51 protein-coding genes and 1 tRNA gene (1 of these 52 cut by a window edge) are annotated in these 56,566 nt (G+C 61.7%); 29 read left to right on the top strand and 23 right to left on the bottom strand.

The features are described 5' to 3' along the window. Together ruvX and ccmI are read right to left on the bottom strand one after the other, a co-directional pair. On the bottom strand, positions 1 to 116 hold the beginning of the coding sequence (gene ruvX, locus SM764_RS13700; RefSeq protein WP_274829099.1) for a Holliday junction resolvase RuvX. It extends 358 nt beyond the left edge of the window; 116 of the gene's 474 nt are visible here — the first part of the coding sequence; the start codon lies at positions 114 to 116; its stop codon lies off the left edge, out of view. Further along, positions 113 to 1,363 carry a c-type cytochrome biogenesis protein CcmI gene (ccmI, locus tag SM764_RS13695; RefSeq protein WP_369002038.1) on the bottom strand — a complete coding sequence of 417 codons (1,251 nt, stop codon included), beginning with the start codon at positions 1,361 to 1,363 and terminating at the stop codon, positions 113 to 115. Before ccmI ends, ruvX begins: the two co-directional genes overlap by 4 nt. Positions 1,364 to 1,609: 246 nt before the next feature. Here ccmI and SM764_RS13690 point away from each other — a divergent pair, with 246 nt between their 5' ends. From SM764_RS13690 to SM764_RS13670, 5 genes are all read left to right on the top strand, one after another. Beyond that, positions 1,610 to 2,854 carry a sarcosine oxidase subunit beta family protein gene (locus tag SM764_RS13690; RefSeq protein ID WP_065270487.1) on the top strand — a complete coding sequence of 415 codons (1,245 nt, stop codon included), beginning with the start codon at positions 1,610 to 1,612 and terminating at the stop codon, positions 2,852 to 2,854. A gap of 106 nt (positions 2,855 to 2,960) precedes the next feature. Continuing rightward, a complete protein-coding gene (locus SM764_RS13685; RefSeq protein WP_274829103.1) occupies positions 2,961 to 3,302 on the top strand; it encodes a sarcosine oxidase subunit delta in 342 nt (113 codons plus the stop codon). Between the two features lie 100 nt (positions 3,303 to 3,402). Further along, the gene (locus SM764_RS13680; RefSeq protein ID WP_368948096.1) at positions 3,403 to 6,432 is read left to right on the top strand and encodes a sarcosine oxidase subunit alpha family protein; all 3,030 of its coding nucleotides are present in this window, start codon (positions 3,403 to 3,405) and stop codon (positions 6,430 to 6,432) included. Continuing rightward, positions 6,425 to 6,991, top strand: coding sequence for a sarcosine oxidase subunit gamma (locus SM764_RS13675; RefSeq protein WP_369002037.1), 567 nt, complete (start codon positions 6,425 to 6,427; stop codon positions 6,989 to 6,991). The genes SM764_RS13680 and SM764_RS13675 overlap by 8 nt, the downstream gene beginning before the upstream one ends. A 131-nt stretch (positions 6,992 to 7,122) precedes the next feature. Next, positions 7,123 to 7,533 (top strand): hypothetical protein, encoded by a 411-nt coding sequence (locus tag SM764_RS13670; protein WP_369002036.1) that lies wholly within the window; start codon positions 7,123 to 7,125, stop codon positions 7,531 to 7,533. Between the two features lie 21 nt (positions 7,534 to 7,554). Here SM764_RS13670 and SM764_RS13665 read toward each other — a convergent pair whose 3' ends face one another. Further along, complete coding sequence (locus SM764_RS13665) at positions 7,555 to 8,325, bottom strand: FkbM family methyltransferase (RefSeq protein WP_369002035.1); 771 nt, start codon at positions 8,323 to 8,325, stop codon at positions 7,555 to 7,557. Between the two features lie 133 nt (positions 8,326 to 8,458). Between SM764_RS13665 and SM764_RS13660 the strand changes: the two genes are divergently transcribed. Next, complete coding sequence (locus tag SM764_RS13660) at positions 8,459 to 9,058, top strand: superoxide dismutase (RefSeq protein WP_065270482.1); 600 nt, start codon at positions 8,459 to 8,461, stop codon at positions 9,056 to 9,058. 144 nt (positions 9,059 to 9,202) lie between these two features. Continuing rightward, positions 9,203 to 9,658, top strand: a complete 456-nt coding sequence (locus SM764_RS13655; protein ID WP_368998849.1) for a host attachment family protein — start codon at positions 9,203 to 9,205, stop codon at positions 9,656 to 9,658. Between the two features lie 77 nt (positions 9,659 to 9,735). On the opposite strand, the gene SM764_RS13650 is transcribed toward SM764_RS13655, so the two are convergent. Further along, positions 9,736 to 10,278 carry an LOG family protein gene (locus SM764_RS13650; RefSeq protein ID WP_369002034.1) on the bottom strand — a complete coding sequence of 181 codons (543 nt, stop codon included), beginning with the start codon at positions 10,276 to 10,278 and terminating at the stop codon, positions 9,736 to 9,738. A gap of 121 nt (positions 10,279 to 10,399) precedes the next feature. On the opposite strand from SM764_RS13650, the gene SM764_RS13645 reads away from it, so the two are divergent. The 3 genes from SM764_RS13645 (at position 10,400) to SM764_RS13635 (ending at position 15,361) form a co-directional block, all read left to right on the top strand. After that, positions 10,400 to 12,253 (top strand): LysM peptidoglycan-binding domain-containing protein, encoded by a 1,854-nt coding sequence (locus SM764_RS13645; RefSeq protein WP_369002033.1) that lies wholly within the window; start codon positions 10,400 to 10,402, stop codon positions 12,251 to 12,253. 144 nt (positions 12,254 to 12,397) lie between these two features. Further along, positions 12,398 to 14,215, top strand: a complete 1,818-nt coding sequence (locus SM764_RS13640; RefSeq protein ID WP_369002032.1) for an ABCB family ABC transporter ATP-binding protein/permease — start codon at positions 12,398 to 12,400, stop codon at positions 14,213 to 14,215. Positions 14,216 to 14,278: 63 nt separating this feature from the next. Next, a complete protein-coding gene (locus tag SM764_RS13635; protein ID WP_369002031.1) occupies positions 14,279 to 15,361 on the top strand; it encodes an endonuclease/exonuclease/phosphatase family protein in 1,083 nt (360 codons plus the stop codon). A 98-nt stretch (positions 15,362 to 15,459) separates the two neighbouring features. Here the strand turns inward: SM764_RS13635 and SM764_RS13630 are convergent, their stop codons facing one another. Further along, positions 15,460 to 19,266, bottom strand: coding sequence for an efflux RND transporter permease subunit (locus SM764_RS13630; RefSeq protein WP_369002030.1), 3,807 nt, complete (start codon positions 19,264 to 19,266; stop codon positions 15,460 to 15,462). Next, on the bottom strand, positions 19,263 to 20,513 hold the full coding sequence (locus tag SM764_RS13625) for an efflux RND transporter periplasmic adaptor subunit (RefSeq protein ID WP_369002029.1): 1,251 nt from the start codon (positions 20,511 to 20,513) through the stop codon (positions 19,263 to 19,265). The genes SM764_RS13630 and SM764_RS13625 overlap by 4 nt, the downstream gene beginning before the upstream one ends. Before the next feature lie 274 nt (positions 20,514 to 20,787). Here SM764_RS13625 and SM764_RS13620 point away from each other — a divergent pair, with 274 nt between their 5' ends. The 5 genes from SM764_RS13620 (at position 20,788) to SM764_RS13600 (ending at position 26,326) form a co-directional block, all read left to right on the top strand. Then, positions 20,788 to 21,459: a hypothetical protein gene (locus SM764_RS13620; protein WP_369002028.1), complete on the top strand. Its 672-nt coding sequence runs from the start codon at positions 20,788 to 20,790 to the stop codon at positions 21,457 to 21,459. 107 nt (positions 21,460 to 21,566) lie between these two features. Continuing rightward, the gene (locus SM764_RS13615) at positions 21,567 to 22,835 is read left to right on the top strand and encodes a PQQ-like beta-propeller repeat protein (RefSeq protein ID WP_369002027.1); all 1,269 of its coding nucleotides are present in this window, start codon (positions 21,567 to 21,569) and stop codon (positions 22,833 to 22,835) included. Positions 22,836 to 22,909: 74 nt separating this feature from the next. After that, positions 22,910 to 24,376: a ribosome biogenesis GTPase Der gene (der, locus tag SM764_RS13610; RefSeq protein WP_347510077.1), complete on the top strand. Its 1,467-nt coding sequence runs from the start codon at positions 22,910 to 22,912 to the stop codon at positions 24,374 to 24,376. Between the two features lie 244 nt (positions 24,377 to 24,620). Next, positions 24,621 to 25,604 (top strand): fatty acid desaturase, encoded by a 984-nt coding sequence (locus tag SM764_RS13605; RefSeq protein WP_369002026.1) that lies wholly within the window; start codon positions 24,621 to 24,623, stop codon positions 25,602 to 25,604. Between the two features lie 59 nt (positions 25,605 to 25,663). Next, positions 25,664 to 26,326, top strand: a complete 663-nt coding sequence (locus SM764_RS13600; protein WP_368948110.1) for a helix-hairpin-helix domain-containing protein — start codon at positions 25,664 to 25,666, stop codon at positions 26,324 to 26,326. A 95-nt stretch (positions 26,327 to 26,421) separates the two neighbouring features. On the opposite strand, the gene serS is transcribed toward SM764_RS13600, so the two are convergent. Next, positions 26,422 to 27,714: a serine--tRNA ligase gene (gene serS, locus SM764_RS13595; protein ID WP_065270473.1), complete on the bottom strand. Its 1,293-nt coding sequence runs from the start codon at positions 27,712 to 27,714 to the stop codon at positions 26,422 to 26,424. 195 nt (positions 27,715 to 27,909) lie between these two features. On the opposite strand from serS, the gene yajC reads away from it, so the two are divergent. From yajC to SM764_RS13550, 9 genes are all read left to right on the top strand, one after another. Beyond that, positions 27,910 to 28,224 carry a preprotein translocase subunit YajC gene (gene yajC / locus SM764_RS13590; protein ID WP_116560284.1) on the top strand — a complete coding sequence of 105 codons (315 nt, stop codon included), beginning with the start codon at positions 27,910 to 27,912 and terminating at the stop codon, positions 28,222 to 28,224. A 34-nt stretch (positions 28,225 to 28,258) separates the two neighbouring features. Further along, entirely contained in the window at positions 28,259 to 29,920 is a 1,662-nt protein-coding gene (secD, locus tag SM764_RS13585; protein ID WP_274829125.1) for a protein translocase subunit SecD, read from the top strand. A gap of 1 nt (position 29,921) precedes the next feature. Then, positions 29,922 to 30,890: a protein translocase subunit SecF gene (gene secF, locus SM764_RS13580; RefSeq protein WP_065270470.1), complete on the top strand. Its 969-nt coding sequence runs from the start codon at positions 29,922 to 29,924 to the stop codon at positions 30,888 to 30,890. Between the two features lie 115 nt (positions 30,891 to 31,005). Beyond that, on the top strand, positions 31,006 to 31,359 hold the full coding sequence (locus SM764_RS13575; RefSeq protein WP_369002025.1) for an Mth938-like domain-containing protein: 354 nt from the start codon (positions 31,006 to 31,008) through the stop codon (positions 31,357 to 31,359). Between the two features lie 58 nt (positions 31,360 to 31,417). Continuing rightward, positions 31,418 to 32,035, top strand: coding sequence for a heme ABC exporter ATP-binding protein CcmA (ccmA, locus tag SM764_RS13570; RefSeq protein ID WP_369002024.1), 618 nt, complete (start codon positions 31,418 to 31,420; stop codon positions 32,033 to 32,035). Further along, complete coding sequence (gene ccmB, locus SM764_RS13565; protein WP_065270467.1) at positions 32,032 to 32,688, top strand: heme exporter protein CcmB; 657 nt, start codon at positions 32,032 to 32,034, stop codon at positions 32,686 to 32,688. The genes ccmA and ccmB overlap by 4 nt, the downstream gene beginning before the upstream one ends. An 82-nt stretch (positions 32,689 to 32,770) precedes the next feature. Continuing rightward, on the top strand, positions 32,771 to 33,502 hold the full coding sequence (locus tag SM764_RS13560; RefSeq protein ID WP_065270466.1) for a heme ABC transporter permease: 732 nt from the start codon (positions 32,771 to 32,773) through the stop codon (positions 33,500 to 33,502). After that, entirely contained in the window at positions 33,499 to 33,660 is a 162-nt protein-coding gene (gene ccmD, locus SM764_RS13555) for a heme exporter protein CcmD (protein WP_065270465.1), read from the top strand. Before SM764_RS13560 ends, ccmD begins: the two co-directional genes overlap by 4 nt. Next, complete coding sequence (locus SM764_RS13550) at positions 33,653 to 34,192, top strand: DsbE family thiol:disulfide interchange protein (protein WP_065270464.1); 540 nt, start codon at positions 33,653 to 33,655, stop codon at positions 34,190 to 34,192. The genes ccmD and SM764_RS13550 overlap by 8 nt, the downstream gene beginning before the upstream one ends. Before the next feature lie 105 nt (positions 34,193 to 34,297). Here SM764_RS13550 and SM764_RS13545 read toward each other — a convergent pair whose 3' ends face one another. Together SM764_RS13545 and acnA are read right to left on the bottom strand one after the other, a co-directional pair. Beyond that, the gene (locus tag SM764_RS13545) at positions 34,298 to 34,660 is read right to left on the bottom strand and encodes a DOPA 4,5-dioxygenase family protein (RefSeq protein ID WP_369002023.1); all 363 of its coding nucleotides are present in this window, start codon (positions 34,658 to 34,660) and stop codon (positions 34,298 to 34,300) included. Between the two features lie 103 nt (positions 34,661 to 34,763). Continuing rightward, positions 34,764 to 37,451 carry an aconitate hydratase AcnA gene (gene acnA, locus SM764_RS13540; RefSeq protein ID WP_274833489.1) on the bottom strand — a complete coding sequence of 896 codons (2,688 nt, stop codon included), beginning with the start codon at positions 37,449 to 37,451 and terminating at the stop codon, positions 34,764 to 34,766. Between the two features lie 245 nt (positions 37,452 to 37,696). Between acnA and SM764_RS13535 the strand changes: the two genes are divergently transcribed. Then, the gene (locus tag SM764_RS13535) at positions 37,697 to 38,404 is read left to right on the top strand and encodes a DUF1223 domain-containing protein (protein ID WP_369002022.1); all 708 of its coding nucleotides are present in this window, start codon (positions 37,697 to 37,699) and stop codon (positions 38,402 to 38,404) included. A gap of 44 nt (positions 38,405 to 38,448) precedes the next feature. Here the strand turns inward: SM764_RS13535 and SM764_RS13530 are convergent, their stop codons facing one another. The 6 genes from SM764_RS13530 to SM764_RS13505 form a co-directional block, all read right to left on the bottom strand. Further along, positions 38,449 to 39,372, bottom strand: a complete 924-nt coding sequence (locus SM764_RS13530; protein WP_369002021.1) for a lysophospholipid acyltransferase family protein — start codon at positions 39,370 to 39,372, stop codon at positions 38,449 to 38,451. 126 nt (positions 39,373 to 39,498) lie between these two features. Beyond that, a complete protein-coding gene (locus tag SM764_RS13525; RefSeq protein WP_274833494.1) occupies positions 39,499 to 40,644 on the bottom strand; it encodes a flagellar motor switch protein FliG in 1,146 nt (381 codons plus the stop codon). Between the two features lie 77 nt (positions 40,645 to 40,721). Next, complete coding sequence (locus tag SM764_RS13520) at positions 40,722 to 41,270, bottom strand: tetratricopeptide repeat protein (protein WP_065270459.1); 549 nt, start codon at positions 41,268 to 41,270, stop codon at positions 40,722 to 40,724. Between the two features lie 185 nt (positions 41,271 to 41,455). Continuing rightward, positions 41,456 to 42,760 carry an adenylosuccinate lyase gene (gene purB, locus SM764_RS13515; RefSeq protein WP_369002020.1) on the bottom strand — a complete coding sequence of 435 codons (1,305 nt, stop codon included), beginning with the start codon at positions 42,758 to 42,760 and terminating at the stop codon, positions 41,456 to 41,458. Between the two features lie 129 nt (positions 42,761 to 42,889). After that, a complete protein-coding gene (locus SM764_RS13510) occupies positions 42,890 to 43,147 on the bottom strand; it encodes a DUF6455 family protein (RefSeq protein ID WP_369002019.1) in 258 nt (85 codons plus the stop codon). 169 nt (positions 43,148 to 43,316) lie between these two features. Then, on the bottom strand, positions 43,317 to 44,537 hold the full coding sequence (locus SM764_RS13505; RefSeq protein ID WP_369002018.1) for a bifunctional alpha/beta hydrolase/OsmC family protein: 1,221 nt from the start codon (positions 44,535 to 44,537) through the stop codon (positions 43,317 to 43,319). Between the two features lie 102 nt (positions 44,538 to 44,639). Between SM764_RS13505 and SM764_RS13500 the strand changes: the two genes are divergently transcribed. Both SM764_RS13500 and SM764_RS13495 read left to right on the top strand, forming a co-directional pair. Next, positions 44,640 to 45,188 (top strand): NUDIX hydrolase, encoded by a 549-nt coding sequence (locus SM764_RS13500; protein ID WP_369002017.1) that lies wholly within the window; start codon positions 44,640 to 44,642, stop codon positions 45,186 to 45,188. Between the two features lie 117 nt (positions 45,189 to 45,305). Beyond that, positions 45,306 to 46,076, top strand: coding sequence for a heme-dependent oxidative N-demethylase family protein (locus SM764_RS13495; protein WP_369002016.1), 771 nt, complete (start codon positions 45,306 to 45,308; stop codon positions 46,074 to 46,076). 42 nt (positions 46,077 to 46,118) lie between these two features. On the opposite strand, the gene SM764_RS13490 is transcribed toward SM764_RS13495, so the two are convergent. The 6 genes from SM764_RS13490 to SM764_RS13465 form a co-directional block, all read right to left on the bottom strand. Further along, positions 46,119 to 47,144: a hypothetical protein gene (locus SM764_RS13490; protein WP_369002015.1), complete on the bottom strand. Its 1,026-nt coding sequence runs from the start codon at positions 47,142 to 47,144 to the stop codon at positions 46,119 to 46,121. A gap of 329 nt (positions 47,145 to 47,473) precedes the next feature. Next, complete coding sequence (locus SM764_RS13485) at positions 47,474 to 48,271, bottom strand: lytic murein transglycosylase (protein WP_369002014.1); 798 nt, start codon at positions 48,269 to 48,271, stop codon at positions 47,474 to 47,476. A gap of 99 nt (positions 48,272 to 48,370) precedes the next feature. Continuing rightward, a complete protein-coding gene (locus SM764_RS13480) occupies positions 48,371 to 49,621 on the bottom strand; it encodes an Hsp70 family protein (RefSeq protein ID WP_369002013.1) in 1,251 nt (416 codons plus the stop codon). 124 nt (positions 49,622 to 49,745) lie between these two features. Then, the gene (locus SM764_RS13475; protein ID WP_369002012.1) at positions 49,746 to 50,927 is read right to left on the bottom strand and encodes an ATP-binding protein; all 1,182 of its coding nucleotides are present in this window, start codon (positions 50,925 to 50,927) and stop codon (positions 49,746 to 49,748) included. A gap of 193 nt (positions 50,928 to 51,120) precedes the next feature. After that, entirely contained in the window at positions 51,121 to 52,527 is a 1,407-nt protein-coding gene (gene glnA, locus SM764_RS13470; RefSeq protein ID WP_065270449.1) for a type I glutamate--ammonia ligase, read from the bottom strand. 93 nt (positions 52,528 to 52,620) lie between these two features. Next, the gene (locus SM764_RS13465; protein WP_369002011.1) at positions 52,621 to 52,959 is read right to left on the bottom strand and encodes a P-II family nitrogen regulator; all 339 of its coding nucleotides are present in this window, start codon (positions 52,957 to 52,959) and stop codon (positions 52,621 to 52,623) included. Positions 52,960 to 53,131: 172 nt separating this feature from the next. Between SM764_RS13465 and SM764_RS13460 the strand changes: the two genes are divergently transcribed. Continuing rightward, on the top strand, positions 53,132 to 54,859 hold the full coding sequence (locus SM764_RS13460) for an NAD(P)H-hydrate dehydratase (protein WP_369002010.1): 1,728 nt from the start codon (positions 53,132 to 53,134) through the stop codon (positions 54,857 to 54,859). Here the strand turns inward: SM764_RS13460 and SM764_RS13455 are convergent. Continuing rightward, entirely contained in the window at positions 54,856 to 55,389 is a 534-nt protein-coding gene (locus SM764_RS13455; RefSeq protein ID WP_369002009.1) for a Hint domain-containing protein, read from the bottom strand. The two genes, SM764_RS13460 and SM764_RS13455, sit on opposite strands and share 4 nt — an antisense overlap. A 225-nt stretch (positions 55,390 to 55,614) precedes the next feature. Here SM764_RS13455 and SM764_RS13450 point away from each other — a divergent pair. Further along, positions 55,615 to 55,699: transfer RNA gene (locus SM764_RS13450), tRNA-Leu, on the top strand. Between the two features lie 94 nt (positions 55,700 to 55,793). On the opposite strand, the gene SM764_RS13445 is transcribed toward SM764_RS13450, so the two are convergent. After that, entirely contained in the window at positions 55,794 to 56,420 is a 627-nt protein-coding gene (locus tag SM764_RS13445) for a tyrosine-type recombinase/integrase (protein WP_369002008.1), read from the bottom strand. Between the last annotated feature and the right edge of the window lie 146 nt (positions 56,421 to 56,566).

The raw sequence follows: 56,566 nt of genomic DNA, 5'->3' as shown, positions 1-56,566 counted from the left end.
GCGCCGATCCGGTCCGAGACGGCAACCCCGATGGTTTTCTCGCCCAGGTCCAGCCCGACCAGCGCAGAGTAAGAGGGCAGGGCGGCGGCGAATTCTTCAAAGGTATCAAGGATCATTCGGCCACCCCTGCCTGACGGGCGGCCTGGGTGATCATGTCAAGCGCGGCGGCGTCCCCGGCAAAGGTCTGGCGAGCTTCGTCATAGATGACGCGGGCCTGATCCAGATCGCCAAGCACTCCCAGCGCCCCGATCAGACGGGACCATTCCTGGACCGTGCCACCTTCGGTCGCGAGCCTGTCCGACAGGCGAGCCACCATGCCGCGGATCATCTCGGCCCGGTCGGCTTCGCTCATCTCGGCGGCGTTTTCCACGTCCGCCGCATCGGGGCCGGGCATGGCGCCAGCAAAGGGCGGGGTCGGCGCGCCTTTGGGCTGGATCGGCTGATAATCGACCCCGGCGCGCACGGCCATCTCTTCGATCTGGCTTTGAATGCCGCGGACCCAGGGATCATCGGCATTGCCCTTGCGCAGGGTTTCCGCCCAGATCTGGTAGGAGAGGTCAGGCCGTCCCACCTGTCCCAGCATCAACCCGTAGTAATAGCGTGCCGGTCCGTTTTCCGGGTCCAGTCGCAGCGTCTGGCTTAGCGCCTTTTCCGCTTCGGGAGAGACATAACCACCGGCTGCCATGATCATCAGCTCGGCCAGCTCGCCGAAATCGGCGGCTTCCACATCGCCGGACATGATGTCGATATACTTTTCCTTGGCCTGATAGGCCGCGATGAAATTCCCGAGGTTCGCCTCGTGCTGTACCAGCAGGGCCTGACCCTGGGCATCGTCTTCACGCTTGGCCACGGTCTGGCGCAGTTGATCGACGAGCTGGCGGTAGCTGTCTTCGACATCGGGCGCCGGAAAAGGCGGCACTTGGGCTTCAGCTTCGGCCTGGCTGGGGCGGCTGTCGGCGCGCTCCTGCGCCATGGCGATGCGGCTCTTGAGGCTGAGGTCACCATAGCCTGGTGCGCCCAGGGTCGCGTATATCCCCAGTGTTCCGCCACAGATCCCCAGAACGATGATCACCGCCACCGCGCGGGTCGCCATCCGGGGTTGCCGCGCGCCTTCGGTCTGTTCCTGCAGTTGCGCATCGGCGGCCAGAATGCGGCGGGAGACCTCGGTGCGGATACGGCCGGCGTCGGCTTCGTTGATCACGCCACGCGCCAGATCCTTGTCCACGTCGCGCAATTGCTGGCGATAGACGCGCAGGTCATAGGCGGCTGGCGGCTCTCCCGTTGCGCGGCTGCGCAGCAGAACCAATGCCATCAATCCGGCGATGGCCAGGGCCATGAATGCGATGAGGATCCAGAAAACCATGCTTACTCCGATGTTTGATCTCCATCTATATCTCCGCAGGCGCGGAAAAAAGGCCTAACTGCTGCGTCACCCTGTCGTGCCCGGTATGTCAGTCGGCTCGCGGGCGAGGCAGACCGCGTGCGACACGGTCGCAGACGTGGTAGAAAGGTGATGTCGCAACTATGCACAAATGCGACGATAAACGGCACGGCCCGGAGCCGCCCCTCGGGCATACCCAAGACCAGACACGCATCATCGGATTCGCTCATGAAACGCTATTCAGCCTTTGCAGTCGCGCGGGAGGCCCTGCGCTACCACACCGGATGGGAACGCGCCTGGCGCGCTCCCGAGCCCAAACGCCACTATGATGTGATCATCGTCGGCGCGGGCGGGCACGGCCTTGCCACGGCCTATTACCTTGGCAAGAATTTCGGCATCACCAATGTGGCGGTGCTGGAAAAGGGCTGGCTGGGCGGCGGCAACACCGGGCGCAATACCACCATCATCCGCTCGAACTACCTGCAAGATCCGTCGGCGGCGATCTATGAAAAGGCGCGTTCCCTATACGAGGATATGAGCCAGGATCTGAACTACAACGTGATGTTCTCCCCGCGCGGCGTCATCATGCTGGCCCAGACCGAGCATGAGGTGCGCGGCTACAAGCGCACGGCCCATGCCAACGCGCTGCAGGGCGTGTCGACCGAGTGGATCGAACCCGCGCGGGTCAAGGAACTGGTGCCGATCATCAACCTTGAAGGGCCGCGTTACCCCGTGCTGGGTGGCCTGTGGCAGGAGCGCGGCGGCACCGCGCGCCACGACGCGGTGGCCTGGGGCTATGCCCGGGCATGTTCAGCCATGGGCATGGACATCATCCAGCAATGCGAAGTCACCGGCGTGCGCACCGAAGGTGGCCGGGTGATCGGCGTCGACACCAGCAAGGGCGCGATTGATTGTGACAAGCTGGGCATGGTGGTTGCAGGCAACTGTTCGCACCTGTCCCAGATGGCGGGCTTCCGCCTGCCGGTCGAAAGCGTGGCGCTGCAGGCGCTGGTGTCCGAGCCGATCAAGCCCTGCATGGATGTGGTCGTCATGGCCAACACCGTGCACGGCTACATGAGCCAGTCCGACAAGGGCGAGATGGTGATTGGTGGCGGCACCGACGGCTACAACAACTACACCCAGCGCGGGTCCTTCCACCATATCGAGGAGACCGTGCGTGCGCTGAACGAGACTTTCCCGATGGTGTCGCGCCTGAAGATGCTGCGCCAGTGGGGCGGTATCGTGGATGTGACCGGCGACCGCTCGCCCATCATCTCGAAAACGCCGGTCCAGAACTGTTTCGTCAACGCAGGCTGGGGTACTGGCGGTTTCAAGGCCATTCCGGGATCTGGCTGGGCCATGGCCGAGCTGATGGCAACCGGCCATTCGCCGCTGGCCGAGGAATTTTCGATGATGCGCTTCAAGGAAGGCAAGTTCATCGACGAGAGCGTCGCGGCAGGGGTGGCGCACTGATGGTTGTTTCCCTTCGTTCATCCAATGTGACGCCCTGCGTCGCATCGTGCCCGATCCCCGCCCTCGGTTCGGGGGCAGTAGACCAGACCAAACCGGAGCATGGCCCATGCTGATCCTTGAATGCCCCTATTGCGGCGTCAAAGCCGAAGAAACCGAACTGCACGGTGGCGGTGAGGCGCATCTGACGCGCTTTGGTCCCGGCTCCTCGGATGATGAGTTCCATGATTATCTGTTCATGCGGGAAAATCCCAAAGGCGTGCATTTCGAACGCTGGCGGCACGTCAATGGCTGCGGCAAGTGGTTCCACGCGGCCCGCTGCACCATGACGCTTGAGGTTTTTGGCACCTATTCGGCGCAGACCACCGAGCCGCCGCAGGAAATTCGCGACGCGATCACCGCCAAACGCCCCGGCTGGAGCTGGCGCGAGTTTTCGGATGCCAAGTCATGACAGGCGTACTTCGTCGCACAGACCGACCGCAGCCGGGCATGGCCCGTTTCGCGGAACACACACCGAATACCACCGCCTTTTATCGTGAAAGGTTCGCAGCATGAGCACGCGTCTTGCCAATCAGGGCCGGTTGATCGACCGCTCCAAACCCATCGAGTTCACCTTTAACGGCACGCGGATGACAGGCTATGCCGGGGATACGCTGGCCTCGGCGCTGCTGGCCAATGATCAGCTGCTGGTGGGCCGGTCCTTCAAATACCACCGCCCACGCGGGCTGGTTGCCTCGGGCGCGGAAGAGCCCAACGCGCTGGTTGGCCTCGGCTCCGGTGCGCGGTTCGAACCGAACCAGCGCGCCACCACGACCGAGCTGTTTTCCGGCCTCAGCGCCCAGTCGCAGAACCACTGGCCCAGCCTTGAGTTCGACGTGGGCGTCGTGAACAACAAGCTGGCGCGTTTCCTGCCTGCTGGTTTCTACTACAAGACGTTCATCCACCCCAAACCCTTCTGGAAACACGTCTACGAGCCGATCATCCGCAAATCCGCAGGTCTGGGCCAGGCGCCGGACCGCGAACTGAAGGATGCGGACACCTACGAACACTTCTATTTCTTTGCCGATGTTCTGGTGGTTGGCGGCGGTGTTGCCGGCCTTCAGGCGGCGCTGACGGCGGCTCGTTCGGGCGCCAAGGTGCTGGTGATGGAACAGAACGCCCATTGGGGCGGTCGGGCGCCGGTCGATGGTGGGACCATCGATGGCGACGATCCCGAAGCCTGGGTGGAACAGGCGCTGGCAGAACTCACCGCGATGGAGAACGTCACTCTGCGCAACCGCTGCATGGGATCGGGCGTCTATGATCACGGTTATGCTCTGGGATACGAACGGCTGACCGATCACACACCGGGGCAGGGTGGTCCGCGCCACCGCCTGTGGCGGATCCGTGCAAAACAGATCGTCACCGCAACTGGCGCCATCGAACGGCCGCTGTCGTTTGCTGGCAACGATGTGCCCGGCGTGATGCTGGCCGCAGCGATGCGCGATTACGTGGTGAACTGGGGCGCGACCCCGGGGCAGCGCGTGGTGGTAGCGACCAACAACGATGATGCATATCGCACCGCGCTGGCGCTGCATGGTGCAGGCGTCGAGGTTGTACGCGTGCTCGACACCCGCGAAGCCGGTGGCGGCGCCCTGATGGATGAGGTCCGCGCGCTTGGTATCCGTGTCGAATGCGGCCGCGGCATCGCCAAGGTCAAGGACGGCAAGCATGTGACCAAGGTCGCGATCTGCGCCCAGAATGGTCAGGGCGGCGCCCAGGAAGAGGTCGAAGCCGATGCGGTCGCCATGTCCGGCGGTTGGTCTCCGGTGGTGCACCTGTGGTCCCATTGTGGCGGCAAGCTTACTTGGGATGATGCTCAGACGCATTTCCGCCCCGATCCCTCCCGTCCGCCGCTCGGCGCAGATGGCGAAGGTTTCGTGGTGACCGCTGGCGCTGCCAGCGGCCCGCTGACACTAGATGCGGTGCTGGCCGATGGCGCCGAGGCCGGGGCCAAGGCCGCCGCTGCGGCCGGGTTCAAAGCCGATGCTACTGCCGCCAAGGGCGAAGCGCAGGACGAAGCGCCGATGCAGCCGGTCTGGCTGATGCCCGCCCGCGCTGAAATCAACCTGCGCATGAAGGCCTGGCTGGACTTCCAGAACGACGTCAAGGTTTCCGACGTGCAGCTGGCGGCGCGCGAAGGCTATGAAAGCGTTGAGCATACCAAGCGTTACACCACGCTTGGTATGGCGACGGATCAGGGTAAACTCAGCAATATCAACGGCCTGGCGATCCTTGCTGACAGTCTCGGATCGGAAATCCCGCAGGTGGGCACCACCACCTTCCGCCCGCCCTATCACCCCATTTCCATGGGTGCGATCGGCGGCGAGGCGCGCGGCGAGATCTTCCAACCCCTGCGCAAGACGCCGATGTACGACTGGCACGATGGCAATGGCGCCGACTGGGAACCGGTCGGCCACTGGCGCCGCCCCTACGCCTATGTGCGCAGCGGCGAAAGCGTGAAGGAGGCGGTCAACCGCGAGATCACCAACACCCGCCAGAACGTCGGCATGCTGGATGCCTCAACCCTGGGCAAGCTGATCGTCAAAGGCCCTGATGCCGGGCGGTTCCTCGACATGATGTACACCAACATGATGTCGACCCTGAAAGTCGGCAAATGTCGCTATGGTCTGATGTGCTCCGAGAACGGCTTCCTGTCGGATGACGGCGTGGTTGCCCGCATCGACGAGGACACTTGGCTGTGTCACACCACCACCGGCGGCGCCGACCGCATCCATGCCCATATGGAAGAATGGCTGCAGACCGAATGGTGGGACTGGAAAGTCTATGTTGCCAATGTGACCGAGCAATACGCCCAGATCGCGGTGGTCGGTCCCAAGGCGCGCAAGGTGCTGGAAAAGCTGAACGGCGAGGCCGGTGGCGGTCTGGATGTCTCCAAGGAGGCGTTGCCCTTCATGGAGTGGAAGGACGGAGAGATCGGCGGCTTCAAATGCCGGGTCTACCGGATCTCCTTCTCGGGCGAATTGTCCTACGAGATCGCTGTTGCTGCTTCTGACGGTCAGGCCTTCTGGGATGCGCTGATGGCGGCGGGGCAGGAGTTTGGCGTGATGCCCTATGGCACCGAATGCCTGCACGTGCTGCGCGCGGAGAAGGGCTTTATCATGATCGGGGATGAAACCGACGGTACGGTCATTCCGCAGGATCTGGGCCTCAACTGGGCGATTTCCAAGAAGAAGGAAGACTTCATTGGCAAGCGCGCGCAGCTGCGCAGCCATATGGCGGATCCGGAACGCTGGAAACTGGTGGGGCTTGAGACGACCGACGGGTCGGTGCTGCCGGACGGCGCCTATGCGGTCGGCAATGGCGTCAATGCCAACGGCCAGAAAAACACCATCGGCCGGGTCACCTCGACCTATTATTCCCCAACCTTGGGCAAGGGGATCGCGATGGGACTGGTGAAACACGGCCCCGACCGCATGGGAGAGGTTCTCGACTTCCCCGGCACCGATGGCACCATTTTCAAGGCGCGGATCGTCGATCCGGTCTTCTACGACAAGGAAGGGGAAAAGCAGAATGTCTAATCCTGTGAGCGCCCTGGGCGGCGCCAGCTACGCCGGAATGGCCACGCTGGAAGAGGCCGGTCTGCAGGGGATGATCACCCTGCGCGGCGATCTGTCCTCCAAGACCCTGCAACAGGCGGTGAAGGTGGCCACCGGCGCAGATGTGCCGGCGCCTCGCCGGATCACCACCGCCGAGAGCGGCGCCGTGGCCTGGATGTCCCCGGATGAGCTGCTGCTTCTGGTGCCTTATGCCGACGCCGAAGCCAAGACCGTGGCGCTGGCCGAGGCGCTTGCGGGCGAGCACGCTCTGTCGGTGAATGTCTCTGACGCGCGGGCGTTTTTCCACCTTTCGGGCGCAGGTGCGCGCGAGGCTCTGGGCAAGGTCTGCCCGGTGGATTTCGATGCGGCAGCCTTCACCCCCGGCGATTTCCGCCGTACCCGCATGGCGCAGGTGGCTGCGGCCTTCTGGCTGGACGAAGAGGAGACCTTCCACATCGTCTGTTTCCGCTCGGTCGCGGGATATGTCTTCAACCTGCTGAAGGCGGCAGCGCACCCGCAATCGAAGGTTGGCGTCTACTGAACCCGGCCCTTCTGGATTGTGCCAAATTGATGCATCCCATAACGTGTCCCGGACTCTCGGGGCACGTTTTTGTTTTTAATCAGGTATTTGTTCTGCTGTTTTGACGCTGAATTTTGAAGCAAGGATTGGACATGTTTAAAGTGACTATAGCAGCGGCTCTGTCGCTTTGCGCGCTGCCTTTGGCCGCCGCAGGCGCGCCCATTGTCTATGAATGCGAATATACCGCGCATACCAGCTATGGCTGGATCCCGGATAAGGCCGCCTATGTGGTGGATGACGTCGCCGGAACCGCGATGGCCTACGATGCTTATATTCACCACGTCAATAAGGCCCCGTTGCCTGTGACATTCGGCGTGGTGAAGGAGCGGAAATACCTCATGAAATGGACCCTGACGGGCTTGCCCGTTCGGGGGAACAGAACGGCCACTGCGACCTACACTGTGCGGCTTGATGCTGCGCGGTCCAAGGCGACGATCAGCGCGCGCGTGCATGGCGGAGACGGAAACAACCGCGGCACCGGCACCTGCCAACGGGTCAAATAGTCGGCACGCTTGGCGGGCGCATCACTTGAACAGAAACGTCGGGAACTGCGTCAGGGCGCGGGGGCTGGTGAGAGCGTCAAACCCGGCCTGTGCCCCGTTGTCAGGGTGGCATTCGCCGTAAAAGGACAGAAGATCGGCCAGCTCTGCCATCCGCGCCTTGCGGGTCTCTTCCGGCAGGAATGGCGCGTGGGTGGACAGGTAGAGCGCCGGGCGCTGCTCTTTCAGCCAGGGGATCATCTGCGGCAGCACGTCGAATTCGGCGCCTTCGATATCAAGCTTGACCAGCGAAACGCGCGACAGATCCGCCTTTGCCGCGAAATCCTGCCAGCCGATCGTCATCACGTCGGATCCGTGATCGCCATCGTTCAGAAGGCTGCTCATGCTGTCTCCGGCCTCACCACCAAAAGATGCCATACGGGCAAGACCAAAACCGCTGCTGATGGCGACTGAGAAGGCCGAGACATTGTCGACGCGGTTCAGTTCCAGGTTCCAGGCCAGATGGCGAAAGGCAACGGGGTCGGGTTCGAAACACATCACGCGCCGCGCCCTATGCGCGCCGTATAGGACGGTGGGGCCGATCCAGGCGCCGATGTCGAGATAGTCGTGATCCTTGTCGAGATGGGCATCCAGCACCTGAAAGGTCTCCGGCTCCCACTTGCCTGCCGCAGCCTTGCGCCAGAACTTGGAATGATAGGGATCCAGCCGGAAGGGAACGCCGTTCAGCTGGCCCGCATAATAGCCCTGCATGCGATAAATGGCTTTGCGGGCGCGGATCCAGGCCTCGGCGATCATGGCGGTCTCTCCCATTTGCGCACATAGACGTCGCAGTCAGATGGCGCGGATTTCTTGTCTAGGCCCTTGACCTGCCGAATGCTGCGCCGCATGTATCTGCATAGGAACGCAACAAAATTGACAGGGGTCCGATATGGCTTTTGAACTTCCCGATCTTCCTTATGCACATGATGCGCTGGCTTCCAAGGGCATGTCCGCCGAAACCCTGGAATACCACCACGATCTGCACCACAAGGCCTATGTCGACAACGGCAACAAGCTGATCGCCGGAACCGAGTGGGACGGCAAGACGCTGGAAGAGATCATTGTCGGCACCTACGACAAATCCGCCGTCGCCCAGAACGGCATCTTCAACAACATCTCCCAGCTGTGGAACCACAACCAGTTCTGGGAAATGATGGGTCCGGGCGCCTCCGCGATGCCGGGTGAGCTGGAAAAGGCACTGGTCGAAAGCTTCGGCTCCGTCGACAAGTTCAAGGAAGAATTCTCCGCCGCAGGCGCGGGTCAGTTCGGCTCCGGCTGGGCTTGGCTGGTGAAAGACACCGATGGCGCCCTGAAAGTCACCAAGACCGAGAATGGCGTGAACCCGCTGTGCTTTGGCCAGACCGCGCTGCTGGGTTGTGACGTGTGGGAACACTCCTACTACATCGATTTCCGCAACAAGCGCCCGGCCTACCTGACCAACTTCCTGGACAACCTGGTCAACTGGGAAAACGTCGCTTCGCGCATGTAATCCGCGACAGGATACGAGATACGAAACCCGCGCCGGACCGGCGCGGGTTTTTTCGTGGCAGTTTGATACGCGTCAAGGTTCCCTGCCATGTTTTCCGGTTGGCTGGCGGCACAGAGGAAGCGGAACGGAGGAAAGGGAACACGCATGATTAAATTGCCCAAAGGACTATGGATCATCGTTGCAGACGGCCAAAAGGCGCTGTTTCTGGAGAACGTCAGCGATACGGTAGATGCGGACCTGCGCGTGATGCGCGCCGACGAGATCGCCAACCCGTCGAACGAAGCGCAAGGGTCAGAGGCGCCCGGTCGGCTCAGCGGGGCAGCCGGAGCTGCGCTTGGCGCGGTTGAACCTGCGGACTGGCATCAGATGGCCGAAGATGACTTCGCTGCCGGGGTAGCATCGCTGGTCAACAAATGGGTGGCCGCCGGGGCCTGCTCCGGGCTGGTTTTGATCGCACCGCCGCGCAGTCTGGGCGCGCTGCGCCCCGAGTTGAGCGGGGATGCCGCCAAACTGCTGGTTGCAGAGCTGCCCAAGGATCTGACCAATCACCCAGTGCCCGAGATTGCCGAGGCCGTGAAATCCGCGCTGGCGAGCGTCTGATCGCCTGCTGTCCGGGGGCGGCGGGCTAGCAGCGGGAGGGAGGCTGAACTGGAGGCCTGAACCGGAGTATCTCCGGGTCAGGGTTTCAGTCTGGCTAGCGCTTCTTCGGCGCTGTCGACCCAGGTCAGGTAATCCTGCATCTCGGCTCCTGCAAATTCCTGCGCCACCACGTGCTCCAGAAGGTCGCGCAGCTTGTCCCAGTAGCCATCGGTGTTGACCACTATGATCGGTTTGTCGTGCAGGCCCAGCTGGCGCCAGGTCAGCACTTCGAACAACTCATCCAGCGATCCCGGGCCGCCGGGCAGGACCACAACGGCGTCGGCGTTATAGAGCATGACCTTTTTACGCTCATGCATGGTTTCGGTCACCACATAGGTTGTGAGATCCGATTTGCCGACCTCGCGCCGTTCCAGATGCACCGGGATCACCCCAAAGGTTTCACCACCTGCAGCCTGCGCCGCCCGAGCGACGGTGCCCATAAGGCCGACGTCTCCGGCGCCGTACACGAGCCGCTGACCTTGTGCGGCGAGCCCTTTTCCAAGGGTCTCGGCGGCTGCGGCATAGCTGGCCATTGCTCCAAAACGTGATCCGCAATACACACAGACGGATTTTATGCTCATGAGATAGCCTTTCGACAGGGTTTGGCAGCGAAACAGGTATGCTGTTTTGACCCCAGATACCCCCATTGGTAGGCTGGCTCAACCAAGCGAGGGAAAACATCTCGCACAAGGAAGGAACAAGATGGCGCAAACATCTGGAAGTGGGGGGGTCAGCCCCCTGGCGATGGGAGGTATTGCTTCTGTCGTCGTGATCGTGGGCGGCGTCGTGCTGATGCAGCTGGGGGTGTTTGACCGGGGCGATGGGCCTGAAGAGGCCGCATCGCGCACGGTGGCGCAGCCCGAGGTGACGGTGTCCCCGGCGGCCAAAGAGCCGGTTGGCGTGACCACCACGGTTGAGACCGCCAATTCCGCGGCTGAACCTGAAACTGCGACCGCTTCGGAAAACGCGCCTGAACCTGCGACCGATGCGCCGCAGAAGACAGCCGCAGAGGATGCGGCCCCTGCGGCAGTTGAGGAGACGGCAGAGGCCGAAGTCGAGACCATCGCGCCGACAGAGGCACCCGAGGCATCGGCAGAGACCGCCGCCGTCGTCGAAACCGCCGAGCCAACAGAGACAGGTAAGAGCGAAACGGCGGTAGCCCAGGCACCTGAGGCAGAGGTTCCCGCGGCGGATGACAGCGACACCGTTGCAGATACGCAAAAGGCGGATGTTGCTGATACCGCGACCGAGGAGGCAGCCGTTTCTGAAGACCCCGCCACCACTGCAGAGGCGCCCGTGGAAGAGGCGGCGCCGCTGTTGGAAGCGCCAATGCTGGATCTGGTGCGGGTCGACCCCGACGGTGCCCTTGTGATTGCAGGTCGTGCACAGGCCGGAGCCGCGGTCGAGGTCCTGCTGGATGGTTCGGTTCTGGAACAGACCGAGGTTCAGGGCAGCGGCGATTTCGTGATTTTCTCCAGCATCCTGCCCAGCGACCAGCCGCGGGTGATCTCGCTTCTGGCGCGGTTCGAGGATCAGAAACAACCCTCTGAGGATCAGTTCATTTTGGCACCGATCTCAGCGGCGCCAGCGCCGCAGGTGGCGGATGCCGAGGATGCCGCGAAGCCCGAGGCCGAGCCTGCGGCTGTATCCAAGGACACTGCAGCCCCGCAGAGCGAAGAGGCAGTGGAGGTCGCGCAGGCTGAAACATCTGAGGCCGTTTCACAGGAACAGCCGACTGAGCAGAGCGGAGCGCCCGCTCCGGTCGCAGCTGAGGGAGAAGCACAGCCCGTCGTAGCCGAAACCACCACGCCGCAGGTCGAGGCGGAAACGGCAGCACCGGAGCAACCGGTGGAGGCTGAGGCCGCACAGGTCGAAGTGGCAACCGCAGAGGGCGAGACCGGCACTGCTGGCCCCGACGATACCACACCGCCCCAAAGCGAGCCGGTGGCCGAGGAAACACTCGCCAGCGCGGAAACCGTTCCTGCGCCGCAGCCGGAGCCAACGGCGGTTGCCGTGCTGAGGGCCGGTGCAGATGGTGTAGAGCTGGTGCAGCCCGCTACGCCGGTTCTGAATGGCAAGGTCGCGCTTGATACCATCAGCTATTCCGACAGCGGCGAGGTGCTGCTGGCTGGGCGTGGCCGCGCGGATGCCTTGGTGCGGGTCTACGTGGACAATGCGCTCAAGACCGAATTCCTCGTGGCCGAGGATGGCCGCTGGGGCGGCGCGCTGGCTGCCGTGGAACCGGGCATCTACACTCTGCGTCTGGATGAAATTTCCGCCAGCGGCGCAGAAGTCCTGAGCCGTCTTGAAACCCCCTTCAAACGCGAGGCGCCCGAGGTGCTGCAACCGCAGACGCAGCAGCCTGGACAGGCGCCGGATCAACCGGTTCCGCTGGTACGGGCCATCACGGTGCAAAAGGGCGATACCCTTTGGGCGATCTCGCAGGAACGCTATGGCAGCGGGTTCCTTTATGTCCGGGTGTTCCAGGCCAACCAGGATGCGATCCGCGATCCCGACCTGATCTATCCCGGACAGGTGTTCAACCTGCCGGATTGATCTGTTCGGTGTACCAGAAACGCGCCGTGTCCCCAGCCACAGGGGGCGCGGCGTATCCTTTCCCAGCTTTGTGCTTGGGATATGTAGTAGGCGATACGCATCAGACATCGCCAGCCCGCCGGAAGGCCCAGCCGCAGGAACGCCATGAGACGATCCCCCACCACCATCGATTCCATCTCGGCCGAGGAACGCCGCTCAAGCCTGCGCACCCTGCGCAAGGTGGTTCCTTACCTGTGGCCCGCAGACCAGAAGAGCGTGAAATACCGGGTCGTGCTGGCCATGGTGGTGTTGATCCTGGCCAAGCTAATCGCCGTTTATACGCCGGTTCTGTACAAAGGCGCGGTGGATGCGTTGGCGGGTGAAGGCGTTCCGCCGCTGGCGCTCGGCGCGGTGGGGCTGACCGTCGCCTATGGTGTGGCGCGGGTGCTGACGAACGGATTCCAACAGCTGCGGGATGCGGTGTTTGCGCCTGTCACCCAGCGGGCGCTACGCGGTCTGGCGCTGGAGACATTTCAGCACATTCACCGACTGTCGATGCGCTATCATATCACCCGCAAGACCGGCGGATTGTCCCGGATCATCGAACGCGGGGTCAAGGGCGTCGAATTCCTGCTTCGGTTCCTCTTGTTCTCGATCGGTCCGCTGGTGCTGGAACTGGTGCTGGTGGCCGTCATCCTGACGGTGCTGTTCGACGCGCGCTATCTGCTTGCGGTCGGTGTCACCATTGCGCTTTATGTCTGGTTCACGCTGGCGATCACCGAATGGCGGGTGAAACTGCGGCGTGAGATGAACAAGCAGGACACCGACGCCAACCAAAAGGCGATCGACAGCCTGCTGAATTTCGAAACGGTCAAGTATTTCGGCGCCGAAGAGCGCGAGGCGGCCCGCTATGACGGGGCCATGCGTGCCTATGCGCAGGCGGCGCTGAAGACCGCCTATTCGCTGGCTTTCCTCAATTTCGGTCAGAGCGTGATCATCACCGGTGGTTTGATCACGGTAATGGTGATGGCGGCCATCGGCGTGCAGGACGGCAGCCTCAGCGTTGGTGATTTCGTGATGGTAAACGCCTACATGGTCCAGATCACCGTGCCCCTGAACTTCCTCGGCTCGGTCTATCGGGAAATCCGCCAGAGCCTCGTCGATATGGGCGAAATGTTCGACCTGCTGGAACAGCCGCCGGATGTCACGGACCGTCCGAATGCCGCGGAACTGAAGGTCAGCAAGGGGCATATCCGGTTGGAGGACCTGCATTTCGGTTATGACCCGGAGCGCGAGATCCTGAAGGGTATCACCATGGAGGCCAAACCAGGTGAGACGGTGGCCATCGTCGGCTCCACCGGGTCCGGTAAATCCACCATCGGGCGGCTGTTGTTCCGGTTTTACGATGTCACCGGCGGCGCCCTAACCATTGACGGGCAGGATGTGCGCAGCGTCAGCCAGAAAAGCCTGCATGCCGCCATTGGCGTGGTGCCGCAGGACACGGTGCTGTTCAACGACACCATCCGCTACAACATCGCCTATGGCCGCGATGGTGCCACCCAGCAAGAGATCGAAGACGCCGCTCGGGCGGCGCAGATCCATGATTTCATCGCCGGTCTTCCGCAGGGCTATGACACTCAGGTGGGCGAACGCGGGCTCAAGCTGTCGGGCGGTGAAAAACAGCGCGTCGGCATTGCCCGCACCCTACTGAAGGACCCGCCGATCCTGCTGCTGGACGAGGCAACTTCGGCACTGGATACCGATACCGAGCGCGAGATCAAGGAAGCGCTGGCGCGGGCCGGGCAGGGGCGCACGGTGATCACCATCGCGCACCGCCTCTCCACGGTCGCCGAGGCGGACCAGATCGTGGTGCTGGAGCAGGGGGAGATCGCGGAAGCAGGCTCTCACGAGGATCTTCTTGCGCGCGGTGGCCGTTATGCCCATCTGTGGCAGCGCCAGCAAGCGGATCAGGATGTCGCCTGAGCCTGTCAGCGCGGGTGGCGTTCCAAAGGCGCGCGGTGGGGTGAACGGGATAAAGAGTGTAAGATGAACGTGATACTGGACTGGGCTCTTTTTCTGTTCATCTGCGCAGTGCCGCTTTTGACCCTGCTGCCGCTGCTGCGGCACGAAGGCTGGTGGGTGCGGGGCTTTGAATTCCCGGCCTTGCAGATCACCACGGTCACCGTTGCTGCCTTGCTGGCCTATGTCTGGGTCTACGGCTGGCAGGGGCAGGGCGATAAAGCGTTGATCGTTCTGTTGCTGCTTTGCTCGGCGCTGCAGTGCGTACGGATCATCCGCTATACGCGGCTTTTTCCCTATCAGATCCAGTCGGCGCGGCAGATGCGCCCTGACGATCAGTTGAACCTTCTGGTGGCCAACGTCCTGATGACCAACCGCAACGCGCAGCCGCTGCTGGACCTGATCCGCAAGACCAAGCCGGATCTGGTCCTGACAGTGGAGACGGACGCGTGGTGGGAAGGACAACTGGAGCAGATCGAGGCGGGTTATCCTTACCGGGTGAAGCAGCCGCTCGATAACCTTTACGGGATGCATCTTTATTCCCGGCTTGAGTTGATCGACCCGCAGGTCCACTTTTTGGTGGAGGAGGGCGTGCCCTCGATGCATGGCTCCGTGGTTCTTGCCTCGGGACAGCGGGTTGCCTTGCACTGCCTCCACCCGGCGCCACCCAGCCCGACGGAGAACCCGACCTCTGCCGAGCGGGATGGAGAGCTGTTGCTGGTGGCCAAGACCATTGACGCCAGCGCGGGACCGGTGGTGGTAATGGGGGATCTCAACGATGTGGCCTGGTCGGCATCGACCCGGCTGTTCCAAAAGTTGAGCGGTCTTTTGGATCCGCGCATTGGACGGGGGATCTTCAGCACTTTTCACGCAGGCTACCCGCTGCTGCGCTGGCCGCTGGATCACGTCTTCTGCTCGGGCGATTTCACGCTGGTTTCGATGAAACGGCACCGCAATATCGGCTCGGATCACTTTCCCATTCAGGTGGTTCTGCAGCACACGCCGCGGGCGCGTCAGCTGCACCCGGAACCCGCGCCCGGCCCAGGCGATGAAGAGCTGGCGCAGAAGAAGATTGAAAACGTATCCGCGGATGAAACCGCCCTGCTGTAAGCCGTGCGGGCGCCAGAGGCGCAATGCTACGCAGCGAAAAGAAAGGCCCCGCATCTGCGGGGCCTCTTTTCATCTGGTTGTCTGCGCAGACGCGACGTTTACTCTGCCGCGCGCAGGGCGGGGCCTGTGCCCGGTCCTGTGTCGGGCTCGCTGTCGTCTGCCGGGCTCCTGTCGATCTCTTCCCAGAGCAGCTCGGTCGTGGGCAGTTTGCGCGCTTTCTTGGCCAGACGCATATCCTGCGCGATCCGGCTGGACCGGCCACCGGTGATGCGCGCCAGCAGGCGGCCCATCCACGACAGGTAGGTCGACAGCCAAACCCGGATCGACAGCAGCGATGGGGTCACCACCAGCGTCAGCACGGTTGCGATGCCAAGGCCAAAGACCACAGCGGTCGCCAGCTGCTTCCACCACAGCGCGGTGGGGCTGTTGATGGAGTAGCCACCGTCGATGAAGTCGAGGCTGATGCCGAACATCATCGGTGCCAGACCGGCCATGGTGGTGACGGTGGTCAGCAGCACGGGACGGATGCGTGCCTCGGCGGTGCGGATGATCGCCTCGATCCGGGGCATGTGCTGGCTGAACTCCTGATAGGTGTCGATCAGAACAATGTTGTTGTTCACCACGATCCCCGCCAGCGCCACGATACCGGTGCCCGTCATGATGATCGAGAACGGCTGCTGCATCACCATCATGCCGATCAGTACACCGGTGGTGGAGAGCACCACCGCCAGCAGCACCAGCGCCGAATTGTAGAAGCTGTTGAACTGGGCCAGAAGGATCACGAACATCAGCCCCAGCGCCCCGGCAAAGGCCTTGGACAGGAAGGCGCCGCTTTCCTCTTGCTCCTCCTGATCGCCGGTCCATTCCCATGTGATGGATTTGGGGAAGGGATCGGTGTCGAGCCATGTGGTGATGGCGGCCAGCCGTTCATTGGCGTTGACCGGCAGGATTCGGGCGTCCTCTGCGACGGCAGTGCCGAGCTCTTCAGCCGTATCGGCCTGATCCAGGGCGAAAATCGTATAGCGGTTGCCATTGGCAGCGGTGATTTGCCCCTCGGCCGCCGTCACGGTGTCAGGGACCGCTTTCAGCAACCCCAGGATCACGTCCTCGCCAGTATCGGGATCGGCTGTTACAACTTTGCTGAGGCCCGGCTCCACATCCGCCTTAACATCGTAATAGCGTTGCTGCTGCACCCTGCTGATCTGGGCCAGTTTCGGAACCGGCTGACGGGTGATGAAGTTGCTGAGCGGAACCAGACCGTCGGTGGTGCGAACCTTGAGGTTGTCCAGCGTCGACAGCACCCGGTCTTCATCGGGCAGGCGCACGCGGATCTCGATTTCCTCATCCGAGCTGTCCACCCGCATGGTGTCGAGCAGGATACCACGTGTCACCAGCTGCACCATGGCGCCCACCGTGGCCACATCGGCGCCATAGCGGCCCGCCTTTTCCACATCCACGTCGATCTGCCAGTCGATACCGGGCAGGGGCAGGGTGTCCTCAACCAGCGTCAGCCCCGGCATTTCGTCGAAATAGGCGCGCGCGGTTTCGGTGGCGGATGTCAGATCCTCCCAGCCGTCGCCCTTGATCCGCAGATGGATGGGTTTGCCCGACCCGGGGCCCTGTTCCAGCGCCTTCAGCTCGGCGACAAAGCCCGGCAGTTTTTCCAGCTCGGCGTTCAGTTCGTCGATCACTGTATGTCCGTCATAGGCCGAAGCGGTCACCTCGCGGGTCAGCAGATCGAAGAACCATGTTTCCGTTTGCGTCGGGCGATCTTCCCAGGGGATGATTTCGAACTGGACCTGACCAACGGTATCCTGCGGCGATTGCCCGCCGCCGGGGCCACCGGTATCAAGACCACCTTCACCCGCAAAAGAGAAGACGTTGATCACCGCCGGATGCGCTTTGATCACCTCTTCGGCCTGGCGCACCATTTCGTCCTTTTCATGCAGCGAGATATTGCCACGTGCCCTCACAAATGCCGTGGCTTGCTCCGGTTCGGATTCCACGAAGAACTCGACGCCATAGTTGTTCTCGCTGAACATCTGGAACACCGTCATGATGCTGAAGGCAACCGCTGCAATCGTGACCAGAGGCATGATTGGATTGCCCGCGATGAACTTGATGAAATAGCCAAACGGCGTATGGCGGTAGCCTGCAGAGACCACCTTTGGTTTGCGCTCGATCCGGGCTGCACCCAGCGCGGTGGAGGCGGCAAATGCCGACAGCACAAAGACCAGCGCGCCAAAGAGCGGCGGGATGGCACCGGGCATGGCGGCAGCAGCGGCGTCGGGCAGTAGGTAGCCCGGATTCAGCATCTGCATCAGACCGGCGAACATGCCCCAGATCGGCGGCGGCACCAGCAGCGCCCGTGCCCACCATGGCAGCACCGCACGCAGGCCTTGCGAGGTGCCTTCGAACACCCGGCTAATACGACCGGAGACGCCGCCCATGACCGGCAGGTAGACCAGCGCCACCACCAGCGATGCGGAGAGGACGAAGATCAGCGTTACCGGCAGCATGCCCATGAATTCACCCGGCACACCGGGCCAGAACAGCATCGGCAAGAAGGCGCAAAGCGTCGTCGCGGTCGAGGAGACAACCGGCCAGAACATGCGCTGCGCAGCCTCCACATAGGCGTGCATCGGGCCGGTGCCTTCGCTGATGCGTTTGTCTGCGTATTCCACCACCACGATGGCGCCATCGACCAGCATGCCCACGGCAAGGATCAGACCGAACATCACGATGTTGGAGACAGAGATCCCCATCAGCGCCAGCAGGGCAAAGCACAGAAGGAAAGAAGTCGGAATGGCAAAGCCCACCAGCAGCGCCGCTCGGCTACCCAGCGAGGACAGAACCACGATCATCACCAGCGCAATCGCGGTCAGGACCGAGCCTTCCAGCTGGCTGACCATGGAGCCGACCACGCGGCTCTGGTCGTTGGAGGTACCAAGCGAGATCGCCGCGCGCAGTTCTGCGGGCCACTTCTGCTCGGATTTGGCGATGGTTTCTTTCACCAGATCCACTGTGTCGATCAGGTTGAACCCTTTCCGTTTGACCACTTGCAGGGCAACGGTGTCTTCGCCGTCGAACCGTGCGGTGCCTTCGCGATCTTCGAAGGTATAGTTGATCTGCGCCAGTTCCCCCAGCTTGACCACCCGGTCGCCGTTGGTCTTGATCGGCAGGGCGTAAATGTCGCGCACATCGTCAAAGGACGACGGGATCTTGATCGAGAAGGTGCCTTGCGCGGTTTCAACCTCACCCGCCGCGATCAACTGGTTGTTGTTCTGTACCACGTTGATCAGTTCAAGCGCGGTCACGTTGTAGGATTCCAGCCGCAGCGGGTCGATCACCACCTCGACCATCTCATCGCGGTTGCCCGCGATGGGGGCCTCCAGCACCGCATCCAGCGATTCCAGATCGTCCTGCAGGTCCTTGGCGATGCGCGCCATGGTCCGTTCCGGCACATCGCCGGTCAGGTTGACGATGACGATTGGGAATTCGGAAAAGTTGATTTCCTTGATGACGTATTGCTCGGCCGCTGACGGGAAATCCGCCTGCGCCGTATTCATCGCATCGCGCACATCGGCGATTGTGGCGCTCTTGTCCCAGCCAAAGTCGAACTCCAGCAGGACACCGGCGTAATTCTCTGCCGCGGTGGAGGTCATTTCCTTCAGCCCGTCCAGATCGACAAGCTCCGATTCCATCGGCTTGACCAGCAGACTTTCGCTGTCTTCGGCGGAAATGCCGGGAAACTGCACCGAGACGTGCAGCATCGGAATGTCGATGTCCGGCTCGCCTTCTTTTGGAAGGCTGACATAGGCAAACCCGCCCACCAGGAGCGAGATCACGATAAAGGCCAGAACCATGCGGGCCCGGTCTGCGGCCCAGGAGACTATGCCGGTCATTGCATCGCCTCCTGATAGGTGGGTGCAACGGGCACGCCTGCGGTGACGAAGTCCTGACCGACGACGATCACGTCAGCCTTTTCCGGCAGGCCGCTGACCCAGACGCCCTCGGCCGTGTCGCGCAGCAGGGAGACCAGAACGAAGCCGGCAGTTTGATCCTCGCGCACGATCCGCACGCCGAGCCGCCCATCGTTGTTGAGGGTCAGCGCCGATTGCGGCAGCAGATGCGCCTTGGTGCCCTCTGCGGAGATCACGATATCGGCGGTCTGCCCGTCGCGGATCTTCAGGTCGGGATTGTCGACGGTGATTTCGACCTCAAAGGTGCGTGTGGTCGGATCAGCCGAACGGCTGACGAATGTGACCTCGCCCTGAACCCGCGCGCCATTGGCCAGTTCGGCCCCGGCCAGTGCGCCAAGATGCACCCGGTTGACTTCGGTTTCAGGCACAAAGCCCACCACCTTGATGGTGTCCAACTGGATGACGGTCGCACAAAGGCTGCCCGGCTGCATCAGGCTGCCGATTTCTGCGGTGTCGCTTTCCAGGAGGCCGTCAAAAGGCGCGGTAATACGCAACCGGTCGATTTCCTTGCTGGTGGAGGCGACCAGCGCCAGCGCGGATTCGATGCCCGCACGCGAGGTTTCCAGACCACCCTGCGCCGCCGCGATCCCGGCAACGGCCGTGCGTTCGGCCGCCCGCGCCGACGCCAGCCGTGTTTCCGAGGCGTAGCCTTCCTGCGACAGTTTTTCAGCCGCCGTCAGGTTTATGGTCGCTTCCTTGAGCCGGGCGTTGGCTTCTTCCAGCTTGGCTTCGGCTTCGGGGGTACGGGCGCGCGCTTCGAGCAGACGGGCCTGCGCTTCCTGGTGCGCGGCCAGCCGGGTGCCCGGATCCAGCTCGCACAACAGATCGCCCGCCTTGACCTGCGTGCCCTTGCGCAGCGGCTCTGACAGCACGGTGGATGTTGTTTCGGCCTTGACCTCGACCTGACGTGCGGCCTGTGTCTGGCCGCGCAGGATTACGGCGCTGTCGAGCGGCCGCGCTTCGCTGCGTTTGACGACGACGCCGACGCGTTTTTCTGCAGTGACCGTGACACTGGCCGCGCCTTCGGCAGAGGGTTCGCTTTCAACGGTCTCTGTTGCTTCGGCAGCAGTCTCGCCCCGGGCGAAGGCAAACAGATCCTCCCGCTGCAGGACCAGGAAATACAGTCCGGCGGTGACGGCAATCGCGGTCAGAAGGGGTATCAAACGCATTTCGGGCCTTTCTCAAATAACACTGAGCAAGCCACAACCATTGGCTGGGCTCTCCAAGAGGGTTCCGCCAGACACCCGGGAAAAAGTCATAGTAAGCATGTAGGCATTGTCCATACTAAACAAAGCAGTTCACTTCATATTTTTACCCATTGTTTCAGGCTTGCGCCCGGATTGCCGGATATTGCGGCTCTTGGCTTGTACCCGAAGGCGCGTTAAGAGAGGCGTCACGTGAGACAATTTTCCGGCACAGACCGGGCATATCGGGGACATTTTCATGAGCGACACCGACAGCTTTATCGAAGAGGTGACCGAAGAGGTGCGCCGGGACCGCCTGTTCCTGATGCTGAAACGCTATGGCTGGATCGGTGGTCTGGCCGTGGTGGTCATCGTGGGCGGTGCCGCCTATCGCGAATATTCCAAGGCGCAGGAACTCGCTGCAGCGCAGGCGCTTGGCGATGGCATGATTGCTGCGCTGGCAGCTGATGAACCTGCAGACCGCGCCGACGCACTGGCGCAGGTGGCCGCTGGCTCTGAAACCGGCGCTGCCGTGGCCAAGATGATGCGCGCAGGCGCCCTGGCCGAAGCCGAGGATACCGAGACCGCCGTTGCGGTCCTCAGTGAAGTCGCCACCGATGGCGAACTGCCGCTGGTTTACCGTCACATCGCCAGCTTCAAGGCGCTGGCCCTGCAGGCAGAGACGCTGAGCCTTGAAGAGCGCCGCCTGCAATACGAGGCCTTGGCACAGCCCGGTGCACCTTTGTCGCTGCTGGCGTCCGAGCAACTTGCACTGCTGGACATCGAAGCCGGTGAGACCGAGGCCGCAATTGCGCGTCTGCAGGCGATTACGGCGGATGCGACTGTCAGCCGGGACTTGCAAGACCGCGCAACTCAAGTGATTGTAGCACTTGGTGGAAAACCGGACGCGGCAGACGCGCCGGAAGGTTAAAAGGCGCCGCGCGGAAGGTGCGCGGAGAGGGAAACGAATTGCGGGGCAGGGCAATGACGGCAGCTAAATCCATTTCTCGCGCGCGGGCGCTTTTTTGCGGTAGCGCGATGGCTCTGGTTCTGGCCGCTTGCGCCGAACCCGAGGTGATCCTGCAAGGGCAGCGCGAAGACATCCGTCCCGATGCCAATATCGAGGTGGTCAACCAGTCGCGGCCAATTTCCCTGCCCAGCCAGACCGTCAACGCTTCCTGGGCGCAGACGCACGGGCTTCCGGCGCAGCGCACCGCGCATCCGGCGCTGTCGACGGCGCCGCAATTGCAGTGGGCCGTTTCCATCGGCGAGGGCGACAGCCGCCGCCAGCGCATCACCGCCCGCCCCGTTGTGGCTGATGGGCGTATCTACACGCTGGACAGCGCGGCCCGCGTCAGCGCGGTCTCTCCGTCTGGTCAGATCCTGTGGCAAAGCGATCTGATTCCCGCCCGCGAAAGCGAAGGTCAGGCAACCGGCGGCGGCATGGCCTATGACAGGGGTGTTCTTTACATCTCCTCTGGCTATGGCGTTCTGACCGCGCTGGAGGCCAGCACCGGCAAACAGATCTGGCGTCAAAAACTGGAAGCCACCGGTTCGGGCGAGCCGATGGTGCGCGACGGGCTGGTTTATCTGGTGGCCGGGGATGATACCGGCTGGGCCGTCAACACCTCTGATGGCCGCATCGCGTGGCAGGTCGAAGGCGTTCCGAGCCCCTCGAACGTGCTGGGCGCACCTTCGCCAGTGATTGCCGGGGATTACGTCATCTTCGCCTTTGGCTCCGGCGATCTGGTCGCCAGCTTCCGCCGTGGCGGTGTGCGCCGCTGGAACGCCTCGGTGGCGGGGCAGCGCGTCGGCACCACGCTGGCGCGGATCAGCGATGTCACCGGTGCGCCGGTGGTGGTCGGAAACCGTGCCTTCGTGGGGAACCATTCGGGCCGCACCGTGGCGATCGACACCAACAATGGCGATCGCATCTGGACGGCTCAGGAAGGGGCCATCGGTCCGGTCTGGCCTGCGGGAGGCAGCCTGTTCCAGATCAGCGACCGCAACCAGCTCCTGCGTCTGGATGCCTCCAGCGGAGAGGTGATCTGGGCTGTGGATCTGCCGGGCTATCTGAAGGACAAGCCTTCTAAACGCGGCGCTGTGGTGGCCCACTATGGTCCGGTGCTGGCAGGTGGTCAGGTGATTATCACCTCCAACGATGGTCAGATTCGCATGTTCGATCCCCGTGACGGCAGCCTGACGCGCAGCATCGAGGCCCCCGGCGGCGCGACGACCGCGCCGGTTGTTGCGGGTAAGACCCTTTATGTGGTTTCCTCGAAAGGGGAGCTTCTCGCCTTCCGTTAAAGCGTCGATCGGCTCTGGCCGTAAGACAGCAGATGCGCTATGGGGCGCGTCTGAATCGCAAAAAGTTGGGTCCGATGTCTTTTACCCTCGCTATCGTGGGCCGTCCGAATGTGGGCAAGTCCACCCTGTTCAACCGCCTTGTCGGCAAGAAACTGGCCTTGGTCGATGACCAGCCGGGGGTCACCCGTGACCTGCGCGAAGGCGAGGCCCGCCTTGGCGATCTGCGGTTCACCGTCATCGACACCGCCGGCCTTGAGGATGCCACCGACAATTCGCTCGAAGGGCGCATGCGCCGCCTGACCGAACGGGCGGTGGATATGGCGGATGTCTGCTTGTTCATGATTGATGCGCGCACGGGTGTGACCCCGGTGGACGAGATGTTTGCCGATATCCTGCGCAAAAAATCCGCGCATGTCATTCTGGCGGCAAATAAATCCGAAGGCTCCGCAGCCGATGCCGGGGTTTTGGAAGCCTATGGCTTGGGCCTAGGGGAGCCGATCCGACTGTCCGGCGAGCATGGCGAGGGTCTGAATGATCTATATTCCCAGCTGCTGCCGATTTCGGAACGTTTTGAAAAGACCGCGCAGGACAATGCTCCGCTGACGGACGTGTCTGTGGACGAAGATCTGGACGACGAGGATGCCGAGTACGAGGTCCCTCAGCCAACGATGGACAAGCCGCTGCAGGTGGCTGTCGTCGGCCGTCCCAACGCGGGCAAATCGACCCTGATCAACAAGATCCTTGGTGAGGATCGCCTGCTGACCGGCCCCGAGGCGGGGATTACCCGCGATGCGATTTCGCTGAAGATCGACTGGGCAGGCACGCCGATGCGGGTCTTTGACACTGCCGGTATGCGCAAAAAAGCTAAGGTTCAGGAAAAGCTGGAAAAACTGTCCGTATCGGACGGGCTGCGCGCAGTGAAATTCGCCGAGGTCGTGGTGGTGCTTCTCGATGCGGACATCCCCTTTGAACAACAGGACTTGCGGATCGCCGATCTGGCCGAGCGGGAAGGGCGTGCGGTTGTTGTCGCGGTCAACAAATGGGACATCGAGGACAACAAGCAGGAAAAGCTGAAAAACTTGAAAGAGGCCTTTGCCCGGTTGCTGCCGCAGCTGCGCGGGGCGCCGCTGGTCACGGTATCGGCCAAGACCGGCAAGGGGCTGGACCGGCTGCACGCTGCCATTATGCGTGCCTATGACGTCTGGAACCGCCGGGTGCCCACCGCGGCGCTGAACCGTTGGCTGACTGGCATGCTGGAGCAGCACCCGCCGCCTGCGCCGCAGGGCAAGCGGATCAAGCTGCGCTATATGACCCAAGCCAAGACGCGCCCGCCGGGGTTCGTGGTGATGTGTTCCCATCCGGACAAAATCCCGGCCAGCTATACCCGTTATCTGGTGAATGGTCTGCGCGAGGATTTCGACATGCCCGGCACGCCGATCCGGCTTTATATGCGCGGGCAGGCGGACAAGAACCCCTACAAGGGCCGTAAGAAAGCCGCGCCCTCGAAGCTGCGCAAACACCTGGAAGGGCGCAGGGACTGATTCCAGGCGCTGCCCCCCAAGGGCTTGCGCGCCCTAGGCCAAAGACCAAAATTTTTGCTGGACCGGTTCGCATCTGCGGGCCGGTCCTTTTCACACGTTGAAATCCGTTGCCAAGCCATTAACATTAAATGGCATTGGCAGGGCGTCAGCCGATTTTCTGATCTTCCCAGCCAATGGAGTTTTTAAACGTCAAGCGCCCGGAGATTTTACACCGGCGTCACAGAGCGTATTTAAGGGAAGTCTCATGGACCTGAGAACTTACACGCGTGAATATACAAAGAAAGATAACCGCCTGGCGGCATTGAGTTATTTCGGCACCTTCGCGGTCTACTTTCTATCCCTCTACTTGGCCATCGCCTATGTCGAGCGGTGGTATATCCTGATTCCAGCAGGGGTGATCTTTGCCTTTGCGGCGGTGCGGCTTTATGTGCTGCAGCATGATACCGGGCACCATTCGCTGTTCGAAACCCGCAGGCAAAACGAAATCGCGGGCCACGTCCTGTCGCCTTTCACCTTTGCGCCGTTCGAGGTGATGAAGCAGAACCACAACCTGCACCATGCCAATATCGGCAATCTGGAACACCGGGAAACCGGCGAGATACACACGATGACCCTGCGTGAGTGGAAAGAGGCGGGGTTCTGGGAGCGGCTGACCTATCGGCTTTACCGCAATCCGTTGGTGCTGGTGCCGGTGGGGTCGGCCTTTACCTATTTCATTCGCTACCGCTGGCCCAAGAACACCACCAAGTTCGGCATTCTGGGGGTGCTGCTGCATAACATGGTGATCATTGCGCTGATTTCCCTGCTTTATTACGTGGCAGGCCCGACGGGTCTGTGGGTGTGGCTGGCATTCTCGTTCCTTGGCGGCATGATCGGGGTGTTTCTGGTCTATCTGCAGCATAACTTTGAAGACACCTACTGGGATCGTCGCCCGGATCTGAACCCGCAGGAGGCAGCGTTGCAGGGGTCCTCCTGCCTGGATTTCGGCTGGTTCTTCGATTTTGCCGTCGCCAATATCACACTTCACGACATCCATCACTTCAACGCCCGCATCCCCAGCTATCGCCTGCGCAAGTGCCATTATAATCTGCCGCCTGAATTTGCGCTGCGGCGGATCTCATTTGGTGAAGCTTTGCGCGCTTTGTCTCTGAAACTATGGGATGAAGAGCAAAAACGCCTGGTGCCCTTTCCGGCCGGAAACGCGCATTGCATACTAAGGGCACGCTAGGTACGGCAGCCCATTCCGGCAGCCCGTGTAGCTGCCGGGAAAAGAAAAGGAAGATTGAAATGACGGCTCTCAAGGATCTCAAAGGGGTTGGTCCCGCGCTGGAAAAGGCGCTGAAGGATCAGGGGATCACGTCGGTCGAGGCGCTGGCAGCGATCAGCGAAAAAGATCTGAGCAAGGTACCCGGCATTGGGGCCGCGCGCGCCGCGCGCCTGAAGCAGGCCGCCGTTGCACCGCAGGCCGGGGCTGTGCCCGTACAGCCGCGTCCGACCGCGCCAGTGCGCACCGGGCGCCCTGCCGCAAGGCCGACGAAGGTGACCCGTGAGGTCCCGCCTGAGGATGCAACCCAGCTGAACGCTGCGCTCGCCGCCGCCGAGGCGGCCCGGCTCGCGGCTGAGGAAAAAGCTGCCAAGGCCAAGATCAAGGCGCGCAAGGCCGCCAAGAAGGCCGAGGCGCTGGCGCTGGAAATGGCCGAAGCGCGCGTGAAGGCCAAGGAAAAGGCCAAACGCATGAAGGCCAAGGCGCGTAAGGCGATCGAGCGGGAAAAGGCCAAGGCTGAAGCCATCCTGGCCCGCAAGAAGAGCGGCGGAAAGCTGGATGCAAGCGATAAGGCCACCAAGGAGAAACCCGGAAAGGAAAAGCCGGGCAAGGCAAAAGCCGAAAAGGCCAAACCAGCCAAGGACAAAACGGCAAAGGCGAAGAAATCCAAGAAGACAAAGGGTTGAAGCCAACGCCTGCGACGCGCCTGTAGCACGACAAAGAAAAACCGGCCCGCATTCTCGGGGCCGGTTTTCTTGTTTTCAGGTCTGGGGAGCTGGGCTCAGGCCAGTGCGCCCTCTGCCGTCAGGGTCAGCTTACCGCCCAGATAGGGCGCCAGCGCCTCAGGCAGTTTGACCGATCCATCCGCCTGCTGGCCGTTTTCCAGAACCGCGATCAGGCAGCGGCCCACGGCCAGGCCCGATCCATTCAGCGTGTGCACGAACTCGGGCTTGCCACCGCCTTCGGGGCGGAAACGCGCGTTCATGCGGCGGGCCTGGAAATCGCCGGTGGTCGAGACCGAGGAAATCTCGCGATAGGCATTCTGGCCGGGCAGCCAGGCTTCGATGTCATAGGTGCGGCGCGCGCCAAAGCCCATGTCGCCGGTGCACAGAATCACAGTGCGATAGGGCACGCCCAGCTTCTCCAGCAACCCTTCGGCGCAGCGCAGCATGCGTTTCTGCTCGGCGTCGGACTCGTCCGGGTGGGTGACCGAAACCATTTCGACCTTTTCGAATTGGTGCTGGCGCAGCATGCCCGAGGTGTCGCGGCCCGCGGAGCCCGCTTCGGAGCGGAAGCACAGGGTATGCGAGGTCATGCGGATCGGCAGTGCGCTGGCATCGAGCACATCCTCTGCGACGGAATAGGTCAGCGGCACCTCGGAGGTCGGCACCAGCCACCAGCCATTGGTGGTCTGATAGCTGTCCTCGCCGAATTTCGGCAGCTTGTCGGTGCCATACATTGCTTCGTCGCGCACCAGAACAGGGGAGTTCACCTCGGTAAGGCCATTCTCATCGACGTGGGTGTCGATCATGAACTGTGCCAGCGCCCGGTGAATGCGTGCTACTGCGCCTTTCAGGAAGACAAAGCGCGAGCCAGAGACCTTGGCGGCGGTCTCAAAGTCCATGGCTGTTGCGACGCCGGTGATCTCAAAATGTTCCTTCGCGGTGAAATCGAACTCCGCGGGCGTGCCCCAGCGGTTGACCTCGACGTTGTCGTCCTCGTCAGCCCCATCCGGCACATCCTCGGCGGGGTTGTTGGGCAGGCGGGCCAGCATGTCGGTCAGCTTGGCGTCGAGCTCCTTGGCTTCGGTCTGCAGAGCGGCAACCTCGGCCTTCTTGCCGGCAACTTCGCTGCGCAGGCGTTCGAACTCTTCCTCGTCGCCCTTGGCCTTGGCTGCGCCGATGGCCTTGGCGGCCTTGTTCTGGGCGGCCTGTGCTTCTTCGGCGGCCTGGATCTTGGCCCGGCGCGCCTCGTCCAGAGCCAGCACCTCAGAGGACACAGCCGCATCCCCACGCCGCGCCAGAGCGGCGTCAAAAGCGGCAGGATTTTCGCGGATCGCGCGGATGTCGTGCATGGGGTGGCTCCTGTATAAGAGACGACGTTGAATCAGTGCCAAACCTATGCCCGAGCCGCAGCCAAAGAGGAAGAGGGCACAACGGGGTTTGTATAAGGGTGTTGCAAGGCGGAATCTGCACATCGTCGCACCGCCTTTGCCTTGCAACTGTCCAGACCAGCGCATAGGTTCGCCTGCAAAATAAGGCAGCCCCGCATGGGCTCTCCAGACAGAAGGAATATCCCCTTGGACGCAAATACGATTGGCCAGTTTCTCCCGCTCATTCTGATCTTTGCGATCATGTACTTCCTGCTGATCCGCCCGCAGCAGAAGAAGATGAAGGAACACCAGAAAATGGTCGAGAACCTGCGCCGCGGCGATCAGGTGGTGACCCAGGGTGGTCTGATCGGCAAGGTTGCCAAGATCAAGGAAGAGAACGAGGTCGAAGTCGAAGTCGCCGAGGGCGTCAAGGTCCGCGTTGTGCGCTCGACCATCGCTCAGGTGCTGTCCAAGACCGAGCCGGCAGCGTAAGATGCTGATCTTAAATATCTGAAAAGGCAGGGCAATGCTGCAAATCGATCTCTGGAAGAGGGTGCTGATCTGGCTGGTCTGTGTGGCCGGCCTTTTGCTAGCCCTGCCAAATGCGTTCTACACCCGTGTCGAACAGGCCAATGATGCCGTCGCCGCGATCGAGATGAAGGGGGAGACTCCGGAGCGGCTCGAACAGGCGGGGCAATGGCCCGAATGGATGCCTTCGGGGCTGGTCAACCTGGGCCTTGATCTGCGCGGCGGTGCGCATCTGCTGGCCGAGGTCAAGGTCGCCGATGTCTATGCTGCGCGCATGGATGCGCTCTGGCCCGAGGTGCGCGATGCACTGCGCCCCGAGCGGGCCACCATCGGCACCTTCCGGCTGCAACCGGCACCGGACGGGCAGATTCGCGTCAAGATCTCCCAGCCCGAGGGCATGGCCCGGGCGCTGGAAGTGGTGCGTGGGCTGGCAAGTCCGGTCACCAGCCTCACCGGCGGCGGGGCAACGGATATCGTCGTTTCTGCCGAGGGTGATGTGATCATCATCGAACTGAGCGAGGCCGAGCGCCTTGCCTCGGATGACCGCACGGTGCGCCAGTCGCTGGAAATCGTGCGCCGCCGGATCGATGAGGTCGGCACCCGTGAGCCCACCATTCAGCGTCAGGGCGCCGACCGGATCCTGATCCAGGTGCCGGGTATCGGCAGTGCCTCTGAGCTGAAAGAGATCATCGGCACCACCGCGCAGCTAACGTTCAACCCAGTTGTGGGACGCGGCAATGACGCCGACGCCCGCGCCGGTGTCGGCAACAAGGTGATCCCGTCGCTGGATGAAGAGGGCGTGTTCTATACCGTCGAAGCCGCGCCGGTGGTGACCGGCGAGGAGCTGGTGGATGCGCAGCCGTCCTTTGACCAGAACGGCCGCCCGGCGGTGACCTTCCGCTTCAATACATCGGGCGCGCGCAAGTTCGGCGACTATACGGCGGAAAACATCGGCTCGCCCTTTGCGATCGTACTGGATGACGAGGTTGTCTCGGCGCCGGTCATTCAGGCGCATATCCCCGGTGGCTCCGGTATCATCACCGGTAACTTCACCATCGAGGAAAGCACTAACCTGGCCATTCTGCTGCGGGCAGGTGCCCTGCCGGCCGGATTGGAGTTCCTCGAAGAACGCACCATCGGCCCGGAACTGGGGCAGGACAGCATCGACGCGGGCAAGATCGCGACCATTGTTGCCTTTGTCGCGGTGCTGGTCTTCATGACGCTGTCCTATGGTCTCTTCGGGATCTTCGCCAATCTGGCGCTGATGCTGAACGTGGCGCTGATCTTTGGCGCACTCAGCCTGATTGGCGGTACGCTGACGCTGCCTGGTATTGCCGGGATCGTGCTGACCGTCGGTATGGCGGTGGATGCCAACGTGCTGGTGTTCGAACGGATCCGCGAAGAGTTGAAAGCGGGCCGGGGTCCGGCGCGCGCCATCGACGAAGGCTACTCCAAGGCGCTGAGCGCTATTCTTGACGCCAATGTCACCACCTTCATCACCGCTGTGATCCTGTTCGCCATGGGATCCGGACCGGTACGCGGATTTGCGATCACGCTGGGCCTTGGCATCATGACCTCGGTGTTCACGGCGATCTTCGTGACCCGGGTGATGATCGTGATGTGGTTTGAACGGCGTCGTCCGAAAACGATTGAGGTATAAGATGCGGCTGAAACTTGTTCCCGAAGGAACCTCTTTCGATTTCTTCAAACGCTGGAAGATCTGGCTGGGCGTCTCGGCGCTGATGATGGTGGTGGGCTTTGCCTCCTTCATGCTTCAGGGGTTGAACTTTGGCATCGACTTCCGCGGCGGTACCACGATCCGCACCGAAAGCACCGAAGCCATTGACGTTGGGGTCTACCGCGATGCTATGTCGCCGCTGGAGCTGGGCGATATTTCGATCACCGAAGTGTTCGACCCCACCTTCGACGAAGACCAGCACGTTGCGATGATCCGCATCCAGTCCCAGGCGGATGGCGAAGCGATTTCGGGCGATGTGATCGAGGCGCTGAACACCGCGTTGGATGCGGTGGCGCCGGGTATCAAGTTCGTTTCGGTCGAATCCGTGGGCCCCAAGGTGTCCGGAGAGCTGGTGCAGACAGCCGTCATCGCCGTGGTTCTGGCGATTGGTGCGGTGCTGGTCTACATCTGGCTGCGGTTCGAATGGCAGTTCGCGCTGGGGGCCGTTGCGGCGCTGGTGCACGACGTGGTGCTGACCATCGGCATCTTCTCGGAATTGCAGATCAAGTTCGACCTGGCGATCATCGCGGCGCTGCTGACCATCGTCGGCTATTCGCTTAACGATACCGTGGTTGTCTTCGACCGGGTTCGGGAGAATCTGCGCCGCTACAAGAAGAAGTCTCTGGCCGAGGTGCTGAACCTGTCGATCAACGAAACGCTGAGCCGCACCATGATGACCTCGGTCACCACGCTGATCGCTCTGATCTCGCTTTATGTGCTGGGCGGCGATGTGATCCGCGGCTTTGTCTTTGCGATGATCTGGGGCGTCATTGTCGGCACCTATTCGTCGGTCTTCGTGGCCTCGACCATCCTGCTCTGGCTGGGGGTCAAACGCGACTGGTCGAAACCCTCGACACCGACCGGCAATCAGTTCGCCAATATCGACGCCTGATCCGGGCGCAGCAAATGACTACCAAAGGCCGCAGGCATCGCTTGCGGCCTTTTGCTTTTGCCCCATCCTGCCCCGTGGTAGGAGAGTGGCAAATCAGTTTCCCGGGAGATGCCTCATGCGCCTGAATGAAGTGACCTATTCCGATGCCGTGCCGGTGGATGGCTATGGCGAGGGGTTCTTTCGCATCGGCGGAGAGGTGCATCACGGCGCCGTTCTGACCGGCACCCGCGGCACGGTGGCCTGGGGGGGCTATGATGATCGGGAGGCGCTTCTGGCGCTGGCGGACAAGGTTGACGTTCTGTTCATCGGCACCGGCGCCGAAGTGGCGCATATCCCGGCAGATCTGCGCCGCGCGCTGGAAGGCGCCGGGATCGGGGTGGAGACGATGAATTCCCCCGCCGCCTGCCGCACCTATAACGTTCTGCTGTCCGAAGGGCGCCGCATCGCCCTGGCCGTATTGCCGGTGTGAACCGGACCGGGCGGAATACGGCTTTTGCGCCGGGCCGCAATGGGATAGTCAGTTATTCATGACATTGAATGTAACCGATCTCAGCATTGCCCGTGGCGGGTTGCCGGTTCTGGAAGGGCTGAGTTTTCAGCTTATGCCCGGCCGTGCCCTGATCCTGCGGGGGCCGAATGGGATCGGCAAGACAACGCTGTTGCGCACCATCGCCGGGCTGCAACCGCCGCTATCTGGGCAGATCGACGGCGCCGAGGATCAGATCGCCTATGCGGCCCATTCAGACGGGTTGAAACCGGCACTTACGGTCACGGAGAACCTGACATTCTGGGCGCGGGTCTTTGGCTCTGCCTCCATCACGCCTGCGCTTGAGGCCTTTGACCTCACCGCCTTGCAGGACCGGCCCGCCGGGGCGCTGTCTGCCGGACAGAAACGCCGTCTGGGCCTGTCGCGGATGCTGGTGACAGGGCGCCCGATCTGGGTGATGGACGAGCCGACCGTCAGCCTTGATACCCGCTCGGTCACCATGTTCGCGGATGCGGTGCGGGCGCATCTGGGGCAGGGCGGTTCGGCATTGATCGCCACCCATATCGACCTGGGCCTAGCCGAGGCTGAGGTGCTGGATGTCGGCCCCTTCAAGGCGCGCCTGCCTGCGCTTGATGATTTTGACGAGGGCTTTTTATGATCGCTCTTCTGATGCGGGATCTGCGGCTGGCGGTGCGGGCCGGAGGCGGCTTTGGCCTTGGGCTGGCGTTTTTCCTGATCGTGACGGTCATGGTTCCCTTTTCGGTGGGGCCGAATTCCGAGCTGTTGACCCGGATCGCGCCAGGCGTGTTGTGGCTGGGGGCGCTGCTGTCGTGCCTGTTGTCGCTGGACCGGCTGCTGGCGCTTGATTGGGAGGATGGCTCGCTGGATCTTCTGGCCACCGCGCCGCTGCCGCTGGAATCTGTTGTCACCATCAAGGCGCTGGCGCATTGGATCACCACTGGCCTGCCGCTGGTGCTGGCGGCGCCGGTGCTGGGCGTGCTGCTGAACCTGCCCGGTCCGGGGTTTTCCTGGCTGGTGATTTCGCTGTTTCTGGGCACGCCAGCCCTGTCGGTGATTGGCACCTTTGGCGCGGCGCTGACTGTGGGGCTGAAACGCGGTGGGCTCCTGTTGTCGCTGTTGGTGATGCCGCTTTACGTGCCGACGCTGATCTTTGGCGCCGAAGTGGCCCGCCGCGGTGCCGAAGGCATGGCCGTGCAGACGCCGCTGTTGATGCTGGCGGGGATTTCCGCAGCGGTGATCGCGCTTCTGCCCTTTGCCAGCGCCGCGGTCTTGCGTATCAATCTGCGCTGACCGGGATGCTGCGAAAGAGCTGCGACGAAAGAGCAGGGAACAGAGACTTGAAACTTTGGGAGCGGGGAACAAGATAGCCACCATGTCGATTTGGGAATACGCCAATCCGAAGAAATTCCTGACCACCACCGAGCGGGTGATGCCCGCGCTGTGGATGATCTCGGGCCTGCTGATGGCCGTGGGGCTGATCTGGGGTTTCTTCTTCACACCGGACGATTATCGTCAGGGCTCCACCGTCAAGATTATCTTCCTGCACGTGCCCTCGGCGCTGATGGCGATCAACGCCTGGTTCATGATGCTTGTCGCCTCGCTGATCTGGCTGGTGCGCCGTCACCACGTCAGCGCCCTTGCGGCCCGTGCCGCCGCGCCGGTAGGCATCGTGATGACGCTGATCGCGCTGGTGACCGGGGCGATCTGGGGGCAGCCGATGTGGGGCACCTGGTGGGCCTGGGATCCGCGCCTGACCTCCTTCCTTGTCCTGTTCCTGTTCTACCTTGGCTATATCGCCCTTTGGGAGGCGATTGAGGATCCGGACACGGCAGCGGATCTCACCTCGATCCTTTGCCTTGTCGGCTCGGTCTTTGCGGTGCTCAGCCGCTATGCGGTGAACTTCTGGAACCAGGGTCTGCATCAGGGCGCCTCGCTCAGCCTTGATAAGAAAGAAAACGTCGCGGACGCTTTCTCCAACCCGCTTTATGTCTGCATGCTGGGCTTCGGGGTTTTCTTTCTCGCAATGGTGTTCTACCGCACCGGAACTGAAATTCGCGCCCGCCGTATCCGGGCGCTGATGGCACGGGAAAAACTGGACACATGATGCCTGATCTGGGGAAATATTCGGAGACCGTTTTGTCGTCCTACGCGGCGTCGATTCTGCTGCTGGTTCTTCTGGTGGCCGTCACCCTGTGGCGTGGCCGCCGGGTACGCGCCGAGATGGAGCGGCTGGAGCAGAACCGGGTGAAGCGCAATGGCTAAGATCTCTCCTTTGATGGCGGTGCCCGTGGTGGTGTTCGCCGGTTTTGTCGGTCTAGCGCTGGTAGGCATGTTCCGCGAGGACCCCGAAAGCCTGCCATCTGCCCGCGAAGGGCAGACCGCACCGCCGGTGGTGCTGGACGAATTTACCGGCAAGCCGTCGTTTGACGATGCAACCCTGCGCGATGGTACGGTCAAGCTGGTGAACTACTGGGCCAGCTGGTGCGCGCCCTGCCGCGCCGAACACCCGACGCTGGAGGCGCTCTCGGCCGAGGGCGTGCCGATCTACGGGGTCAACTACAAGGACCAGCAAGACAACGCCGAGGCCTTCCTCAACGAGCTGGGCGATCCGTACACGGCGATTGGCCGGGACGAAAAGGGTCGCATGGCGATCGACTGGGGCCTTTATGGCGTACCCGAGACCTATGTGATCGATGGTGAGGGCAAGATCGTGCTGCGCTTTGCAGGGCCGCTGACTAGCTCAGTCGTTGAAAAGACGCTGCGCCCAGCGATGGAAAAGGCGGCTGGTCAGTAGATTTTCGGATCTGTCCGCAAAAAGCCGGATATCGCCGCCGCATGAGGGCGCGTCGGCGATGCGCGGCGGCCTTGCAGCCTTGTCCCGCGCCATCGCGTTCTGATTTCAGGCAAACTGGGACAGATCCAGCTCCAGCCCGGTGCCGAGCCAGATGCCGTGATCACGGTGATCGGCCAGCTCATCGCCGGTTTCGGGGTGGGCAAAGACAATCAGCCCGTCCCGGTTCAGCGCCAGCCAGGGCAGCAGCTGTGCGAACTGTTGCGGATCGGCGGCCAGTTGGCAGGACCACATCGGGTGCGGGCCGACCAGCTTGTCATGGACGCGGCCCATCTTGACGCCAAAGATCTCTGCCGCGCGCTGGCACAGGACCAGTGCCTGTTCCACCGTGTCGGCATCGAAATAGACATGGGCGTGATAGCCGGTGATGCAGCCAGTCTCCTTCAGACCTATCTTCGTCGTGTCAGTCATGCTCTGATCCTCCTCCCTTATTCTTTTGCTATTCTCGGTAAGGTCTCTAACAGAAAAGGCGACCCCGGGGGGCCGCCTTTTGCAATTCCATGTGGCGCGGGCCTTACGACTTCGCGAGGTTGCGCAGCACGTAGTGCAGCACGCCGCCGTGTTCGATGTACTCGATCTCGGGCGCGGTATCGATGCGGCACTTCAGCGTGATGGTCTTGGTGGTGCCATCTGCGTAGGTGATGTCGCAGGGCACTTCCTGCTGCGGCTCGATGGTGTCGAGGCCACGGATCGAGACGGTTTCGTCACCGGTGAGGTTCAGCGACTTGCGGGTATCGCCAGCGGTGAACTCGAACGGGATAACGCCCATGCCAACCAGGTTGGACCGGTGGATACGCTCAAAGCTTTCGGCGATCACGGCCTTGACGCCCAGCAGCGCGGTGCCTTTTGCGGCCCAGTCACGCGAGGAGCCCGCGCCGTACTGTTCACCGCCAAAGACGACCAGCGGAGTGCCCGCTTCCTGATAGGCCATCGAGGCTTCGTAGATCGAGGTCTGCTCGCCATCGGGGCCTTTGGTGTAACCACCTTCAACGCCGTCCAGCATCTCGTTCTTGATGCGGATGTTGGCAAAGGTGCCGCGCATCATGATCTCGTGGTTGCCGCGACGCGAACCGTAGGAGTTGAACTCACGCGGGGCCACCTGACGTTCGATCAGGTACTGACCGGCCGGGGTGGTGGTCGCAAAAGAACCCGCCGGGGAGATGTGGTCGGTGGTGACCATGTCGCCCAGGATCAAGAGCGGCTTGGCGCCCTCGATGTTCGAGATGGTGCCCGGCTCGGTACCCATGCCCTGGAAGTAGGGCGGGTTCTGGATGTAGGTCGACGTTGCGGGCCAGTCATAGGTCTCCGCATCGGTGGTTTCGACCGCCTGCCATTTTTCGTCGCCTTTGAACACATCGGCGTATTTCGACAGGAAGGCCTCGCGGGTTACGGTTTCTTGCACGAGGTCCGCGACTTCCTGTGTCGAGGGCCAGATGTCTTTCAGGTAGACGTCCTTGCCATCGGCAGTTTGGGCGATCGGGTCGTTGGCCAGATCGATGTCCATGGTGCCTGCCAGCGCATAGGCGACAACCAGCGGCGGCGAGGCCAGGTAGTTGGCGCGCACATCGGGGCTGATGCGGCCTTCGAAGTTGCGGTTGCCCGACAGGACCGAGGTTGCCACCAGATCGCCTTCGGCGATGGCGTCGGAGAGTTCCTGCTGGATCGGACCGGAGTTACCGATACAGGTGGTGCAGCCATAGCCAACGAGGTTGAAGCCGACAGCGTCCAGATGCTCTTGCAGGCCTGCGGCCTCAAGGTACTCGGACACCACCTGCGAACCCGGCGCCAGCGAGGTTTTCACCCAGGGCTTGCGGTTCAGGCCCAGCTCATGCGCCTTTTTCGCAACCAGACCCGCGCCGATCATCACGTAGGGGTTGGAGGTGTTGGTGCAGGAGGTGATCGAGGCGATCACGACCTTGCCGGATTCCATGGTGTAATCTTCGCCTTTGACGGCCACTTCCTTGCCCATCGGGCGTTTGAAGGTGTTTTCCATCTCCTGACGGAAGGCGGCTTGGGCGTTGGTCAGCGGCACGTAGTCCTGCGGACGCTTGGGACCGGAGATTGCCGGAACGATGCTGCTCATGTCGAGGGACAGCGTGTCGGTGTAGACCGGTGCGTAATCCGCATCGCGCCAGAAACCGTTTTCCTTGGCGTAGGCTTCGACCAGCGCGATACGGTCTTCGTCGCGGCCGGTGTTGCGCAGGTAACGGATGGTTTCCGCGTCGATCGGGAAGAAGCCGCAGGTCGCGCCATATTCCGGTGCCATGTTGGCGATGGTGGCACGGTCCGCCAGCGGCAGACGGTCCAGACCTTCGCCGTAGAATTCGACGAATTTGCCCACAACGCCTTTTTGGCGCAGCATTTCCACGACTTTCAGAACCAGGTCGGTGCCGGTGGTGCCTTCGACCATGTCGCCGGTCAGTTCAAACCCGATGACTTCGGGGATCAGCATCGAGATCGGCTGACCCAGCATCGCGGCTTCGGCTTCGATGCCGCCAACACCCCAGCCCAGAACGGCCGCGCCGTTGACCATGGTGGTGTGACTGTCGGTGCCGACCAGTGTGTCGGGGTAGGCGACTTCATTGCCGTCCTGATCGGTGTCGGTCCAGATGGTCTGGGCCAGGTATTCCAGGTTCACCTGGTGGCAGATGCCGGTTCCCGGAGGCACAACGCGGAAGTTGTTGAAGGCGCCCTGACCCCATTTCAGGAACTGGTAGCGCTCCATGTTGCGCTCATACTCGCGGTCCACGTTCATCTGGAACGCGCGCGGGTTGCCGAATTCGTCGATCATGACCGAGTGGTCGATGACCAGATCAACCGGGTTCAGCGGGTTGATCTTCTGGGCGTCGCCACCCAGCGCCTTGATGCCGTCGCGCATGGCGGCAAGGTCCACAACGGCGGGAACGCCGGTGAAATCCTGCATCAGCACGCGGGCCGGGCGATAGGCGATTTCGCGCGGGTTCTGGCCGCCGTTGGCGCCCCATTCGGCAAAGGCCTTGATGTCTTCGAGCGAGACCGAGAAACCGCCGTCTTCAAAGCGCAGCATGTTTTCCAGAACGACCTTCAGCGCCGCCGGCAGTTTCGAGAAATCGCCGAGGCCGGCTTCGGTGGCTGCGGGGATCGAGTAATAGGAAATCGACTTGCCACCGGCGCTGAGCGTGCGGCGCGTCTTGGCATTGTCCTGTCCGACGGTGATAGGCATGTTGGCCTCCCTCTGGATGTGATAATGGGGAATTCGCTGCAGGCTATCTGCAACAGGTTCGCCCTTCTTTCAATAGGGGAAACGCCTTCTGGTGCATTTTTTGTATGCAATAGTACACAAGAGCGCATGCAAAGGGTAAACCAAGTCTCAAGAATGATTGATTGGTGTTCAGAATTGGGTTGGGGTACACCGGGGGGCCAGCGAGAGTTGGCCTGCGGATCACGACCAAAGGGGTACTCCGAACAATGATGCGTTTTGCCGCTCTTGCCAGTGTGTTGTGCCTTGCGATGCCTGCCGCGATCCGTGCGGAAGAGGTGGATCAGCCGGTGGTGGTAGAGCTCTTTACCTCGCAGGGCTGTGCGTCCTGCCCGCCGGCCGATGCCTTGATGCACAAACTGGTAGAACGTGAGGACGTTCTGGCGTTGGCGTTCCATGTCGACTACTGGGATTACATCGGCTGGAAGGACGTCTTTGCCGATCCGACCTATACTGAGCGGCAAAAGGATTATGCCCGGGCGATGGGCCGTAACATGGTTCATACTCCGCAGATGATCGTGATGGGGCAGGAGGATGTTCATGCCGCCGACCCGCTGAAAGTAGGTGATGCGATCAAACGGCACCAGACCGGCGCGCAGCCGGTGGCGCTGGATCTGACGGCAACGGCGGCCGGTGTCGAAATCTCGGTGCAGGCTCGCGGCGCGCTGCCCAAAGGGGCGATGAGGGTTGATGTGGTGCGGTTCACGCCGCTGCGCCGGGTGTCGATCAGCCGCGGAGAGCTGGCAGGGCGGACCATGGCCTATGCCAATATCGTTGAGGATTGGCAGCAGATCGCAGAATGGGACGGGCAGGAAGACCTGAACCTGACCGTGCCGCTGCCCGGGGATCAGTCGTTGGCCGTGCTGGTGCAAGAGGCTGGCAGCGGCCCCATCGTAGCCGCCGCGCAGCTGAAGTAATCAGCGCCAACTCCTGGGGGCGTCTGTACCTGCCGTGGTCGGCATTATCCCGCGGGATCGGTATTGGGCTTTTTCGGCGGCGTGTATGCTTTCCAGCGCCGGTGGATCCAGAACCACTGCCCCATATGCTTGCGGATGACGCTTTCCAGATCGTCGCAGATCGCGCGGGTCATGGTGATGGGATCTGACGCCGGAATTTCCGGGTTGAGGTGGATTTCGAAATCAACGCCATTGGGTTGCCGGATGCCGTAGACCGGGATCAGTGCCGCGCCGTATTTCAGCGCCAGTTCCGCAGGAACGGTAGAGGTGACGGCAGGCTTGCCGAAGAATGGGATCTCCTCGCCGCCATGCACGTGCAGGTCGGCGACGATGGCGATATTGCCACCCTTTTTCAGATGGCGGACCATTTCGACCATGCCGCGTTTGCCCTGCTCGAACATCGGTTTGCCGTTGCCTTCGATGGCACGGACGTAGTGATCATTGAAATAGGGATTGGCCATGCGCCGGTAGAGCGACCCCATCGGGAAACCGTGTGCGATCAACCCGGCCCGGGCAGCGTCATAATTTCCGAAATGACCGGTGACCAGAATCACAGGGCGCCCGTCAGCGCGTGCTTTCTCGAGCGCGGTCAGACCCTCACCGGTGATTGGCGCAGCCTTGGCGCGGGCAAGGAAGGGTGCGCCTGCATAGAGCTCGGCAAAGGTGCGCCCGGCGTTGTCGGGGACTTCGCGGCAGAGCCGGTCCACCTCCTCGGGCGGCAGGTCGGGGCAGACGAGGGCCAGATTGTCACGGATCCGCCGGTCAAAGCCCGCCAGCGGCGCGGCGGCGCGCACCAGACGACCCATGGCCGCCAGCCGCGCGCGATAGGGGATCAGCCCCATGGCGCCGATCACGCCACGCAGAAAGAGGTTGCTGGCAAAATACTTTGCCTTTTGGGCCGGAGAAAGCTCGGAGGCGGCGACGGGCATTGTGGGTATGGGCCTGCTGGGCTGGGATCACATAGAGCATGTCTACTTAATCCCGGCCGCCATTGTGTACAAGCCGTCAGCCGGTACCCGAAGCGTATCGGTAGAGACAGCGGGAGAGATCAGGACTTACTCGTCCTCTTCGCCGTCCTCAGACCTCAGCTCGATTTCCCCGTTGTTCACCAGATCGCGCATGGCGTTGACGATCAGGCTGAAGGCGATTTCGCCATCGGCGCGTTTGACCTTGCCGCGTTCGGTGACTTCTTCACGGATGTTGTTGGCCATACGGTTCGACATGTTTTCCAGCAGGAATTCGCTAGAGGCAACGTCCTCTTCCGCGCTGGCAAAGGCGATGGCGGTGACCACATCGGGCTGGGACAGCACGCGCATCAGCTTGGGTACATCCAGCGGGTGCATGCGCTCTGCGATCAGACCGTAGGTGAAGATCGCCTTTCGCACGTCGCCGGCGAATTCCTCGTCTTCTTCTTCCAGTGCGGTCAGAACCTCGTCCCGTTTGGCTGCGGCGGCTTCGGTCAGGATGGCACCGACGCGCTGGCCCGGGGTGGTGTCGAAGGCCAGATCCGGGCGGGCCTCCACCTGCGCTGCCAGGGACAGGCCGATCCGATCGACTGTGTCCGGGGTCACGTTTTTGGTATGGCTGACGGCATAGGCGATTTTCCGGGCCACGGGGCCGGGCAGGGCAGCCAGCATCTGTGCCGCCTTGGCGGTGTCGAGTTTCGACAGCAGCACGGCCGCAACTTCGGTGCTTTCTGCTTCGGCGAGCGAGGCGAGATCTTCGGGTGCAAGCTGTTTCAGACGGTCCCAGGGATTGCCGAACTGACGCACGCCGGCCTCTTTGCGCAGGCGGCTGGCGGTATGGCGGCTGATCTTGCCATCCATGGCGGTCAGCGCGCCAGCCAGCCCGTTGGGGAAGGTCAGGCCAACGTTGTCGAGCATTTCGGCAAACTCGCTGGCAACGGCATAGAGCGTTTCGCGGTCGACGATGCGCATCTTCCCCATCTGCTGGGTCAGTTCCATCTGCAGCTCATCGGGCAGTTCTTCAATCGGGATGTCAGCGCCTTCGTTCAGCAGCAGGCGCACGACGATCGCCGCCTTTGCCTTGCCGCTCAGATGGGAAGCGGAGCCGCCGAGCGATCCACCCATGGGACTATCCATTCCTCCCCCCATTCCACCAAGCGGAGCCGGAGCCGAAAAATCTCCCAATCCATCACCGCCTGTCGCCATGGGGAGCGCCAACATCTGGTCGTCTTGCATCTATAGGACCCTTGCCAAAAAGATTCTCTTTCTGTTGGGATCAAGATAGGCCATTAGCGGTAAAGAAAGACTAAAGCTCAATAGCTTGAGGTTTGTCCGCTCTGCAGCGCCTTGTAGAGCGAGACCTCAGGCCAGCTGCCAGTGCCGCCACGCGCACGGATTTCCTTCCACTGTGCCAGGGCCAGCCCCAGTTTTCCTTCCTCGACAAAGCCTTGTCCCATATAGGAGCGGGCCAGAAGGTTGTCGGGATCGGTAGCAATGGCGCGCTGGTAATAGGCGTTCGCCTCATCTGGCTGGCCGAGCTTACGGGCGGTGAAGCCCCAGTAGGTCAGGACCCGACCTTCGCTTTGATCCGGCATCGCGGCCAGAACCATTTGCGCGTCTTTCAGTCGGCCCGCATAGGCCAGTTCACGCACCGCGTCATACAGCGTATCGGCATCCAGCGCCGAATCCTTGGCGTCTACGCATTTGCCTTTTTTTTCGTCCCAGACCTGCGCTCCGGTACATTCCTTGGTGGTTTGCGTGGTGGTCGGAGCCGTGAAGGTATTGTCGCCAGCGGCAAAGGCAGCCCCGGAAAGTGACATCGCGGGCAGGGACATCACGGTTGCAAGAACGATGGCACGCATTGGGGATCCTCATTACGGGTTATGGAGTGAATCTAGCCTGATTTACTGGCTCAGGGGAGGGGAATTCCTAGGATAAGGGAGCTTCCGGTACTCTCTGGCGAATATTTGCCCAGTGGTGGGTGCGTAAATGAAAAACGCCCCGCCATTTTGGCGGGGCGTCGTCATCAGGAAGACGGGAAGGCGGTTCAGGCGCCGAACACCCGTTTGAAGATCGTGTCGACATGTTTGGTGTGATAACCCATGTCGAATTTTTCCTTGATGCCATCTTCGCCGAGAGCGGCAACAACCTCGGGGTCTGCAAGCAGCAGTTCCTGGAAATCAAGGCGCTCTTCCCAGACCTTCAGCGCGTTGCGCTGCACCATGGAATAGGCGTCTTCGCGGGACACGCCCGCTTGCGTTAGCGCCAGCAGCACCCGCTGCGACATCACCAGACCCGGGAATTTGTTCATGTTTTCCAGCATGTTCTCGGGGAAGATCAGCATCTTGTCGATGACGCCGGTTAGACGGTTCAGGGCAAAGTCCAGCGTCACGGTGGCGTCCGGGCCAATGCCGCGTTCGACCGAGGAGTGCGAGATATCGCGCTCGTGCCACAGCGCCACGTTCTCCATTGCCGGGATCACGGTCATGCGGACCAGGCGCGCGAGACCGGTCAGGTTCTCGGTCAGCACCGGATTTTTCTTGTGCGGCATCGCCGAGGAGCCTTTCTGGCCCATCGAAAAGAATTCCGCGCCTTCCAGAACTTCGGTCCGCTGCATGTGGCGGATCTCGATGGCGACGTTCTCGATCGAGGATGCGATGACGCCCAGAGTGGCAAAGAACATCGCGTGACGGTCGCGCGGGATGACCTGGGTCGAAATCGGTTCGGGCTTGAGGCCCAGTTTCTCGCAGACGTGCTCTTCCACCGCGGGGTCGATATTGGCAAAGGTGCCGACCGCGCCGGAAATCGCGCCGGTGGCGATCTCTTCGCGGGCCCGCTGCAGGCGCGCCTTGTTGCGGTCCATCTCGGCATAAAAACGGGCAAAGGTCAGCCCCATGGTGGTGGGTTCGGCGTGGATGCCGTGGCTGCGGCCGACGCGCACGGTGTTCTTGTGCTCCATCGCGCGTTTCTTCAGCGCCGCCAGCAGGTTGTCCATATCGGCCAGCAGGATGTCGGCGGCGCGCACCAGTTGCACGTTCAGGCAGGTGTCGAGCACGTCGGAGGAGGTCATGCCCTGGTGCACGAAACGCGCTTCTTCGCTGCCCACGTGTTCTGCAAGATGGGTCAGGAAGGCGATGACGTCGTGTTTGGTGACGGCTTCGATCTCGTCGATGCGGGCGACGTCGAATTCCACGTCCTTGGCCTTCCAGACGGCCTCGGCGTTCTCGCGCGGGATCACGCCCAGATCGGCCATCGCGTCACAGGCGTGCGCCTCGATCTCGTACCAGATGCGGAATTTGGTCTCGGGGGACCAGATGGCGACCATGTCGGGGCGGGCATAACGGGGGATCATCGGCGGAAACACCTTTCGCAATTGCGGGAACACTTGCGCCGCGTCATAGACCGCTCTGCTAAAAGGAACAAGCCGCCACGGCGGGGGCGGGACGTATTGTCCGCCTGCCGTGGAGCCTAGCTGATCGGGTCAGTCCTGGCTGATACGGTCAAAGACGTCCTTGTTGCGGCAATAGGTCGGGGCCGTGTCCAGATGGTCCTGATCCGCTTGCAACTGGGTGCAGCCTGCCTGATCGTCGCAATGGCTGCAGCGCATGATAGCGCGCATCAGCTTGGGGCCTTCGTGTTCGGGGTCGCGGGCAATGATCTCGCCCATGTCGATGCCCAGCCGGTCGGCCATGCCGTTCACGAGGTCCGAGCTTTGCTCCAGTTTCTTCACCAGTCCCATGTTGCGTCTCCTGTCGTGCCAATAAGGGTGCGAATGCATTGCAGGCGATCATGGCTAAGAACGAAGGGCGGGCCTTGATATCGATCAATCGGCGCAGGAATTGCGCGGACGGGCGGCGAAAAAGCCGCCTGTCCGTATCGTATATGGATTACGCTCAGCAGCGCTGAGCTTAGTGAGGCGAAATGTCTACCGTGATCACCCGGGCACCGCTTTCCAATGTGCGATGCACCGGGCATTTGTCGGCAATCTCCAGCAGCCTTGCGCGCTGATCCGGTGTCAGGGTGCCGCAGAGGCTGATTTTCCGGGTGAATTGATCGATCTTGGCCGGACCCGCTGGGGCAGCATCCTGCGCGTGCACCTTGTCGTGGCACACATCAACTGAAACGCTGTCAAGCGGCCATTCCTTGCGCCGGGCATACATCCGGATGGTCATCGAGGTGCAGGCGCCAAGCCCCGCTGCGACGAAACCATAGGGGGACATCCCCCGATTGGTGCCGCCATAGGCCAGCGGTTCATCGGCCAGCGCGTGGTGATGGGGGCCGGACTGAATGTCCTGCAGGAAGCCTTCGGGATCGGCTTCGGCAACCCGCACGATCCCCTCGGGCGCGCCGGGGGGCGGGGCGGGCGGTGTCATCTCCACATAGCGCCCGGCCCAGGCGGCAATCACCTCGGCGGCGTATTCGGCATCTTGCGCGCGGGAAATCAGATGGTCCGCGTCATCCAGCGTGACAAAGCTCTTGGGGTGTTTGGCGGCGGCAAAGATCTCGGCCGCGTTGTCGATCCCGACAGTTTCATCGCGCGGGGCATGCATCACCAGAAGGGCCGCATCCAGACCTGCAATGCAGGGGCCCAAGGCGCTGGCGCGGATATCGTCAAGAAACTGGCGGCGAATGGTGAAGGGACGCCCGCCAAGGCAGACCTCGGCGGCGCCGACCGCTTCGATCTCGGTCAGTTGGGAGCCAAAGTTGTGGGCCACATGTTCGGGATCATAAGGCGCGCCAAGGGTCACCACACCGCGCACCGAAGGAATGCCCGCGCGGGCGCGCAGAACCGCGGCACCGCCCAGCGAATGCCCGATCAGCAACTGCGGCGCCATATCGCGCCCCGCCAGATAGTGCGCGGCGGCAATCAGGTCCGAGACATTGGAGGAGAAGCTGGTGTTCTCGAACTCCCCATCCGAATGTCCAAGACCGGTAAAGTCAAAGCGCAGAACCGCAATACCCATCGAGGCCAGACGCCCCGCGATGCGCCGGGCGGCCGGGATGTCCTTGGAGCAGGTAAAGCAATGTGCGAACAGGGCGGTGGCAAGGACAGGCCCCTCGGGCAGGTCGAGGCGCGCAGCTAGCGCGGTCCCGGCGTGTCCGGGAAACGTGATGCGTTCTGTGGGCATGGAAGATTGGCCTTTGGTTTTCTCGATCCTAAGGTGCGGCAGCAGGCGGGGTTCGGCAAGGCGCGGGCCGAAAATAACACGTGAAGGTGAAGGGGCGAGACCATGGAGCACATCATCGGCATCGGAGGGTACAGCCCTGAAACAGCACGCGACCATGACATGTGGTCCCGTCTTGGCCGGTTCTGCGCGTCAGAACCCCGCGCCTTTGATCGCGATCCGGCCACCGGGCATGTTACCGCTTCGGCCTTTGTTCTCTCTGCGGATATGTCGTCTGTCCTGTTGACCCACCACGCAAAACTGGACCGCTGGCTGCAGCTCGGAGGCCATTGCGACGGGATTTCCGATGCGCCCTTTGTGGCCCAAAAGGAAGCCTATGAGGAAAGTGGCCTTTCCCGGCTTGAGATGTTGTCGCCGCAGGTGTTTGACGTCGATATTCATGAAATTCCGGCATCGCCCAAAGAATGCGCACATCTGCACTATGACGTGCGTTTCCTGTTTCGCGCTGCGGCGGGGAAAATTCAGGTCAGCCACGAATCCCACGCGCTCGAGTGGGTACTTGTGGACCGGCTGGAAGAGCGAACAACAGCGCCTAGTGTGCTGGTAGTGCGTGAGAAACTGCCGGGATTTCTGCGCGGGGCCAGTGCCTGCTGACGGCAGTGCGCCTAAACCTGTCTCTGCGACGGTGGGTCGCGTGATTTTTTAGTGGTTTTTGGCTGAACGGGACACAGGGCCTCCTCCTTTTGATCAAATTTATGCTAGCACCATAACATGACAGCGATTCTACAGACCCAGATCCCGTACAACCCGCTTGCCTCGCAACGTCTGCCGGGGATCAAACCCTTGCCGGTTGCCGATTGGCTGCGTTCGGATGATGCCTTTGGCGACCAGATGGCGGAGCGTGAGCGCCTGCTGGACACGGCCCGGGACAAGGTCCTGATGCTGGATGAGGGCGGCCGTCCCGCTGCCGAAGAATTGCTGGAACGCGTACTGGCCCATCTGTACCCCGGTGCTGAGGATCAAGTGCAGCGCCCCGATGGGGTGACGGTGCGGATCGATTGGCAGGATCCGCTCGGAACCCTTGGCCGGATCACCCAGCAGGATTTTTGCATTCTGGAGAAACCCGAAGGCGCGGCGGAGCACGTGCTGACCGGCGCGGTTCTGTGTTTCCCGGCCAGCTGGACATTGTCTGAAAAATTCATGCGTCCGTTGACTGCCATTCACGTGCCGGTCGACAGCTATGACGCCAATATTGCGGCCCGGGTGCAGCGGCTGTTTGACGGCGTGCAGGTGGATCGCCCGCTGTGGCGGTTCAATGCGCTGTGGTATCACGATCCGATGCTGCACCAGCCCCGCAGCGCCAATGCGCCGCGCGAACAGCCGCGCAGCGGAGAAGCCGGGTTCATGCGCAGCGAAACGCAGAGCATTCTGCGTCTGCCTCGCACCCGCGCGGTTGTCTTTTCGATCCACACCTTCGTGCTGAGCCGCGCCGACGTCATGCGCCAATGGCAGCAGGACGAGCAGGATATCGAGACCGTATAGGCTGCATCCGGCAAGGGCCCTCTGGTCCGGAGGCTCCGGAGTTCAGGGGGTAGGCAGCTTCAGGACCTTTGCTGCGGCTTGAACCATTTCCGTACTTTGCAGCAGGGCCAGAAAGACACCAAGGCTCAGGGCTTGCCTGCGCGGGGTCAGCTGGGAGCCCCTGAGCAATTCAACCAGCAAAAGCAGCAGGGCAGCGGGCGCCGACAGCATCGCAACCAATCCGGTTGCAGCCCATGTCACGATGCCTTGCGCCCGCGCACCGCCTTGAGCGGGTTTTAGGCCCGACAGATCCACGACCTGATCGGCGTGTGCTGGATCGGTGCGCACGTGGCGGGCGCATTGCTGGTCCAGATCATCTGCCATTGCCTCCACTGGCGCGAAACAGGAACGTCCGCGCGGCTTCTCGGCCACGGGCGCCGAGTTTGCGCCACTGCGAGCGGTAAACAGTTTTGCCGAGGTCCGCGATTTTCCGGTCGGTTTGAACGGGGAGGGCGTTGGCAGGGCAGTCCGGGCGGAGCGGCGCCGGGGTAAGGCACTACGTGGGTGGATATTGTCGGACGCCGGGCGGCTGAGCAGGGAGCCCGGCGTCCTTTCGGCCGTGGCCTGCGCCTCTGCCGTATCTGCCATGTCTACCGCGTGATGCAGGTTGAAGACGCCGAGAAAAGCGTCGCAGGTCATCGCCTTGGGCGCGTCCTGCCAGAACACCACCGTGGGCGATAGCGTTTCGGCCAGACGGCGCAGGAGTACCGCGAGCAGGATCTCGGTGATCTCGCTATCGCTGCCGCTGGGGTAGAGGCGCTCCATGGTGACCTCAAGGAAGATTGCCGGAGCAGAAAGGCCCGCCGGGACATGCATGCCAAGCCGCAGCGGTAGGCGCCGCAGCCGCAGGATAACCCGGTACTGATCGCCTTCCATCTCGACCCGGTTTGCCGCCCGAGTGTTGATCTGCGCCATCGGGTGGCCGTATTCCTCAAGCATGTCGACCGCCTGGATCAGCCCCTTGTTGAGGAGCCGGTTGCTGCGGGTCTTGAAACCGAGCCTGCCTTTGAACTGTTCTACCTGTGTCATTCTCAAGCCTCCTTCGTTCGGGGTGCCGTCAACCCAATATTACAAAGGGAAAAGGCACAAAGTGAGGCATCCGAACAGGTTCTGAGGGGCGGGGTAAAAAATCCCGCCAGGGCAGGTCGGTAAATTTTTACTCAAATAAAAACAATGTGATGTCAGTCGTGTTTGGCGCAAGCCCCCGCCGAATGTGGCTGAAACCGGGCGCCCTGCGGCCATGTTGATGCCATAGTGATTACAATGCACGGCAAATGGACGGACTGTTCGCAGTATGGGGGAATGGACTCAGTTGGCGCCCTTGCCGGAAATCCGCGGCCGCGCGCCAAGCCCGAGATTCAGCCGTCGATCTGCTGCCCCATGATGGCCAGTGATTGCTGATAAACGGTTGCCGCATTCCATTGTTTCAGGACTTTGTAATTCGGCTGCCCCGGCTGGTATCCCTTGCCCCGTTTCCAGCCTTTCTTGCGCAGGTAATTCGCGGTCGAGGCCAACGCATCCTGTTGATCATAGAAATCAACGCGCCCGTCGCGGGTCCAGTCCACGCCATAGGTCAGCGCATTTCCGGGCAGGAATTGCGTATGGCCGAGCTCGCCATGTTTGGCGCCGAGTGTCGCGGGTGTGATCGCGCCCTGATCCACCAGCTTCAGCGCGCCGATGGCATGGGGCCGGAAGAAATCAGAGCGGCGGCAATCGTAGGTCAGGGTCACGATGGCCGAAACCACCTGACTGTCCCCCATGAAATGGCCAAAGGCGGTTTCCATGCCGTGAATGGCGATCAGGACACCTGCGGGCACGCCGTATTTCTTTTCCAGCGCCGCGTAGAATTGTGGGTTGCGGGCCTTGCGTTTGCGCCCCTGCGCAACAATCGTGGCTGAGCCGCGCAGCTGCATGAATTTCTCAAGGCTATAGCGAAAGCTTTTCTGATTGCGGTCGGCGGCGATGGTGCGGCTGGCGTATTGTGCCTGTGCCAGTGCCTTTAGTCCCTTGCCCTTGACGCCTGCGCGCTTGGCCTCGGCCGCAAACTCTGCCTTCCAGCTGGCAAAGCCCGCAGAGTTATTGCCACAGGAGGCGGCAACAGAGGCGACCGGTAGCAAAGAAGTCAGGGACAGGCAGAGAACGGGTAAAACACGCATGGTGGGAGCTTTCGGAAACTGGAACTGGATGTCTCCAGCCTACCGCTCCCGCGCAGGAAATATAGCGTGATGTGATGCGTTTCAGCGCTGGTGTTGCTCTCAGGCAAAGGCCTCGGCGGCGGCGATGGCTAATCCGTCAGCCACGGCCGTCAGCGCATGACGGTTTTCCACCGTCGCGCCGGGGCAAAGCCGCTGAATTTCTTGCTGCAGACAGCCCAGCAGCGCCGAGCCCCCAACCAGAACGATGCGGTTAACCTCTTCCGGGGCAGCGCCTGCCAGTTTCAGTGTTTCTGCGGCGGCTTCGGCCAGTTCCTGCATCTGTGCCTCCAGTAGGGCCGTTATATCATCGCCAGATAGAGAGGCCTGCAGGCCGCGCTCCAGAACCTTGAGATCGATCTGTGCGCCGACGTCCTGCGGGTGGTTGGCTGCGATCTTGCCGCGCTCCACCGCAAAGGCGATGTCGTGGCCCAGTTCATCCTCCAGCGTGCTGACGAGGCGCGCCAGTTTGTCCGGCTCGCTCGCCTGTTGCTGGAGGTCACGTGCGGCGCGGCGGTGCTCGGGAGTATAAAGAAACGGGATCATCTGCCAGCTGGACAGATCGTTGTAGATCCGGTTCGGCGCGGGCAGGGTGCCGCTGCCGAAACTGTTGCGGATACTGCTGCCACGCCCCAGAAGCGGCATAACACGGGCCAGGCTGATCTTCTGGTCGAAATCGGTACCGCCCAGACGAATCCCGTAGGAGGCCAGAATATCAGTGGTGCCGTCAGCGTCCTGCCGGAAGGCGGTAAAGTCCGAAGTGCCCCCACCGATATCGACAATCAGCCCCAGCCCCGAGCGGGCCTCGGTTACGCGCAGCGCCGCTTCGGGCTCCAGCATGAAGCGCACGTCCTGAAATCCGGCAGCCAGGTAGCAGGCACGGAGGTCGTCTTCGGCCTGGGCGTTGCGGGCCTCATCGCGGCTGTGAAACCGCACCGGACGGCCCGACAGGGCATGGGTGAATGTCATGTGGGTCTGCGCCTCGGCGCGGGCTTTGACCTCGGCCAGAAACTGGGTGACTACCGCCGAAAGGGTCATTCGCTGCCCGCCAAGGCGACGTTCCTCGTGCAGCAGGGGCGTTCCAAGGAGGCTTTTGAGGGCGCGCATGAAGCGGCCCTCGTCGCCGGAAATCAGCGCCCGGGTGGCGCTGCGTCCGATGCGCATCTTGCCGCTGTCGGGATCAAAGAAAACCGCAGTGGGAAGGGTCTGTTCGCCCGGTTCCAGTTCAATCAGCCAGGGGCGCCCGCCCGCCGCCACACCTGCCGCCGAATTGGAGGTGCCAAAATCGATGCCTAAAGTAATTGGGGCGGTCATTGGCCTGTCTCCTGCGGGTCCGGGGAGCGACGGCTTTACAGGCAGAACGGGCGGGGTTCAAGAATGACTGCCCCGCACATTTGCCTTTGTCATCCGCAGCGATGGGGGAACGCGGTTGATCGGTTCAGGTCGCAGAGGATCCGCTTGGTAGGGTAACCCGAAAGGTGGAGCCTTGTCCGACCTCAGATGACACTTCCAGCAGGCCATTGTGGTTGGAACAGATCCGGCGGCTGAGTGTCAGGCCAATGCCGGTGCCATCGTATTCATTCGGGTTGTGCAGCTTCTTGAACAGCTGAAAAATCTGCTGCTGATCTGAGGTTGAGATCCCAGCGCCATTGTCGGTGACGTCGATGCGTTCCTGCCCCTTGTTGGCCCCGGAAACGGACGTAATGGAGACCATGGGTTTGCGCGCGCCTGAGCGGAAGGTGATGCCATTAGTGATCAGGTTCTGAAATAGGCAGCGCAATTGCATTCGGTTGCCAGTCACCACCGGCAGGGGGCCAATGTCGACGGTGGCCCCGGCATGCTGGATCTCGCCTTGCAGATCCTGCACCAGCTCGCCCACCAGCGTGTTGAGATCGATGTCCCGCTTTTGGATGCGGGCGCCGACCACGCGGGAGTATTCCAGAATGTCATTCATCTGCCGCATCATGCGGGCTGCGGTCTTCTGGCTTTGCTCCAGCAGGAAAATTCCGTCCTCGCTCAGCCGGTCGCGTTCGGCATCCAGCTCCTGCAGCAGCAGGTTGAGCGTATTGGCTGGCGATTTCAGATCATGCGAAACCGCATAAGTGAATTCGCGCCTCTCCCGGTTGATATGTGCCATTTCAAGCATTGTTGCCCGCGTCCGGATCGCATCGGTGGCGCAAAAGGCCAGTTGCCGCAGCAGGGATATGTCCGCCTCAGTCCAGGCGCGCGGTTTGTCATCGATTACCGCCAGCACCGCAGCGGGTACACCGCCGGGTCGATAAACCGGCACGCCAAGATAGGAACCAATGCCAAGCCCCTGGGCAATACCCGTGCCCAGATCCGGGGGAGGGTTGGGGGCATCTTGAACAGTCACGGGGGCATTTTTTTGGATCACGTGCTGGCAAAAGGAATGAGACAGAGGCGCGTACCGATCCTCTGCCGCCGGGCCGCTAAGCCCGGTCTGACTGGTGAAGAATTGACGTTTTGCGTCGCTGTCGATGGTAGAGAGCAGAGCCACCGGGGCGCCAATGGTGCGTTGTGCCAACCGAGTCAGGTTGTCGAATTCCGGGTGGGGCGGGCCGTCGATCAGCTCAAGATCCCTGAGGCTGAATTTCTGCATTATGAACGCTCGCTATTCTGAGAAACTCATGTCGCACCCTACGACATTATGGTGGCAGAGCTTAACCTTTTCTGAAGCGCCCACACCGCTCCAGATCTGAAGACTGCCACTGGTTGGTCCAGTGAAGACCGGACCTGTGAATGAAAAAGAGCGCCCGATGGGCGCTCTTTCATGGTTTCGACTGCCGCAGCTATTAGCAGCTGTAGTACATGCCGTACTCAACCGGGTGCGGGGTGTGCTCGTAGGTTTCGACCTCTTCCATCTTGAGCGCAATGTAGCCCTCAATCTGGTCTTTGGTGAACACGTCGCCCTGCAGCAGGAACTCGTGGTCGGCCGCCAGGCATTCCAGCGCTTCGCGCAGGGAGCCGCAGACGGTCGGGATGTCGGCCAGCTCTTCGGCGGGCAGATCATAGAGGTTCTTGTCCATGGCTTCGCCGGGATCGATCTTGTTCTTGATGCCGTCCAGGCCAGCCATCAGCAGGGCTGCAAACGCCAGGTAGGGGTTTGCGGCCGGATCGGGGAAGCGGGCCTCGACGCGCTTGGCTTTCGGGCTTTCGGTCCACGGAATACGCACGCAGCCGGAACGGTTACGGGCGGAGTAGGCGCGCAGAACCGGAGCTTCGAAGCCGGGGATCAGACGCTTGTAGGAGTTGGTGGACGGGTTGGTGAAGGCGTTCAGCGTTTTCGCGTGCTTCAGGATGCCGCCGATGAACCACAGGGCTTCGTCGGACAGGTCCGCATATTTGTCACCAGCAAAGAGCGGCTTGCCGTCTTTCCAGATGGACATGTTCACGTGCATGCCGGTGCCGTTGTCGCCTGCGATCGGTTTCGGCATGAAGGTTGCCGATTTGCCGTAGGCGTGCGCGACGTTGTGGATCACGTATTTGTATTTCTGCAGCTCGTCCGCCTGTTTGGTCAGGCTGTCGAAGATCAGGCCCAGTTCGTGCTGGCAGGAGGCAACCTCGTGGTGGTGCTTGTCCACCTTCATGCCCAGACGCTTCATGGTCGACAGCATCTCGGAACGCAGGTCCTGTGCTTCGTCGACGGGGTTGACCGGGAAGTAGCCGCCCTTGACGCCGGGACGGTGGCCCATGTTGCCAACTTCATACTCGGCATCGGTGTTCCAGGACGCGTCGGTCGCGTCGACTTCATAGGACACCTTGTTGATCGAGTTGGAGAAGCGCACGTCGTCGAACAGGAAGAATTCCGCTTCCGGGCCCATGAACGCCGCATCGCCGATGCCGCTGGACTTCAGGTAGGCTTCGGCCTTCTGTGCGGTGCCGCGCGGGTCACGCTCGTAGGCTTCGCCGGTGTCGGGCTCTACAACCGAGCAGTGGATGCAGATGGTTTTTTCCGCGTAGAACGGGTCGATATAGGCGCTCTCGGTGTCGGGGATCAGCTTCATGTCCGAAGCTTCGATCGATTTCCAGCCCGCGATAGAGGAGCCATCGAACATGAAGCCTTCTTCGAGGAAATCCTCGTCGACCATGTCCACGTCTACGGTGACGTGCTGCAGTTTACCACGTACGTCGGTGAACCGGATGTCGACATAGGCGACTTCCTCGTCCTTGATCAGCTTCAGAACTGCGTCCTTGCTCATTGGTGCTTTCCTCTCCGTAAGAAAATTCGTGTGTTGCTGCGCCAACCCGCTACGCTGCCTTTGGCAATCCCGGCGCGCTGGCGATATCTGGTATTAAAGTGCGTCGGGGCCGGTTTCGCCGGTCCGGATGCGGATGGCCTGCTCGACCGCGCTGACGAAGATCTTGCCGTCGCCGATCTTGTCTGTCTTTGCCGCGTTCACGATGGATTCGATCGCGCCGTCCACCTGATCGTCGTCCAGAACCACCTCGATTTTCACCTTGGGCAGAAAATCAACGACGTATTCGGCGCCGCGATAAAGTTCCGTGTGCCCCTTCTGGCGACCAAAGCCCTTAACCTCGATCACGGACAGGCCCTGTACACCGACGTCCTGCAGCGCCTCTTTCACCTCGTCCAGTTTGAACGGTTTGATGATGGCTTCGATCTTTTTCATCTCGTGGGCTCCTCACAACCTTGTCGAAGCTGGTCAGATCATTTCTAAATGCTGGCGACAATGGATGCCGCCAAAGATGCCGGAAAATCAGCCTGCAAAATGGGCGTTGGTGTTTAAAAAATAATCACTGCGCACAAAAAACAATCACAATTGAATCGCGGGAGCCTGGAGAATGACCGAACTGCTGACAGCTGCCCAGATGCGCGCCATCGAACAGGCCGCAATCGAGTCAGGTAAGGTAACCGGCCTGGAGCTGATGGAGCGGGCCGGGCAGGGCGTGGTAGAGGCGATTTTCGAGGAATGGCCCGAGTATGAAAGTGCTCCGCAAAGCGCAGCAGTTCTAAGTGGACCGGGAAACAACGGCGGAGATGGTTTCGTCGTCGCACGCCTATTGGCTGGGAAAGGATGGCTCGTTAAGGTTTTCCTATATGGTGATCCGGACAAGCTCCCCCCCGACGCGCGCACGAACTACGAAATCTGGTTGGCTGACAATCAGGTAGAGGAGCTTTCTGAAAGAGGGTTTCGGAAAGAGCCCTATACGATTTACATCGATGCTCTTTTCGGAACCGGTCTGTCACGCCCGCTCGAGGGGACGGCGTTGGATGTTATCAGCCATATGACGGGCAGAAATGGTGACCGTTATGACGATTGTACCGTGGCCATCGACGCACCTTCCGGGATTTGTCTGGATAGCGGTCGATGGTTGGTGCCGCAGCCGCCATCGCTCAAAGAGCTGTTTGGCAAGCTTCCTGCGGGGGCGAAGATCCGAACGTCAGCACTGCCCAAGGAGCCTGACCCTCGGCCCCAAGCCAGACTGACGGTCGCGTTTGACTCCCCCAAAGTCGGTCACTTCATCGCCGCTGGCCCCACGCACTGTGGGCGTGTGGTAGTCAAGGATATCGGTTTGGCGAACTGGCGGTCTTTCAAACCTCGAAAAGAAGGGCAGCCGCCTTTTGTTGTGACCGAAAATGGCCCGGTTGGCATATTGCGTCCAGTCGGTGTTCGCCTCACAGGGCAAGCGCCAATCGTTGATGACGTTCGCAGTAAGATATCTTTCAAAGACACTTCCCGCTGGATGGCCAAGCGATCAGGCCACAAATTCTCCCACGGCCACGCCCTGATCCTGACGGGCGGTGCGGGCAAGACAGGTGCGGCACGGCTGTCGGCGCGGGGCGCGCTTCGGATCGGGGCGGGGCTGGTGACGCTTGGCGTGCCGCCAAGTGCCCAGCAGGAGGTCGCCTGCCAGATCACCGCGCTGATGTTGCAACGGGTTGCCGATGCCGAAGGTCTGGCTCAGGTGCTGGAGGATAGCCGCCTCAATGCGCTCTGCCTTGGGCCCGGAATGGGGCTTGATCGCGCGCGGGATCTTGTTCCTGCGGCACTGGCGGCCAAGCGGGCCACGGTGCTGGATGCCGATGCGCTTTCGGCCTTTGGCGATGCGCCGGAAGAGCTCTTTTCCATGCTGCATGAAAACTGCGTGCTGACGCCCCATGGCGGCGAATTTGCGCGGCTGTTCCCGGATATTGCCGCGAAACTGAATGCGCCCGCCACCAAAGGCCCGGCCTATTCCAAGGTGGACGCCACGCGCGACGCTGCCGCGCGGGCAGGCTGCGTGGTGCTGTTCAAGGGCGCCGATACGGTCATCGCCGCGCCGAATGGGCGCTGCTCGGTCAACTCCGCGCATTATGATCGCGCCGCGCCCTGGCTGGCGACGGCTGGGTCGGGGGATGTGCTGGCGGGATTTATCACCGGTTTGCTGGCGCGGTGCCTTAGCCCGATGCAGGCGGCGGAAAGCGCCGCCTGGCTGCATGTGGACTGCGCGTTGGAATTCGGCCCCGGACTGATCGCCGAGGACCTGCCAGAGCAGATCCCAGCCGTATTTCGCAAGCTAGGGTTTTAAGCCGCCGGGCGCAGATTGTCGCCTGCCGCGCGGGAGGTGGCGATCTCCATGCCGCCCGCGTAGATCACATGAGGGCGATCAAAGGTCAGGGTGCAGAGTTCCAACATCTGCATGCCTTCGTCGCGAATGAACTCCTCATCGATCAGTTCGAACGCAGGCACAACGGCCTGGGGCTGTCCGAACATCGCCTTGGCGCGCCAGTCTCGGATCAGAACCTGCTGGTTCAGCGGCAGCAGCAAATCGCCGCCCGGCTGCGTGTGCCCGAGCGATCCGGCTGCGAAGCGGACCGCATGCATCATGGCGCGGGATTTGCGAATCTTGCTCAGCGGAGTGAGGCCCTGCGTCCGTGTTATCAACTGATCCCCGGCTGTCAGAGTCTCAACGGCCAAAGCGCCGTCTTGGGTCTGGATCGGAGTGCCGGTAATCAGCGTAACGGAACTTTGGGCCGCGTGGCTGCCGGTCTGCTCGCGGCGACTTTGCAGGATGCGCGCAACGATATGCTGCGCAGGCGGATTCGCGTGCGGTTTCATGGGGTCTCTCGCTCTGCCTCAGTAGCATTTTATTTGTTTTTTCAGACACTAGCCATTTGGCGCGCCCGCGTCTGCGCAATTTTTCGCTTATGGGGGAAGCTGTGGCTGAGATGTGTCTTTGGTGCCGCAATCGAATAGTGTGGTTCCGGTGCGATTTCCTCTCGCATCCTGCGGCGGGCTTTGCTATTCAGCGGCTCACGCAGCGCCGGAAGGTGCTGCGCCAGTGCGGGTGTGGCGGAATTGGTAGACGCACCAGATTTAGGTTCTGGCGCCGCAAGGCGTGGGGGTTCAAGTCCCTTCACCCGCACCATTTTGATTTCAAATAAAAAATCACGACCTTTCGAGAGGCGACGAAAACTGGCGTTCGTCGGTTTCCCGTTTTATTTCCCGTTTTCTCGTTTCGTTCATGTTCTGGTCCTCCGCGCTTGAGCCGACTGCGAAAGCTGCTTTTGATTGGCCTGGCTGCGGTATTTTTTGACCATCTCAAGTGTTTTGTGCCCGGTCACTGCTTGGATCTCGCTATCGCTTGCGCCAGCCTCGGCCAAATGAACCGCCGCCGTGTACCGCCAGCCGTGAATCACGAATGCCTGTGCGCCTATCGCTTCACGCACGGCCATGACGCGCTGTTGAATGGTGCGCTTCGCAATGCCCTTTTGCAGGGATTGTGCGATGATGAAGCGACCTTTGCGTGGTAAACCGTCGAGGTAACGGCGCAGAAATTCTGGGCAGGCAACCCAGAGCCGTGCTGCGGTCTTTTCTTGGGCAACAGCAATGAATTGACCATCATAGTGTGCCCATTCCATGCTGATGATGTCGCCGATCCGCTGCCCCGTGCCGATGCCCAACATGAAAGCGGTCAGTTCCCATTCCAGCGAGTTGTTCTGGCAAAAGGTTTCAAAGGCGCGGAGTTTTGCGTCAGGCCAGGGTTGGTACTCACCGCCCTTGAGTTTTTTGACGCCGCTCGCCGGATTTGCGGTGATCCACTCCAAATCGATAGCATGGCGGGAGAGTATGGAAATCATTTCCACCATCGCGTTCGCTTTGCGCCAGGTGTCGTGACCTGCCCCCCGCTGGTCCCTCGCTCATGACGAGAGTCTGCGGGTTTGATTTTGGTAGTCGTCGGTTTCGGGTTTGGCAAGCGCGGCAGGCGCGGAGCCCTCAAATAGCTCAAGCGCCT

The sequence above is a fragment of the Pseudophaeobacter sp. 1A16562 genome, assembly GCF_041008785.1.
Lineage (GTDB): Bacteria > Pseudomonadota > Alphaproteobacteria > Rhodobacterales > Rhodobacteraceae > Phycobacter > Phycobacter gallaeciensis_A.
The sequence above is the reverse complement of the archived record's forward strand: the minus strand, read 5'-3'. Positions and strand labels throughout refer to the sequence as shown.

Bases quoted from the DNA above. Each gene is read 5' to 3' on its own strand.
- ccmI (WP_369002038.1), bottom strand. From the start codon at position 1,363: ATGGTTTTCTGGATCCTCATCGCATTCATGGCCCTGGCCATCGCCGGA.
- SM764_RS13690 (WP_065270487.1), top strand. From the start codon at position 1,610: ATGAAACGCTATTCAGCCTTTGCAGTCGCGCGGGAGGCCCTGCGCTAC.
- SM764_RS13685 (WP_274829103.1), top strand. From the start codon at position 2,961: ATGCTGATCCTTGAATGCCCCTATTGCGGCGTCAAAGCCGAAGAAACC.
- SM764_RS13680 (WP_368948096.1), top strand. From the start codon at position 3,403: ATGAGCACGCGTCTTGCCAATCAGGGCCGGTTGATCGACCGCTCCAAA.
- SM764_RS13675 (WP_369002037.1), top strand. From the start codon at position 6,425: ATGTCTAATCCTGTGAGCGCCCTGGGCGGCGCCAGCTACGCCGGAATG.
- SM764_RS13670 (WP_369002036.1), top strand. From the start codon at position 7,123: ATGTTTAAAGTGACTATAGCAGCGGCTCTGTCGCTTTGCGCGCTGCCT.
- SM764_RS13665 (WP_369002035.1), bottom strand. From the start codon at position 8,325: ATGATCGCCGAGGCCTGGATCCGCGCCCGCAAAGCCATTTATCGCATG.
- SM764_RS13660 (WP_065270482.1), top strand. From the start codon at position 8,459: ATGGCTTTTGAACTTCCCGATCTTCCTTATGCACATGATGCGCTGGCT.
- SM764_RS13655 (WP_368998849.1), top strand. From the start codon at position 9,203: ATGATTAAATTGCCCAAAGGACTATGGATCATCGTTGCAGACGGCCAA.
- SM764_RS13650 (WP_369002034.1), bottom strand. From the start codon at position 10,278: ATGAGCATAAAATCCGTCTGTGTGTATTGCGGATCACGTTTTGGAGCA.
- SM764_RS13645 (WP_369002033.1), top strand. From the start codon at position 10,400: ATGGCGCAAACATCTGGAAGTGGGGGGGTCAGCCCCCTGGCGATGGGA.
- SM764_RS13640 (WP_369002032.1), top strand. From the start codon at position 12,398: ATGAGACGATCCCCCACCACCATCGATTCCATCTCGGCCGAGGAACGC.
- SM764_RS13635 (WP_369002031.1), top strand. From the start codon at position 14,279: ATGAACGTGATACTGGACTGGGCTCTTTTTCTGTTCATCTGCGCAGTG.
- SM764_RS13630 (WP_369002030.1), bottom strand. From the start codon at position 19,266: ATGACCGGCATAGTCTCCTGGGCCGCAGACCGGGCCCGCATGGTTCTG.
- SM764_RS13625 (WP_369002029.1), bottom strand. From the start codon at position 20,513: ATGCGTTTGATACCCCTTCTGACCGCGATTGCCGTCACCGCCGGACTG.
- SM764_RS13620 (WP_369002028.1), top strand. From the start codon at position 20,788: ATGAGCGACACCGACAGCTTTATCGAAGAGGTGACCGAAGAGGTGCGC.
- SM764_RS13615 (WP_369002027.1), top strand. From the start codon at position 21,567: ATGGCTCTGGTTCTGGCCGCTTGCGCCGAACCCGAGGTGATCCTGCAA.
- der (WP_347510077.1), top strand. From the start codon at position 22,910: ATGTCTTTTACCCTCGCTATCGTGGGCCGTCCGAATGTGGGCAAGTCC.
- SM764_RS13605 (WP_369002026.1), top strand. From the start codon at position 24,621: ATGGACCTGAGAACTTACACGCGTGAATATACAAAGAAAGATAACCGC.
- SM764_RS13600 (WP_368948110.1), top strand. From the start codon at position 25,664: ATGACGGCTCTCAAGGATCTCAAAGGGGTTGGTCCCGCGCTGGAAAAG.
- serS (WP_065270473.1), bottom strand. From the start codon at position 27,714: ATGCACGACATCCGCGCGATCCGCGAAAATCCTGCCGCTTTTGACGCC.
- yajC (WP_116560284.1), top strand. From the start codon at position 27,910: ATGGGCTCTCCAGACAGAAGGAATATCCCCTTGGACGCAAATACGATT.
- secD (WP_274829125.1), top strand. From the start codon at position 28,259: ATGCTGCAAATCGATCTCTGGAAGAGGGTGCTGATCTGGCTGGTCTGT.
- secF (WP_065270470.1), top strand. From the start codon at position 29,922: ATGCGGCTGAAACTTGTTCCCGAAGGAACCTCTTTCGATTTCTTCAAA.
- SM764_RS13575 (WP_369002025.1), top strand. From the start codon at position 31,006: ATGCGCCTGAATGAAGTGACCTATTCCGATGCCGTGCCGGTGGATGGC.
- ccmA (WP_369002024.1), top strand. From the start codon at position 31,418: ATGACATTGAATGTAACCGATCTCAGCATTGCCCGTGGCGGGTTGCCG.
- ccmB (WP_065270467.1), top strand. From the start codon at position 32,032: ATGATCGCTCTTCTGATGCGGGATCTGCGGCTGGCGGTGCGGGCCGGA.
- SM764_RS13560 (WP_065270466.1), top strand. From the start codon at position 32,771: ATGTCGATTTGGGAATACGCCAATCCGAAGAAATTCCTGACCACCACC.
- ccmD (WP_065270465.1), top strand. From the start codon at position 33,499: ATGATGCCTGATCTGGGGAAATATTCGGAGACCGTTTTGTCGTCCTAC.
- SM764_RS13550 (WP_065270464.1), top strand. From the start codon at position 33,653: ATGGCTAAGATCTCTCCTTTGATGGCGGTGCCCGTGGTGGTGTTCGCC.
- SM764_RS13545 (WP_369002023.1), bottom strand. From the start codon at position 34,660: ATGACTGACACGACGAAGATAGGTCTGAAGGAGACTGGCTGCATCACC.
- acnA (WP_274833489.1), bottom strand. From the start codon at position 37,451: ATGCCTATCACCGTCGGACAGGACAATGCCAAGACGCGCCGCACGCTC.
- SM764_RS13535 (WP_369002022.1), top strand. From the start codon at position 37,697: ATGATGCGTTTTGCCGCTCTTGCCAGTGTGTTGTGCCTTGCGATGCCT.
- SM764_RS13530 (WP_369002021.1), bottom strand. From the start codon at position 39,372: ATGCCCGTCGCCGCCTCCGAGCTTTCTCCGGCCCAAAAGGCAAAGTAT.
- SM764_RS13525 (WP_274833494.1), bottom strand. From the start codon at position 40,644: ATGCAAGACGACCAGATGTTGGCGCTCCCCATGGCGACAGGCGGTGAT.
- SM764_RS13520 (WP_065270459.1), bottom strand. From the start codon at position 41,270: ATGCGTGCCATCGTTCTTGCAACCGTGATGTCCCTGCCCGCGATGTCA.
- purB (WP_369002020.1), bottom strand. From the start codon at position 42,760: ATGATCCCCCGTTATGCCCGCCCCGACATGGTCGCCATCTGGTCCCCC.
- SM764_RS13510 (WP_369002019.1), bottom strand. From the start codon at position 43,147: ATGGGACTGGTGAAGAAACTGGAGCAAAGCTCGGACCTCGTGAACGGC.
- SM764_RS13505 (WP_369002018.1), bottom strand. From the start codon at position 44,537: ATGCCCACAGAACGCATCACGTTTCCCGGACACGCCGGGACCGCGCTA.
- SM764_RS13500 (WP_369002017.1), top strand. From the start codon at position 44,640: ATGGAGCACATCATCGGCATCGGAGGGTACAGCCCTGAAACAGCACGC.
- SM764_RS13495 (WP_369002016.1), top strand. From the start codon at position 45,306: ATGACAGCGATTCTACAGACCCAGATCCCGTACAACCCGCTTGCCTCG.
- SM764_RS13490 (WP_369002015.1), bottom strand. From the start codon at position 47,144: ATGACACAGGTAGAACAGTTCAAAGGCAGGCTCGGTTTCAAGACCCGC.
- SM764_RS13485 (WP_369002014.1), bottom strand. From the start codon at position 48,271: ATGCGTGTTTTACCCGTTCTCTGCCTGTCCCTGACTTCTTTGCTACCG.
- SM764_RS13480 (WP_369002013.1), bottom strand. From the start codon at position 49,621: ATGACCGCCCCAATTACTTTAGGCATCGATTTTGGCACCTCCAATTCG.
- SM764_RS13475 (WP_369002012.1), bottom strand. From the start codon at position 50,927: ATGCAGAAATTCAGCCTCAGGGATCTTGAGCTGATCGACGGCCCGCCC.
- glnA (WP_065270449.1), bottom strand. From the start codon at position 52,527: ATGAGCAAGGACGCAGTTCTGAAGCTGATCAAGGACGAGGAAGTCGCC.
- SM764_RS13465 (WP_369002011.1), bottom strand. From the start codon at position 52,959: ATGAAAAAGATCGAAGCCATCATCAAACCGTTCAAACTGGACGAGGTG.
- SM764_RS13460 (WP_369002010.1), top strand. From the start codon at position 53,132: ATGACCGAACTGCTGACAGCTGCCCAGATGCGCGCCATCGAACAGGCC.
- SM764_RS13455 (WP_369002009.1), bottom strand. From the start codon at position 55,389: ATGAAACCGCACGCGAATCCGCCTGCGCAGCATATCGTTGCGCGCATC.
- SM764_RS13445 (WP_369002008.1), bottom strand. From the start codon at position 56,420: ATGGTGGAAATGATTTCCATACTCTCCCGCCATGCTATCGATTTGGAG.